60 protein-coding genes, 1 tRNA gene and 1 pseudogene (2 of these 62 cut by a window edge) are annotated in these 52,008 nt (G+C 68.6%); 27 read left to right on the top strand and 35 right to left on the bottom strand.

Going from position 1 to position 52,008, the window contains the following annotated elements; translation table 11 throughout:
- Positions 1 to 1,147, top strand: the 3' portion of a protein-coding gene (locus Q7J39_RS08340) for an argininosuccinate synthase (protein ID WP_304822735.1). Its footprint begins 86 nt before the window's first position; only the last 1,147 of its 1,233 coding nucleotides appear in the window; the start codon falls outside the window, past its left edge; its stop codon occupies positions 1,145 to 1,147.
- 73 nt (positions 1,148 to 1,220) lie between these two features.
- On the opposite strand, the gene Q7J39_RS08335 is transcribed toward Q7J39_RS08340, so the two are convergent.
- From Q7J39_RS08335 to Q7J39_RS08310, 6 genes are all read right to left on the bottom strand, one after another.
- Entirely contained in the window at positions 1,221 to 1,805 is a 585-nt protein-coding gene (locus Q7J39_RS08335; RefSeq protein ID WP_304822732.1) for a hypothetical protein, read from the bottom strand.
- A 207-nt stretch (positions 1,806 to 2,012) separates the two neighbouring features.
- A complete protein-coding gene (locus tag Q7J39_RS08330; RefSeq protein ID WP_304822728.1) occupies positions 2,013 to 3,965 on the bottom strand; it encodes a methyl-accepting chemotaxis protein in 1,953 nt (650 codons plus the stop codon).
- 56 nt (positions 3,966 to 4,021) lie between these two features.
- The gene (locus tag Q7J39_RS08325) at positions 4,022 to 6,034 is read right to left on the bottom strand and encodes a TonB-dependent siderophore receptor (protein WP_304822725.1); all 2,013 of its coding nucleotides are present in this window, start codon (positions 6,032 to 6,034) and stop codon (positions 4,022 to 4,024) included.
- A gap of 26 nt (positions 6,035 to 6,060) precedes the next feature.
- Complete coding sequence (locus Q7J39_RS08320; protein WP_304822722.1) at positions 6,061 to 6,591, bottom strand: hypothetical protein; 531 nt, start codon at positions 6,589 to 6,591, stop codon at positions 6,061 to 6,063.
- A gap of 99 nt (positions 6,592 to 6,690) precedes the next feature.
- Entirely contained in the window at positions 6,691 to 6,885 is a 195-nt protein-coding gene (locus Q7J39_RS08315; RefSeq protein ID WP_304822719.1) for a hypothetical protein, read from the bottom strand.
- Positions 6,886 to 7,364: 479 nt separating this feature from the next.
- The gene (locus Q7J39_RS08310) at positions 7,365 to 7,997 is read right to left on the bottom strand and encodes a LysE family translocator (protein ID WP_304822716.1); all 633 of its coding nucleotides are present in this window, start codon (positions 7,995 to 7,997) and stop codon (positions 7,365 to 7,367) included.
- A gap of 103 nt (positions 7,998 to 8,100) precedes the next feature.
- On the opposite strand from Q7J39_RS08310, the gene Q7J39_RS08305 reads away from it, so the two are divergent.
- On the top strand, positions 8,101 to 8,871 hold the full coding sequence (locus Q7J39_RS08305) for a sulfite exporter TauE/SafE family protein (RefSeq protein WP_304822713.1): 771 nt from the start codon (positions 8,101 to 8,103) through the stop codon (positions 8,869 to 8,871).
- 230 nt (positions 8,872 to 9,101) lie between these two features.
- On the opposite strand, the gene Q7J39_RS08300 is transcribed toward Q7J39_RS08305, so the two are convergent.
- The 3 genes from Q7J39_RS08300 to Q7J39_RS08290 form a co-directional block, all read right to left on the bottom strand.
- Positions 9,102 to 11,111, bottom strand: a complete 2,010-nt coding sequence (locus tag Q7J39_RS08300; RefSeq protein ID WP_304822710.1) for a TonB-dependent siderophore receptor — start codon at positions 11,109 to 11,111, stop codon at positions 9,102 to 9,104.
- Positions 11,112 to 11,137: 26 nt separating this feature from the next.
- A complete protein-coding gene (locus Q7J39_RS08295) occupies positions 11,138 to 11,668 on the bottom strand; it encodes a hypothetical protein (protein ID WP_304822707.1) in 531 nt (176 codons plus the stop codon).
- Between the two features lie 534 nt (positions 11,669 to 12,202).
- A complete protein-coding gene (locus tag Q7J39_RS08290) occupies positions 12,203 to 12,610 on the bottom strand; it encodes an MAPEG family protein (RefSeq protein ID WP_304822704.1) in 408 nt (135 codons plus the stop codon).
- A gap of 133 nt (positions 12,611 to 12,743) precedes the next feature.
- On the opposite strand from Q7J39_RS08290, the gene Q7J39_RS08285 reads away from it, so the two are divergent.
- A complete protein-coding gene (locus tag Q7J39_RS08285) occupies positions 12,744 to 12,950 on the top strand; it encodes a KTSC domain-containing protein (protein ID WP_304822702.1) in 207 nt (68 codons plus the stop codon).
- A 63-nt stretch (positions 12,951 to 13,013) separates the two neighbouring features.
- Here Q7J39_RS08285 and Q7J39_RS08280 read toward each other — a convergent pair whose 3' ends face one another.
- The 3 genes from Q7J39_RS08280 to Q7J39_RS08270 form a co-directional block, all read right to left on the bottom strand.
- Positions 13,014 to 13,343 carry a DUF6481 family protein gene (locus Q7J39_RS08280; RefSeq protein ID WP_304822699.1) on the bottom strand — a complete coding sequence of 110 codons (330 nt, stop codon included), beginning with the start codon at positions 13,341 to 13,343 and terminating at the stop codon, positions 13,014 to 13,016.
- A gap of 95 nt (positions 13,344 to 13,438) precedes the next feature.
- A tRNA-Gly gene (locus Q7J39_RS08275) sits at positions 13,439 to 13,513 on the bottom strand.
- Positions 13,514 to 13,621: 108 nt separating this feature from the next.
- Positions 13,622 to 14,368, bottom strand: a complete 747-nt coding sequence (locus tag Q7J39_RS08270; protein ID WP_304822696.1) for a DUF6065 family protein — start codon at positions 14,366 to 14,368, stop codon at positions 13,622 to 13,624.
- A gap of 77 nt (positions 14,369 to 14,445) precedes the next feature.
- On the opposite strand from Q7J39_RS08270, the gene Q7J39_RS08265 reads away from it, so the two are divergent.
- The 4 genes from Q7J39_RS08265 (at position 14,446) to Q7J39_RS08250 (ending at position 16,820) form a co-directional block, all read left to right on the top strand.
- Complete coding sequence (locus Q7J39_RS08265; protein WP_304822692.1) at positions 14,446 to 14,967, top strand: prolyl-tRNA synthetase associated domain-containing protein; 522 nt, start codon at positions 14,446 to 14,448, stop codon at positions 14,965 to 14,967.
- A gap of 70 nt (positions 14,968 to 15,037) precedes the next feature.
- A complete protein-coding gene (locus Q7J39_RS08260; RefSeq protein WP_304822689.1) occupies positions 15,038 to 15,934 on the top strand; it encodes a co-chaperone YbbN in 897 nt (298 codons plus the stop codon).
- A 14-nt stretch (positions 15,935 to 15,948) separates the two neighbouring features.
- Positions 15,949 to 16,611 (top strand): LON peptidase substrate-binding domain-containing protein, encoded by a 663-nt coding sequence (locus Q7J39_RS08255; RefSeq protein ID WP_370690021.1) that lies wholly within the window; start codon positions 15,949 to 15,951, stop codon positions 16,609 to 16,611.
- A gap of 11 nt (positions 16,612 to 16,622) precedes the next feature.
- Entirely contained in the window at positions 16,623 to 16,820 is a 198-nt protein-coding gene (locus tag Q7J39_RS08250) for a Trm112 family protein (RefSeq protein WP_304822683.1), read from the top strand.
- Between the two features lie 105 nt (positions 16,821 to 16,925).
- Here the strand turns inward: Q7J39_RS08250 and Q7J39_RS08245 are convergent, their stop codons facing one another.
- Positions 16,926 to 18,179 carry a UbiH/UbiF/VisC/COQ6 family ubiquinone biosynthesis hydroxylase gene (locus Q7J39_RS08245; RefSeq protein WP_304822680.1) on the bottom strand — a complete coding sequence of 418 codons (1,254 nt, stop codon included), beginning with the start codon at positions 18,177 to 18,179 and terminating at the stop codon, positions 16,926 to 16,928.
- A gap of 158 nt (positions 18,180 to 18,337) precedes the next feature.
- On the opposite strand from Q7J39_RS08245, the gene Q7J39_RS08240 reads away from it, so the two are divergent.
- The 3 genes from Q7J39_RS08240 to Q7J39_RS08230 are packed head-to-tail and all read left to right on the top strand — an operon-like array spanning position 18,338 to position 21,663.
- Positions 18,338 to 19,441 carry an HlyD family secretion protein gene (locus Q7J39_RS08240; protein WP_304822677.1) on the top strand — a complete coding sequence of 368 codons (1,104 nt, stop codon included), beginning with the start codon at positions 18,338 to 18,340 and terminating at the stop codon, positions 19,439 to 19,441.
- Between the two features lie 6 nt (positions 19,442 to 19,447).
- Positions 19,448 to 21,055: a DHA2 family efflux MFS transporter permease subunit gene (locus Q7J39_RS08235; protein WP_304822674.1), complete on the top strand. Its 1,608-nt coding sequence runs from the start codon at positions 19,448 to 19,450 to the stop codon at positions 21,053 to 21,055.
- Complete coding sequence (locus Q7J39_RS08230; protein ID WP_304822671.1) at positions 21,055 to 21,663, top strand: TetR/AcrR family transcriptional regulator; 609 nt, start codon at positions 21,055 to 21,057, stop codon at positions 21,661 to 21,663. Before Q7J39_RS08235 ends, Q7J39_RS08230 begins: the two co-directional genes overlap by 1 nt.
- A gap of 145 nt (positions 21,664 to 21,808) precedes the next feature.
- On the opposite strand, the gene Q7J39_RS08225 is transcribed toward Q7J39_RS08230, so the two are convergent.
- From Q7J39_RS08225 to Q7J39_RS08205, 5 genes are all read right to left on the bottom strand, one after another.
- Positions 21,809 to 22,627, bottom strand: coding sequence for an enoyl-ACP reductase (locus Q7J39_RS08225; protein WP_304822668.1), 819 nt, complete (start codon positions 22,625 to 22,627; stop codon positions 21,809 to 21,811).
- Between the two features lie 10 nt (positions 22,628 to 22,637).
- Positions 22,638 to 23,111 carry a GNAT family N-acetyltransferase gene (locus tag Q7J39_RS08220; protein WP_304822665.1) on the bottom strand — a complete coding sequence of 158 codons (474 nt, stop codon included), beginning with the start codon at positions 23,109 to 23,111 and terminating at the stop codon, positions 22,638 to 22,640.
- A 116-nt stretch (positions 23,112 to 23,227) separates the two neighbouring features.
- Positions 23,228 to 24,439 (bottom strand): beta-ketoacyl-ACP synthase I, encoded by a 1,212-nt coding sequence (gene fabB, locus Q7J39_RS08215; RefSeq protein WP_304822661.1) that lies wholly within the window; start codon positions 24,437 to 24,439, stop codon positions 23,228 to 23,230.
- A 34-nt stretch (positions 24,440 to 24,473) separates the two neighbouring features.
- Positions 24,474 to 24,983 carry a 3-hydroxyacyl-[acyl-carrier-protein] dehydratase FabA gene (gene fabA, locus Q7J39_RS08210; protein WP_304822825.1) on the bottom strand — a complete coding sequence of 170 codons (510 nt, stop codon included), beginning with the start codon at positions 24,981 to 24,983 and terminating at the stop codon, positions 24,474 to 24,476.
- A gap of 64 nt (positions 24,984 to 25,047) precedes the next feature.
- Entirely contained in the window at positions 25,048 to 25,563 is a 516-nt protein-coding gene (locus Q7J39_RS08205; protein ID WP_370690017.1) for an SH3 domain-containing protein, read from the bottom strand.
- Positions 25,564 to 25,675: 112 nt separating this feature from the next.
- On the opposite strand from Q7J39_RS08205, the gene Q7J39_RS08200 reads away from it, so the two are divergent.
- The gene (locus tag Q7J39_RS08200; protein ID WP_304822658.1) at positions 25,676 to 26,662 is read left to right on the top strand and encodes a D-glycerate dehydrogenase; all 987 of its coding nucleotides are present in this window, start codon (positions 25,676 to 25,678) and stop codon (positions 26,660 to 26,662) included.
- Between the two features lie 130 nt (positions 26,663 to 26,792).
- Here Q7J39_RS08200 and Q7J39_RS08195 read toward each other — a convergent pair whose 3' ends face one another.
- Positions 26,793 to 27,536 (bottom strand): molybdopterin-synthase adenylyltransferase MoeB, encoded by a 744-nt coding sequence (locus Q7J39_RS08195; RefSeq protein WP_304822655.1) that lies wholly within the window; start codon positions 27,534 to 27,536, stop codon positions 26,793 to 26,795.
- A gap of 41 nt (positions 27,537 to 27,577) precedes the next feature.
- Here Q7J39_RS08195 and hslV point away from each other — a divergent pair, with 41 nt between their 5' ends.
- Positions 27,578 to 28,126, top strand: coding sequence for an ATP-dependent protease subunit HslV (gene hslV, locus Q7J39_RS08190; protein ID WP_304822652.1), 549 nt, complete (start codon positions 27,578 to 27,580; stop codon positions 28,124 to 28,126).
- Here the strand turns inward: hslV and Q7J39_RS08185 are convergent.
- Positions 28,123 to 28,500: an iron chaperone gene (locus Q7J39_RS08185; protein WP_304822649.1), complete on the bottom strand. Its 378-nt coding sequence runs from the start codon at positions 28,498 to 28,500 to the stop codon at positions 28,123 to 28,125. The genes hslV and Q7J39_RS08185 overlap by 4 nt on opposite strands.
- A gap of 113 nt (positions 28,501 to 28,613) precedes the next feature.
- Between Q7J39_RS08185 and hslU the strand changes: the two genes are divergently transcribed.
- Positions 28,614 to 29,915, top strand: coding sequence for an ATP-dependent protease ATPase subunit HslU (hslU, locus tag Q7J39_RS08180; RefSeq protein WP_304822646.1), 1,302 nt, complete (start codon positions 28,614 to 28,616; stop codon positions 29,913 to 29,915).
- A 173-nt stretch (positions 29,916 to 30,088) separates the two neighbouring features.
- On the opposite strand, the gene Q7J39_RS08175 is transcribed toward hslU, so the two are convergent.
- Positions 30,089 to 30,562, bottom strand: a complete 474-nt coding sequence (locus tag Q7J39_RS08175) for a DUF2244 domain-containing protein (protein WP_304822643.1) — start codon at positions 30,560 to 30,562, stop codon at positions 30,089 to 30,091.
- Between the two features lie 93 nt (positions 30,563 to 30,655).
- Here Q7J39_RS08175 and nth point away from each other — a divergent pair, with 93 nt between their 5' ends.
- Entirely contained in the window at positions 30,656 to 31,354 is a 699-nt protein-coding gene (nth, locus tag Q7J39_RS08170; RefSeq protein WP_304822640.1) for an endonuclease III, read from the top strand.
- On the opposite strand, the gene Q7J39_RS08165 is transcribed toward nth, so the two are convergent.
- The 3 genes from Q7J39_RS08165 to Q7J39_RS08155 form a co-directional block, all read right to left on the bottom strand.
- Entirely contained in the window at positions 31,338 to 32,147 is an 810-nt protein-coding gene (locus Q7J39_RS08165; protein WP_304822636.1) for a peptidylprolyl isomerase, read from the bottom strand. The genes nth and Q7J39_RS08165 overlap by 17 nt on opposite strands.
- A gap of 74 nt (positions 32,148 to 32,221) precedes the next feature.
- On the bottom strand, positions 32,222 to 32,464 hold the full coding sequence (locus Q7J39_RS08160; protein ID WP_304822633.1) for a hypothetical protein: 243 nt from the start codon (positions 32,462 to 32,464) through the stop codon (positions 32,222 to 32,224).
- Positions 32,465 to 32,508: 44 nt separating this feature from the next.
- Complete coding sequence (locus Q7J39_RS08155; protein WP_304822630.1) at positions 32,509 to 33,066, bottom strand: DUF6886 family protein; 558 nt, start codon at positions 33,064 to 33,066, stop codon at positions 32,509 to 32,511.
- A gap of 85 nt (positions 33,067 to 33,151) precedes the next feature.
- Between Q7J39_RS08155 and Q7J39_RS08150 the strand changes: the two genes are divergently transcribed.
- From Q7J39_RS08150 to Q7J39_RS08125, 6 genes are read left to right on the top strand one after another with little or no spacing between them, the layout of a single operon-like run.
- The gene (locus Q7J39_RS08150) at positions 33,152 to 34,141 is read left to right on the top strand and encodes an adenosine kinase (protein WP_304822627.1); all 990 of its coding nucleotides are present in this window, start codon (positions 33,152 to 33,154) and stop codon (positions 34,139 to 34,141) included.
- A gap of 4 nt (positions 34,142 to 34,145) precedes the next feature.
- The gene (gene hisB, locus Q7J39_RS08145; protein ID WP_304822624.1) at positions 34,146 to 34,736 is read left to right on the top strand and encodes an imidazoleglycerol-phosphate dehydratase HisB; all 591 of its coding nucleotides are present in this window, start codon (positions 34,146 to 34,148) and stop codon (positions 34,734 to 34,736) included.
- Positions 34,737 to 34,746: 10 nt separating this feature from the next.
- Positions 34,747 to 35,379 carry an imidazole glycerol phosphate synthase subunit HisH gene (gene hisH, locus Q7J39_RS08140; protein ID WP_304822621.1) on the top strand — a complete coding sequence of 211 codons (633 nt, stop codon included), beginning with the start codon at positions 34,747 to 34,749 and terminating at the stop codon, positions 35,377 to 35,379.
- On the top strand, positions 35,376 to 36,098 hold the full coding sequence (gene hisA / locus Q7J39_RS08135; RefSeq protein ID WP_304822618.1) for a 1-(5-phosphoribosyl)-5-[(5-phosphoribosylamino)methylideneamino]imidazole-4-carboxamide isomerase: 723 nt from the start codon (positions 35,376 to 35,378) through the stop codon (positions 36,096 to 36,098). Before hisH ends, hisA begins: the two co-directional genes overlap by 4 nt.
- The gene (hisF, locus tag Q7J39_RS08130) at positions 36,098 to 36,895 is read left to right on the top strand and encodes an imidazole glycerol phosphate synthase subunit HisF (RefSeq protein ID WP_304822615.1); all 798 of its coding nucleotides are present in this window, start codon (positions 36,098 to 36,100) and stop codon (positions 36,893 to 36,895) included. The genes hisA and hisF overlap by 1 nt, the downstream gene beginning before the upstream one ends.
- On the top strand, positions 36,892 to 37,227 hold the full coding sequence (locus tag Q7J39_RS08125; protein ID WP_304822612.1) for a phosphoribosyl-ATP diphosphatase: 336 nt from the start codon (positions 36,892 to 36,894) through the stop codon (positions 37,225 to 37,227). Before hisF ends, Q7J39_RS08125 begins: the two co-directional genes overlap by 4 nt.
- A gap of 150 nt (positions 37,228 to 37,377) precedes the next feature.
- Here Q7J39_RS08125 and Q7J39_RS08120 read toward each other — a convergent pair whose 3' ends face one another.
- Positions 37,378 to 38,004: a hypothetical protein gene (locus Q7J39_RS08120; RefSeq protein ID WP_304822609.1), complete on the bottom strand. Its 627-nt coding sequence runs from the start codon at positions 38,002 to 38,004 to the stop codon at positions 37,378 to 37,380.
- Between the two features lie 47 nt (positions 38,005 to 38,051).
- Between Q7J39_RS08120 and Q7J39_RS08115 the strand changes: the two genes are divergently transcribed.
- Positions 38,052 to 38,978: a CPBP family intramembrane glutamic endopeptidase gene (locus Q7J39_RS08115; RefSeq protein ID WP_304822606.1), complete on the top strand. Its 927-nt coding sequence runs from the start codon at positions 38,052 to 38,054 to the stop codon at positions 38,976 to 38,978.
- On the opposite strand, the gene Q7J39_RS08110 is transcribed toward Q7J39_RS08115, so the two are convergent.
- A complete protein-coding gene (locus tag Q7J39_RS08110) occupies positions 38,971 to 39,279 on the bottom strand; it encodes a polyhydroxyalkanoic acid system family protein (protein ID WP_304822603.1) in 309 nt (102 codons plus the stop codon). The two genes, Q7J39_RS08115 and Q7J39_RS08110, sit on opposite strands and share 8 nt — an antisense overlap.
- Before the next feature lie 113 nt (positions 39,280 to 39,392).
- On the opposite strand from Q7J39_RS08110, the gene Q7J39_RS08105 reads away from it, so the two are divergent.
- The 3 genes from Q7J39_RS08105 (at position 39,393) to Q7J39_RS08095 (ending at position 43,132) form a co-directional block, all read left to right on the top strand.
- Positions 39,393 to 39,806 carry a hypothetical protein gene (locus Q7J39_RS08105; protein ID WP_304822600.1) on the top strand — a complete coding sequence of 138 codons (414 nt, stop codon included), beginning with the start codon at positions 39,393 to 39,395 and terminating at the stop codon, positions 39,804 to 39,806.
- A gap of 74 nt (positions 39,807 to 39,880) precedes the next feature.
- Complete coding sequence (locus tag Q7J39_RS08100) at positions 39,881 to 41,797, top strand: pyrroloquinoline quinone-dependent dehydrogenase (protein WP_304822597.1); 1,917 nt, start codon at positions 39,881 to 39,883, stop codon at positions 41,795 to 41,797.
- 66 nt (positions 41,798 to 41,863) lie between these two features.
- Positions 41,864 to 43,132: a dicarboxylate/amino acid:cation symporter gene (locus tag Q7J39_RS08095; RefSeq protein ID WP_304822594.1), complete on the top strand. Its 1,269-nt coding sequence runs from the start codon at positions 41,864 to 41,866 to the stop codon at positions 43,130 to 43,132.
- 11 nt (positions 43,133 to 43,143) lie between these two features.
- Here the strand turns inward: Q7J39_RS08095 and Q7J39_RS08090 are convergent, their stop codons facing one another.
- Genes Q7J39_RS08090 through timA form a run of 3 tightly spaced genes read right to left on the bottom strand, consistent with a single transcriptional unit; the run spans position 43,144 to position 45,451 of the window.
- Positions 43,144 to 43,671 carry a Smr/MutS family protein gene (locus tag Q7J39_RS08090; protein WP_304822591.1) on the bottom strand — a complete coding sequence of 176 codons (528 nt, stop codon included), beginning with the start codon at positions 43,669 to 43,671 and terminating at the stop codon, positions 43,144 to 43,146.
- Positions 43,668 to 44,783 (bottom strand): MltA domain-containing protein, encoded by a 1,116-nt coding sequence (locus tag Q7J39_RS08085; protein WP_304822587.1) that lies wholly within the window; start codon positions 44,781 to 44,783, stop codon positions 43,668 to 43,670. The genes Q7J39_RS08090 and Q7J39_RS08085 overlap by 4 nt, the downstream gene beginning before the upstream one ends.
- A gap of 47 nt (positions 44,784 to 44,830) precedes the next feature.
- The gene (gene timA, locus Q7J39_RS08080; protein WP_304822819.1) at positions 44,831 to 45,451 is read right to left on the bottom strand and encodes a TIM44-related membrane protein TimA; all 621 of its coding nucleotides are present in this window, start codon (positions 45,449 to 45,451) and stop codon (positions 44,831 to 44,833) included.
- A 166-nt stretch (positions 45,452 to 45,617) separates the two neighbouring features.
- On the opposite strand from timA, the gene secB reads away from it, so the two are divergent.
- The gene (gene secB / locus Q7J39_RS08075) at positions 45,618 to 46,115 is read left to right on the top strand and encodes a protein-export chaperone SecB (protein WP_304822583.1); all 498 of its coding nucleotides are present in this window, start codon (positions 45,618 to 45,620) and stop codon (positions 46,113 to 46,115) included.
- A gap of 105 nt (positions 46,116 to 46,220) precedes the next feature.
- Here the strand turns inward: secB and Q7J39_RS08070 are convergent.
- From Q7J39_RS08070 to Q7J39_RS08045, 6 genes and pseudogenes are all read right to left on the bottom strand, one after another.
- Positions 46,221 to 46,298: pseudogene (locus tag Q7J39_RS08070) on the bottom strand (hypothetical protein); the annotation flags it as partial.
- 93 nt (positions 46,299 to 46,391) lie between these two features.
- A complete protein-coding gene (gene dnaQ / locus Q7J39_RS08065) occupies positions 46,392 to 47,099 on the bottom strand; it encodes a DNA polymerase III subunit epsilon (protein WP_304822580.1) in 708 nt (235 codons plus the stop codon).
- A 41-nt stretch (positions 47,100 to 47,140) separates the two neighbouring features.
- Positions 47,141 to 47,764, bottom strand: a complete 624-nt coding sequence (gene coaE, locus Q7J39_RS08060) for a dephospho-CoA kinase (RefSeq protein WP_304822577.1) — start codon at positions 47,762 to 47,764, stop codon at positions 47,141 to 47,143.
- Between the two features lie 4 nt (positions 47,765 to 47,768).
- Complete coding sequence (gene aroE, locus Q7J39_RS08055; protein ID WP_304822574.1) at positions 47,769 to 48,614, bottom strand: shikimate dehydrogenase; 846 nt, start codon at positions 48,612 to 48,614, stop codon at positions 47,769 to 47,771.
- Entirely contained in the window at positions 48,611 to 49,207 is a 597-nt protein-coding gene (locus Q7J39_RS08050; RefSeq protein ID WP_304822571.1) for a nucleoside triphosphate pyrophosphatase, read from the bottom strand. The genes aroE and Q7J39_RS08050 overlap by 4 nt, the downstream gene beginning before the upstream one ends.
- Positions 49,204 to 50,052, bottom strand: a complete 849-nt coding sequence (locus tag Q7J39_RS08045; RefSeq protein WP_304822568.1) for a pyruvate, water dikinase regulatory protein — start codon at positions 50,050 to 50,052, stop codon at positions 49,204 to 49,206. The genes Q7J39_RS08050 and Q7J39_RS08045 overlap by 4 nt, the downstream gene beginning before the upstream one ends.
- A 522-nt stretch (positions 50,053 to 50,574) precedes the next feature.
- Here Q7J39_RS08045 and hemE point away from each other — a divergent pair.
- Together hemE and hemH are read left to right on the top strand one after the other, a co-directional pair.
- Complete coding sequence (hemE, locus tag Q7J39_RS08040; RefSeq protein ID WP_304822565.1) at positions 50,575 to 51,606, top strand: uroporphyrinogen decarboxylase; 1,032 nt, start codon at positions 50,575 to 50,577, stop codon at positions 51,604 to 51,606.
- Positions 51,603 to 52,008, top strand: partial view of a ferrochelatase gene (gene hemH / locus Q7J39_RS08035; protein WP_304822562.1) — the start only. The gene runs 629 nt beyond the window's last position; the window shows 406 of its 1,035 coding nt (coding positions 1-406); its start codon is at positions 51,603 to 51,605; its stop codon lies off the right edge, out of view. Before hemE ends, hemH begins: the two co-directional genes overlap by 4 nt.

Below are 52,008 nucleotides of genomic sequence, written 5' to 3'. Positions count from 1 at the left end.
GTACGGGGCGGAGGTCATCACCTTCACCGCCGACCTCGGCCAGGGCGAGGAGCTCGAGCCCGCCCGCGCCAAGGCGCTTGCCGCCGGCGTGAAGCCCGAGAACATCTTCATCGAGGACGTGCGCGAGGAGTTCGTCCGCGACTTCGTCTTCCCGATGTTCCGCGCCAATACCGTCTATGAGGGCCAGTACCTCCTGGGCACCTCCATCGCCCGGCCGCTGATCGCCCAGAAGCAGATCGAGATCGCCCGCAAGATGGGGGCCGACGCGGTCAGCCACGGCTCCACCGGCAAGGGCAACGACCAGGTCCGCTACGAGGTGGCCTATTACGCGCTGGAGCCGGACATCCACGTCATCGCGCCCTGGCGCGAGTGGGACTTCAAGAGCCGCGAGGCCCTGCTGGACTTCGCCGAGAAGCACCAGATCCAGATCGCCAAGGACAAGCGCGGCGAGGCCCCCTTCAGCGTCGACGCCAACCTGCTGCACTCCTCTTCCGAAGGTAAGGTGCTGGAGGATCCGGCGGTCGAGGCGCCCGAGTTCGTCTATATGCGCACCATCGCGCCCGAGGATGCGCCCGATAAGGCCACGGTCTTTACCATCGACTTCGAGAAGGGCGACCCGGTCGCCATCGACGGCGAGAAGATGAGCCCCGCAACCCTGCTCACCAGGCTCAATGAGTTGGGCTACGCCAACGGCGTCGGCCGCCTGGACCTGGTGGAGAACCGCTATGTCGGCATGAAGTCCCGCGGCGTCTACGAGACGCCCGGCGGCACCATCCTGCTGGCCGCCCACCGGGGCATCGAGTCCATCACCCTGGACCGCGGCTCCATGCACCTGAAGGACGAGCTGATGCCGCGCTATGCGGAGCTCATCTACAACGGCTTCTGGTTCACCCCCGAGCGCGAGATGCTGCAGGCCGCCATCGACCACAGCCAGGCCATGGTCACCGGCCAGGTGACGGTGAAGCTCTACAAGGGCAACACCACCATCATCGGCCGCACCAGCCCCTACTCCCTCTACGACCAGGACCTGGTCACCTTCGAGGAGGGCAAGGTCGCCTACGACCACAACGACGCGTCGGGTTTCATCAAGCTCAACGCCCTGCGCCTGCGGGTCGCCGCCAAGCGGGACAAGCGCGTCAAGGGCTGAGACCCGCCCGGCCGGACAGACAAACGCCCGCCTCCTGGTCTGGAGGCGGGCGTTTCTGTTTTCGGGAACCGGGCTAGGGCTGCGGCGGACGCAGGACCCGCGGCCCGAGGTTGTCCATCACCGCGCGCGCATCGAAGGCGCGGGTGTCGTCCTGCGGCTTGGCGCCCCGGTGCATAACGATCTCGGCGCTGGCCTCGAACTTCTCCACCGTGCGGACGTCCATGCGGTCGCCCCAGAAGGGGTCGCCGAAGAAGGGATCCCAGGAGCGCCAGCCGTAGCCGCCGCCGTAGTAGCGCCAGGACGGCCGCCAGAAGTTGTACGAGGGGCCGTACCAGGGCCGGTAGAAGGGATCGGGCTCGACATAGGTCCGCGCGTTGCGGTCGGTCTGGCGGTCCACCACCGCGAACCAGTCGTAGCCCTGGGCGACGGTCAACTCGGCGGCGCGGTAGAGCAGATAGCCCTCCACGGTCTCGCGGGATGTCAGGCTGTTGCCGGCGAAATTCACCCGGAAGCGGTCAGCCTCCAGTCGGACCTCGGAAAAGCCGCCGGAGGTGGCCTGGCCGCGGATATTCGGTTGGTAGGGGGTGGCGGTGGCGCAGGCCCCGAGCGTGGCCAGAAGCAGGGCGCTGGCGGCGAGGGCGGCGTATCGGCGGGTCATGTCTGGCTACCCAAGTGAAGCGTCTGGAACATACCAGCCGAACACATGGGCTTAATTTTGGTTGCCGCCAAGCATTTGATGTCAAAGTCGAAATGCAGAAAATTCGGCGCGCGCCTGTCTTGAATCAGGCGCGCGCCAGTTTTGTCCTCGGGGGAGGAAGCCCGCCCGACGCTGGGGAGCGCCGGTCAGGATCTCGTCAGGCCAGGGTCAGAATTCCTCCCACTCCTGGCTCTTTGGCTGGGCGGCCGCGCCGCCACCGAAGTTGGCGCGGATCTTTTCGGCCATGCGGCGCGGGGGAGAGGCCGCGGGCCGCGAGCTCGGTCCGGCCGCCTGGGGCCGGGAGGCGCGGGCCGGCGCGGTGTCGGCGCCGGTGCGGAAGTCGCCCATCAGACGGCGCAGTTCCGTGGCCTCGCCGTTCAGGGCGTGGGCCGCGGCGGTGGATTGCTCCACCATGGCGGCGTTCTGCTGGGTCACCTGGTCCATCTTGTTGACGGCGGCGTTGACCTCGTTGAGGCCGACAGCCTGCTCCTTGGCCGAGGCCGCGATCTCACCCACCAGGCCGTCGATCTCGTCGACCTGGGCCACCAGCATCTCCAGGGCCTGACCGGTCTTGCCGACCAGTTGCACGCCCGAGCCGACCTGGGTCGACGAGGCGCTGATCAGGGCCTTGATTTCCTTGGCCGCTTCCGCGGAGCGCTGGGCCAGGGCCCGCACCTCGGAGGCGACGACGGCGAAACCCTTGCCGGCCTCCCCGGCGCGAGCGGCTTCAACGCCCGCGTTCAGGGCCAGCAGGTTGGTCTGGAAGGCGATCTCGTCGATCACCCCGATGATCTGGCTGATCTGGGTGGAGGACTTCTCGATCTCGCCCATGGCCAGGACGGCCTGGCGGACGATGTCGCCGCCGTCGGCCGCGCCGGTCTTGGCGGTCTGCACCACCGCCCGGGCGTGGCTCGCCCCGTCCGCGGACTTCTTCACCGTGGCGGTGATCTCGTCGAGCGCGGCGGCGGTCTCTTCCAGGCTGGCGGCCTGTTGCTCGGTGCGGCGCGACAGGTCGTCGGACGCGCCGGCGATCTCTTCGGCGCTGGAACCGATCTGCGAGCTGGTGGCGACGATGACCTGCATGGCGTCCCGCAGCTTGGCCACGGCGGCGTTGAAGTCGGCCCGCAGGGCTTCATATTCCTCGGGGAAGGCCTGGTCGATGGCGTGGGTCAGGTCGCCCTGGGACAGGCGCGACAGGCCGTTGGCCAGCGTGCTGACGACGGCGGCCTGTTCGGCCTGGGCGTCGGCCCGTTCCTTCTCGACCCGGGTGCGGGTCGCTTCTTCTCGCGCGGCCGCGGCTTCCTGCTCCTCGCGCATGGCGGTGAGGCGCAACTGATTGTCGCGGAAGATGCCCAGGGAGCCGACGATGGCGCCCAGTTCGTCGCCGCGGGCGATCTTGTCGAGGTCCTGCTGGTTATCCCCGGCGGCCAGCTTCTCGGTGGCGCCGGCGATGCCCTGGATGGCGCGCTTGACGCCAAGGATGGTGGCGATGGAAATCCCGGCGACCGCCAGCAGGGTGATGATCGCGCCGCCGACGGCGACCTTACCGGTGAAGGCGGCTTCCTCGGCGCTGGCCTTGGCGTGGGCCTTGGCTTCCTGCTGAACCAGGGCCGTGGCCCCGTCGAGGGTCTCGGTCATGCGGTTGTACTGGACTTCGAAGGGCTCGACGAAGGCCGCGGCGGTGGCGAAGTCGATGCCGAGCATGGAGCCCACCACCTCGATCCCACCGCGATAGTCGGTGAGGTCCTTGATCAGCGCATCGAAGCGCTTCTGTTCGGCCTTGGGCAGCTTGACCTTCACCTTGGTCAGCTCGGCCTTGATGGAGTCGACGTCGGCCATCAGCTTCTGCAGCTGGGCCGTGGAGTCCATACCCGGCGTCGCGGCGGTATGGGTCATCAGCAGGTACAGATCCCCGTGCACCGCGGTGATGCGCTTGGCGATCCGCGCCAGGTCCAGGCTGACAGCCATGTCCTCGGCGACGATGCGATCGATGGCCTTGGACTGCTGCTGCTGGCTCCAGACAGCCCCGCCGGCCACCAGGGCCAGCATGAGCACGGCGAAGGCGGGAGCGAACGCCATCTTCACGACGAGTGAGAGGTCGGCGAGGCGGAAGGTCTTCATCTCAAATCTCCGAAGGAAAGCGTGACCCCGCCGCGGCGCGGCGGGGTCGGCTTAGCTCACCAGGTCTTGCTGAGGGTGAATTGCACCCGGCGCTCGGCCTGCAGGCCGCTGGGGCCCTTGGCTTGCGATTGGCGGCCGTGGAGCAGGTTGACCCCGTCCACACCCATCACGATGCCGTTCTGCAGCTTGTAGGACACCCGGCCGGCCAGGGTGGTGTAGGCCGAGACGGGCTCAAGCAGGTTGCCGTTGTAGGACGAGAACTTGCTGACCTGACGGACGTAGCCGTCCACCGCCCACTGCTCGTCAGCCCAGCCGAGGGCCAGGTTGCTGCGGTACTTCGGCGTCGTGGCCTCGAAGGCCACCTTGCGCAGGATCAGGGCCGCCGCGGTGAGGGCCGGCGTGTCTTCGATCTTGGTGTAGGTGGTGTCGGCGCTCCAGTGGAAGCCGGTTCCGAACTTGCCCGAGGCGGCGAGCTCGACGCCCTTCATCTCGGAGTCGCCGGTGTTGGCGTACTGGTAGGCGGCCCAGGTGGTCGCGGTCGCCGGGATGCTGACGACCGCCGTCGAGAACTGGCCCTTCACGCTTTCGGTCTTCTGCATGAAGACCTTCACGCTGGCCTTGGCCTTCAGCGAGGGCAGGTCGCGGTCATAGGTCAGCTGGTAGTTGGTGACGATGGCCGGATCCAGGAACGGGTTGCCCTCGATCAGGAAGCCCACGGGCGCGGGGGTGGCCGGCGGGATGATCAGGCCGCCCAGTTCAAGCAGGGTCGGCGCCTGGACGCCGCGGGCATAGGTGGCGCGCAGCGTGTCGGCGTCGGTGGCCTTGAACACCGCGCCGAGATTGACGCTGGTTTCCTTGATGTCGCGGTCCCAGAGCTTGTTGCTGGTCTGGGGCACGCCGACCGGGAAGGACCCGGTGCGTTCCAGCGACAGATTGTCCAGGCGCGCGGCGGCGGTCAGGGACAGCTTGGGATTGACCGCCCAGTTCCACATCACCGAGGGGGCCAGGACCTTGTAGCTGATCTTGGCGCCCGAGTAGGAGGCGGTGTTGAGCTGGTTGTCGCGGTACTCCAGGCCCAGGCGGACGGTGTGGTTCGCGCCGACCTTGAACAGGTCCTCGACGCTGAACACCGTAATGCCGTTCAGGTAGCGGCGGCCCGGGGTCAGGGCGTCCAGATCGTTGTGATAGCCCTGGACCTGGATCAGGCCGAGCTTGGTGTCGGAGGTGACCGTGGCCTTCAGGGAGTTGGTCTTGATGCGGTGGGCGGCGTAGGCGAAGGTCGAGATGACCTGGGTGGCCTGGCCGTTGGAGTAGGAGCCCTCGACCCGCAGCTGGGTCTTGGAGCCGAGTTCGGCGACGGCGTCGATGTTGGCGTGCAGGGTGGTGGGGTTGTGGATCATAGCGGCAGTGACGGCCGCGCTGTTGTCCTTCCACTCGTCCTGGTGCTCGCCGCCGGCCGAGATCCGCACCGAGACCTTGTCGCCAAGGCGCATGGTCTTCACGACGGAGACGAAGTTGCTCTCGCCGGTGCCGGTGCGCAGGTCGATGGCGTTGGTGTCATCGAACTTCGGGTTGAAGGTGATGATGTTGACCACGCCGGACACGGCGTTGAAGCCGAAGATGGCGCTGTTGGGTCCGCGCACCACTTCGATCTGGCGGATTTCGCTCAGCGAGATCGGCAGGGCGGTCCAGTCGGTGTAGCCGAAGTGGTCGAGATAGACCTGGCGGCCGTTGATCAGCACCAGCAGGCGCGGCGAACGGGCCTGGTTGTAGCCGCGGATGCCGACGTCGGACTGGCCGGCGGCGAAGTTCAGCACGTCCACGCCGGCGACGCGCGACAGGATGGTGGGCAGGTCGGTGGCGCCCGAGCGCTTGATGTCGGCCGAGGAGATGATGGTCATGTCCACCGGCACTTCGGTGGAGCGCTGCGGCGAGCCCGTGGCCGAGGTGGTGACCGGTTCGTTGAACAGCTGCTCCATCGAGCCGTAGTCGATGGATTGCGCGTGGGCCGTCGTGGCGGCCAGAGCGAGGCCGGCGGCGGCGCCGGCGAGGAGGATTTGCTTTTTCATCGATTTGTCTTCCGAGCCGTTCAGGCTCAGATCTCCTTGATCATCATGCGGAAGGCGGCCTTGAACGTGGCGCCCACGGCGGCGGCGGCCGCGCGGTTGACGGTGATGTCGACCTTGGGTTCGGTGGCGACGCCCATGACGCAGGCGCCGGACTTCACGCAGGCCGGATCGGATCCGACGGTCACCAGCTTCTTGGCCTTGGCGGCGGCGCCGACGGCGCCGTAGTTGACGCCTTCGGTGATGTAGAGAGCCGCGACACCGCTGACGCCGCCGACGGCGGAGGCTTCAACCGGCTTGCCGATCAGGGTGACCGCACCGGCCGCGTAGCCCGCGCCGAGAGCCGCCATGAGGGCGTTCTTTTCCGCCACCGAGCCTGGCTTCGCCGGATCGAAGACGACGCCCAGGACGGCGCGGCCCGTGGGGCCGTTTTCCAGGAAGGTCAGCGCCCGGCCGGCGACGGCCAGGTCCTTGGCCGGGTCGGCGTGACCGACCATCGGTGTCGCCAGCACAAGGGCCATGGCCCCCGCCGACAGCAACTGTTTCGTTGAGATAGACATTTAGCCCCTCTGGTGTTGGTCCGCGCCGTTCTGGCGTCGGCCTTAGGTTCAGTCTCTGGCGCGGAGAGCGCGTCGCCGATCACTCGGCAGGTTTCGGTTTCAGGCTCCCCGGCGCTTGTTGATGGAGAAGACCACCCGGCGTTCGGCCTCCAGGCCGCGGGTCTGTTGCTGGCGCTCGGTGAGAAGGGTCTGGCGGGAGAGCGCCAGGGTGACGCCGGCGTGACCGACCATCGGCGTGGCCAGCACAAGCGCTGCGGCCTCCGTCGCGATCAGGTGTTTGGTGCGTTCGGACATCTTTGTTCCCTCGCCCACCGCGGGCTGAACGAGGGGAGGTTTGGACGCCTCAATGGTAAATAGAGGTTAAGGCGAATTGTCATAACGCGATATTTCAAGCGGAAATTCGCACTCTTGTTGTGTATATGTTGGTATTACTCAAATATCTTGCTGGATGAAGGTCTCGGCAATACCCGAGAATAGATCGAGTTTTTAAGGGGTGTATTCTGCGAATACATGCCGATAAGCGGCGAGGCGTATGCCCTGAACTCTGAACTTAAGCTTCCACGCCCACCCTTAGCCTTGGCCCTACCGCGGTAGGGCCGGCCGTGAGAACTGCCGGCGAAGCTTAACCTTACTGGTTTGGAACCTTTTGTCGCACCCCCCATGGCGGTGCTTTGTCGCACCCTTTAAGGCGCTGAATTTCCTTGCTTATACCCGAAACGAGGATAGCCGCGCACGGCAGGGTAGGGCTTGCACACGCAGGGTCGCCCCACGTCCTAGTGGCGCAGCGCCATCAGGGCCGCGGCGCTGATCAGCAGCAGGCCCACGACGACCTGGAATCCCCGCCGGAAGCGCGGCTCCGTCATCCGCCGGGCCAAGGCCGCGCCGCCCAGGCCATAGGCGCTCATGGAGATCACATCAAAGCCGATCGTCCCGCAGGCGAAGAAGGCCAGCTGCAGGGGCAGGGGGCGGTCCGGATCCAGGAAAGGCGGCAGGACGGCGGTGAAGAACAGGATCGCCTTGGGATTGGAAATCTGCACCGTGAAGCCGTCGCGCCAGGCGTGGGCGCCGGGCTGGATGGAGGCGGGCTTGAGCTCGCCCATCGTCTCGATCCGCGCCGCCAGCAGGCTCTTGAGCCCGAGCCAGGCCACATAGGCGGCCCCGGCATAGGCGATCAGGTGGAAGACCTGGGGAAAGGCCAGGACCGCGGCGCCCAGCCCCAGGGCCGCCACGCCGAACCAGACCAGGGTCGCGCTGTTCATGCCGGCCACGGCGATCAGGGCGGCCCGCTTGCCGCGCTCTGCCCCGATGGCGATGGCGAAGACATTGGCCGGTCCCGGCGTCACCGCCATGATCGCCATGACCCCCAGGAAGGTGGCGTAGCGGGCGGGGTCGACGGGAAGGATCATGGGCCCGGGGCGCTCGTGGAGAGAAAAGCTGCGGTGGCCCCGAGGTAAAGCCCATTGCAGCGCTGGGGAAGTTCCGCGACACGGAAATCCGAAATGGGGACCCATGAGCACTGAATTCTGGCTGTTCGTGGCGGTGGGCTTCGCCGCCCAGCTCGTCGATGGGGCGTTGGGCATGGCCTATGGGGTGATCTGCTCCACGGTCCTGCTGGCCCTGGGGGTGACTCCGGCCAACGCCTCGGCCAGCGTGCACGCCGCCAAGGTGTTCACCGGCGCGGCCTCGGCGATCAGCCACATCTACCACCGCAATGTCGGCTGGCGGCTGCTGCTGTTGCTGGCCCTGGGCGGGGTGCTGGGCGGGATCGGCGGGACCTACCTGCTGACCTCCATCGATGGCGCGGTGATCAAGCCCTATGTGGTGGGCTGGCTCGGCCTCATGGGCCTGGTGATCCTCTACCGCGCCTGGCGCCAGACGCGGCCCAAGCTGTTCTCCTGGCGGCTGCCCTTCCCGCTGGGCCTCACGGGCGGCTTCTTCGACGCCGTGGGCGGCGGCGGCTGGGGTCCGGTGGTGACCTCGACCCTGCTGGGAAGCGGCGCCGACCCGCGCCAGGCGATCGGCACCACCAACACCGCCGAATTCTTCATGTCGGTCGCCGTCTCGGCGGCCTTCATCACCGCCCTGGTGACCGGACACTGGCAGACCACGGGCCTCACCGACCATCTCTGGTCAGTGGTGGGCCTGATCGCCGGCGGGGTGGTGGCCGCCCCCGTCGCCGGCTGGGCCACCAAGGTGCTGCCGCACCGCGCCCTCACCTGGCTGGTGGGCGCCCTGGTGACCGGCCTCGCCGCCTGGCAGGCCTGGATGCTGTTCGGCTAGAGCCCTTTAGGGTCAGATGGAATCATCTGACCCGTTCAAAAGGGCTCTAATTCAAAGTGATAGAGCGCGCCGGACGGGTTAACCGGCCTCCACTTAACCCTGGCGCGCTCTAGCTCCGACACGCAAAACGGCTCCAGGGCTGGGGAACCCTGGAGCCTTGAGGACGCGGCGAGAAGGCCGCGTCCGTCCGGGATCGTCAGCCGCCTGGGAGGGCGGCGGCGGCTGTCAGATCACCAGGTCTTGCTGACCGAGAAGAGGATGCGGCGCTCGCTCTTCAAGGCGGTGGTCTTGGCCTGGACCTGCTGTTCACGCAGCAGGTTCTGACCGCTGACGGCGAGGGTGACGCCGTCTGCGCGGTTGTAGGCTACCCGGCCGGCGAAGGTCCCGTAGGCCTTCACCGGCTCCAGGGTCTGGGTGGACGTGTAGGAGTTGAACTTGGAGACGTGATGCACATTGGCGTCGGCCGTCCAAGGTCCGCCGGTCCAGCCCACAGCCAGATTGCTGCGATACTTCGGGCTGGTCTCGCCGAACGCCACCTGGCGGCGCACTGGGCTGTAACCCGCGATCGGAGTGTCGGTGATGTCGGTATAGGTGGTGTCGGCGCTCCAACGGAACCCGGCGCCGAGCTTGCCCGAGGCGGAGAGCTCCACCCCCTTCATCTCCGACTCGCCGATGTTGAAATAGGTCAGGGCGGCGTAGGTCGTGGCCGTGGCCGGCACGTCGATCTGCAGCCGGCTGACCCCGCTCTTGACGTCCTCGGTGAGTTGCTGGAACAGCTTGACGCCGAGCCTTGCGTTGAGCTCGGGCAGGGCGCGCTCATAGGTCAGCCCGTAGCTGGTGACGATCGCCGGCTGCAGGGTCGGATTGCCGACCGTGGCGATTCCCACCGGCGGGGCGGTCGTCGGGAAGACCTGGCGTGAGCCCAGCTCCACCAGGGTCGGCGCCTGGACACCCCTGGCGTAGGTTGCCCGGAAGGTGTCGCGGTCGGTGGCGGCGAACACGGCGCCCAGATTGACGCTGACCTCCTCGATCGAACGGTCCCAGTCACTGTTGCTCTGGCGGGGCATCCCGCGGGGGAAGACGCCCGTGCGTTTCAGGGTCAGGCTGTCGAGCCGCACGGCGGAGGTGACCGAAAGCTTGGGATTGACCACCCAGTTCCACATGACCGACGGCGCCCAGACGGAGTAGCCGACCTCGGCCCCCTCGACGGGCGTCGTATTGACCTTGTTGTCGCGGTATTCGAGACCCAGCCGCAGCGTGTGGGCGGTTCCGATCTTGAGCAGATCCTGCACCTTGGCCACTGAGATGGTGTTCCGGTAGTGCAGGGGTGTGGCCCGGGAATCGAGGTTGTTCACATAGGCCTGCGCCTGGATGGTCCCAAAGGCGGTGTCGGCGTCCAGGGAGACCTTGCCCGAGGAGGTCTGCACCCGGTGCCGGGCATAGGTGTAGCCGGAGAGCATCTCGCTCTGACCCGAGTTCGACCAGGAGCCCTCGACCCGCAGATCGGCCTTCGGCGACAGTTCAGCCACGGCGTCCACGGAGGCGCGAACGCCCCAGGGATCGGAGAGCATGGCCGGGGTGATGGCCGGGTTGGTGTTGGCCCACTCATCCTGCCGGTCGGTGCCGGCCGAGAGGCGCACGGAGATCATCTCGCCGAGCTTGAGGGTCTTGACCACCGTGGCCGCGTTGTAGCCGAGGGTGCCGGCCTGGACGGAGACGAGGTTGGTGGCGTCGAATTTCGGATTGAAGGTGATGATGTTGACCACGCCGGAGACGGCGTTGAACCCGAACAGCGCGCTGTTGGGACCACGCACCAGTTCGATCTGGCGGATCTCCTCGAGGGCGACCGGCAGGGTGTGCCAGTCGGTGTAGCCGAAGTGGTCGAGATAGACCTGGCGGCCATTGATCAGCACCAGCATGCGCGGTGACCGCGACTGGTTGTAGCCCCGCACGCTGATTTCCGAGGCGCCGGCCGCGAAGGGCAGGATGTCGACCCCGGCCACCCGGCTGAGGATGGTGGGAATGTCGGCGGCGCCCGAGCGCTTGATGTCCTCGGCGCTGATGATGGTCATGTCCACCGGGGCCTCGGTGGAACGCTGCGGCGAGCCGGTGGCCGAGGTGGTGACCGGTTCGTTGAACAGCTGCTCCAGCGAGCCGTAGTCGATGGATTGCGCCTGGGCCGTTGTGGCGGCGAGGGCGAGGCCCGCGGCGGCGCCGGCCAGGAGAATATGTTTCTTCATCGGATTTTCTTATCTGGCCCTCGGGCTCAGACCTCCTTGATCATCATGCGGAAGGCGGCCTTGAAGGTGGCGCCCACGGCGGCGGCGGCGGCGCGGTTGACGGTGATGTCGACCTTGGGGTCGGTGGAGACGCCCATCACGCAGGCGCCGGAGGTCACGCAGGCCGGATCGGAGCCGATGGTGACGATCTTCTTGGCCTTGGCCGCCGCGCCCACCGGGCCGTAGCTGACACCGGTGGTGACATACAGGGCCGCGACGCCGCTGGCCCCGCCGACGGCGGAGGCCTCGATGGGCTTGCCGGTCAGGGTGACCGCGCCCGCCGCATAGCCGGCGCCGAGGGCGGCCATGATGGCGTTCTTTTCGGCGACGGAGCCGGGCTTGCCCGGATCAAACACGACCCCCAGGACCGCGCGGCCGGTGGGGCCGTTCTCCAGGAAGGTCAGGGCTCGACCGGCGACCGCCAGGTCCTTGGCCGGGTCGGCATGGCCGACCATCGGCATCGCCAGGGCCAGGGCCAGGGGCCCCGCCGACAGCAGTTTCTTGTATCGCTTGGACATAATGTTCCCCCTCGCCTCGTGGGCTGAATGTCGGAAGGGGATAGCAAGAATGCGCTATCTGGATAGTGGTTGCGACAAAGTGTCCTTTATCTTCAAGGTGCTCATTGGATAGAGGTGGTCTGTATTATTGAGATAATATGCCATCTTTTAGGCACAGTCGGTGGCACTACTTGTGCTCGATTTGAGTGGGAACTCGATTTCACCGTGGCGAGCGATTTACATTATTTGGTTTTGCCTGAAATTTTCGCCGAAGCGCGCGCTCCTACTCGGCGCGGCACTGGCCATACCGCGGTAGGACCGACGCTCGAAACTGTCGAGCTTGTACAAATTTACTGTAGAGGTTCGCAGTGTCGCACCCCCCGCGCAGGCCTGCGCTGCGGGGCCTTAAGTCACTGAATTTCGTGGATAATATCCCCGATCCGGGGATAGATCCCCTCCCGGCGGGGTGGGCCGGTGTCCCCCGGCGGTTCAACGGCAGGTGATTCGACGTCGCGAAAAGGACGGGCCGGGCGCGCCGCCCGGCCCGGTCGTCGGCTAGACCGTGCCGGTCTGGACCATGGCCCAGATGACCCGTCCCAGCGCCCCGAACAACAGGAGGGCCGCGGCCAGCATCTGGATCACGAAGCCGGCCTCGCGCTTGCCGGGATCGGCCACATAGCCCAGGGCATAGATGACGCGCCCGAGGATCCACACCACGCCCAGGGCCGCGGCGATGCGATCGTCCCAGTAGATGGCGAACAACCACAGGCCGGCCAGGAAGATCGGCAGCCATTCCAGGGTGTTGTAGTGGACCCGGATATTGCGCTCCAGGTGAGCGTCGCCGTGCATGGCCGGCGCGGCGATGCCGGAAACTTGACGGGCCTTGCCCACGCGCAGGCCCATCCAGACGTAGACGAGCAGGGCGACAACGGTGACGATGGCGACTTCGTAGTGCGGTTGCATGATTTCCCCCGACATTTCTCCGGCGCCGTTCGCGGCCGGGTCCTGGTGAAGGTGACACGCGTCGAGGCCCGCGGGAACCATCCGCCCCTCTCGCAGTGTTTGAGTCCGTCGACGGAGACTTCTGGAGGTTCCGATGCAGCTCGAGTCCGCCGCTATCAGCGATATCCGCTACGACGAAGACCGCGCCAAACTGTTCGTGCGGTTCCTTGACGGCGACGAGTACGTCTATGTGGGCGTGCCCGGCGAGGTGCACCGCAGCTTCGTCGACGCCGACTCCAAGGGCCGGTTCTTCGCCTACGAGATCCGCGACCAATACCCCTACAACAAGCTCCAGGCCTGAACGCGAAACGCCCGCGTCCTGGCGGAGGCGGGCGTCTGGTGGTCTCGGCCGTGAGGCTTTCGCCTACTTCCGCTTCTGCTTGCGGGCGGCGTAGCGCAGGTCGCGGGCTTCTTTCTGCTTGGCGCGCAGATCCAGGTCGCGGGCTTCCTGGGTGATGGCCTCGTCTTCCAGCCGCAGGCGCTCGGCCTCGGCGGCGGCGGCGCGCTTGGTCTCACGCTCGGCGTTGCGCTCGGCGCGGACCTTTTCCAGCTCGGCGGCCTCGGCGGCCTTGCGGGCTTCGATATTGGGATCGGTGACGGTGGGCTTGGGCTTGAAGCGTTCCAGCAGCGCCTTCTTGGCCGCGGCGGAGGTCGCCTGGCGGTCGGCGTGCTTCATGCCTTTAGGTTCGAACATGCGGTCTTAAAGTTCCTAGTCAGGGCCCGGTTCCGGTTCGCCGTCCCTTCCCCCGGATGGGGAGGTACGCCGGGCCTGCGGGTCGATCGAATTTCTGGAGCGGGCGAAGAGATTCGAACTCTCGACCCCAACCTTGGCAAGGTTGTGCTCTACCACTGAGCTACGCCCGCACTCCGTGAAACCGATCCCCGTGAGGATTGGCCCCGAAATTCGAGAGCGGGCTTATGGCAGAGGGTCCGGGGCTTGGCAAGCGGGGCTGGCTCGCTTTGCGTTCTTTCTCACCCCATAAAGCGCGGCGCCTTGAGCCGGCGCTTGTTGACGTGGTCCTTGGGAGCCTCGTTTTCGATCTCCGGCGGGAACTCGCCCTTGAAGTAGTAGCGCTGCCAGGCCTCCTTGGTGGCCTCGGGATCGAGGCGGAAGATCTTGGCGTTGAACTCCGCCCGGTGCTTCTCCCAGACGTCGTACTGGTCGCGCAGCTCCGGGTTCCGATCCATCGATTTGATCACCGGCTGGACATCGTTCAGCGCCTTGTCCTGGGTCAGGGTGATGAAGCAGAAGGGCTCGCCCTTCTCGAACCGCACCGACCCCGGCCGGGTGAAGATCCAGTTCATCGTGAAGGGGAAGGGCAGCCAGTCGGTCTCCACCAGCCCCGCCAGCGGCTGGATGCCGTCCTTGACGTGGTTTGGCGGGCCCTGGGCGATCATCGACCAGCCGGGCGAGGTCCGGAACAGATAGCCGGGGTGGAAGGTCACGACGCCGTGGCTGAAGTGGCTCTTGGCGAAGTGGTGGAAGTCCGGGTGCGGGTAGTCGGTCTGAAGCTTGATGTCCTCCTGCCGCGGGCCGCCGTTCCAGGTGGCGGTGAAGGCCATCGGGCAGAGGATCTCCCAGCCGGTGGTGTTGGCCATGGAGAGCGGCAGGCAGCGATAGGGGTGACGTTCGGCGAAATGGTCCATCCAGGCGCGCTGCGGGCGGCCCGGCACGATCTCGGGGGGGCGCAGGGCGGTGGGGTAGCACTCAAGCAGCATGGCGGGCTCTCTGACGGGACCTGACATCAGGTCTAGCCAGCCTGTCGCGTCCGCGTCCAGTTCGCTAATTGAGTCTGATGCAGACGCGCCCCGACCTGATCGCTTTTTTCGACGCCCATGGCGTCGACCACGCCACCACCGAGCACGAGGCGGTGTTCCGGGTCGGCGAGGGGGAGGCGATCAAACACGGCATCGCCGGCGCCCACACCAAGAACCTGTTCCTGAAGGACGCCAAGGGCCGGCTGTGGCTGATCTCCGCCCAGGACACCACTCTCATTGATCTGAAACGGCTGCATCCGGTGATCGGCTCGGCCAGGCTCTCCTTCGGCAGCGCCGAGCTGATGGCCGAGACCCTGGGGGTGACGCCTGGCTCGGTCACCGCCTTCGCGATGATCAACGACCGCCAGCATCGGGTGACCTTCGTCCTCGACCGGGCGCTGGCAGACGCCGAACAGGTAAATTTTCATCCCCTGACCAACACCGCCACCACCACGGTGAGCCAGGCGGGCCTTCGAAAATTCTTTGCAGCGCTGGGGATTGCGCCGCTCGTGGTGGATTTCACCACCCTGTCGGTGGTGGAGGATGGTTTCGTCCGTTGAAGACCGCGCCGCTTGGGACCATTTTAGCCGCCAAGACGTTTCAACCGCTTAGACGGGAAAGACCACAGCCATGACCCTGATCGGCGAAACAGCGCCCAACGCCGGCGGCGACCTCATCAAGGACGGCAGCGACGCCGGCTTCATGGCCGACGTGATCGAGGCCTCCAACACCGTCCCGGTGATTGTCGATTTCTGGGCCCCCTGGTGCGGCCCCTGCAAGCAGCTGGGACCCTCCATCGAAAAGGCGGTGCTGGCCGCCAAGGGCAAGGTCAGGCTGGTGAAGATCGACATCGACCAGCACCCGCAATTCGCGGGCCAGCTGCGCGTGCAATCGATCCCCGCAGTCTTCGCCTTTTCCGGCGGCAAGCCCATCGACGGCTTCATGGGCGCCCTGCCCGACAGCCAGGTGAAACAGTTCGTCGACCGCATCGCCGGCCAGGCGCCGGCCAACGAGACCGATGAGTTGCTGGCCATGGCCAAGGAATCGCTGGGCCTGGGCGACCTGGGCGGCGCGGCCCAGGCCTTCGCCCAGGTGCTGCAGGGCGATCCTGAGAACCTCAAGGCCATCGGCGGCCTGGCCCGCGTCTACCTGCAGGGCGGTGACGCCGAGAAGGCCCGTGAGATCGCCGACATGGCTCCGGAGGGCGGCAAGGACCCTGACCTCGACAGCGTGCGCGCGGCCCTGACCCTGGCCGACGCCGCGCCGGAGGAGACCTCGGACCTCGAAAAGCGCCTGGCCGCCGACGCCAACGACCATGAGGCCCGGTTCGAACTGGCCGCGGCCCTCGCCGGCCGGGGCGCCTGGGAGGCGGCTTCGGATCACCTGCTGAAGATCATCGAGGTGGATCGGGCCTGGAACGACGAGGCGGCCCGCAAGCAGCTGATCACCATCTTCGAGGCCGCAGGGCCGGGCTCCGACGTGGCCCGCAGCGGGCGGCGGCGGCTGTCGGCGATCCTGTTCTCATGAAGGGCGAGCGCGCCATACCGGGCGGCTATCAGAGCCCGAGCGACCTGCCGCAGGTGATTCCGGTCTTTCCGCTGGACGGCGCCCTGCTGCTGCCGGGCGGCGAACTGCCGCTGCGCATCTTCGAGCCGCGCTACCTGAACCTGGTGGACGACGTGATGGCCGGCGACCGCATGATCGGCATGGTCCAGACCCGGGCGGGCGGCGAGCGCACCCGCCCCAACCTCGCCCATGTGGGCTGCGCGGGCCGCGTCACCAGCTTCAACGAGACCTCCGACGGAACCTATCTGATCACCCTCACCGGGGTCTGCCGCTTCGAGGCCGGCGAGGAGCTGGCGGTGAAGACCCCCTATCGCCAGGTGCGCACCACCTTCGCGCCCTTCTTCGGCGATCTGGCCGACGAGGAGGTCGACACCGACGAGTTCGACCGCAAGCGCTTCGCCGTCGCGCTGAAGAAATACCTGAACCGACGCGAACTCGACATCGACTGGGACACCGCCGAGACCGCGCCCCTGGAGAGCCTGGTCACCAGCCTGGCCATGGGACTGCCCTTCGAGCCCCTGGAGAAACAGGCCCTGCTGGAGGCCCCGACCCTCGTGGAGCGGGTTGACGCCCTGACCACTCTGCTGGAGATCGACGCCCTGGAAGACGACGATGACGCCGGTCATTCGATGCAGTAGGGATGGCGGCCATGACCCAGCCCCTCCCCGCCCTCACCGTCGAGATCGATCCGCGCCTGCTGGAAATCCTGGTCTGCCCGGTGACCCACGGGCCGCTGACCTATGACCGCGACAAGGGCGAGCTGATCTCCAAGGGCGCCAATCTGGCCTATCCGATCCGCGACGGCGTGCCGATCATGCTGCCGGAAGAGGCCCGCGAACTCAGCTAGCCGCCAGCCCCCGCGCGGCGCTCGCCTCGACGGTGGGCGTTCGTCCAGGACGGGCCAGGCTGCGGTCGCCGTTGGATCCGTCGTCATAGCCGCGCATAGGGCCTCTTAAAGCGCCTCGCCCCGCAGCAGCCGGGGCAGGTCGCCGGAGGCTCCGCCCGCGTCGTGCATGAAGAAGCGGCGGGCGGGGCCGATGCGGTTGACCAGCGACAGGCCGGCCCCACGCACCAGGCGCAGCAGGGGATTGTCTGTGGAGAAGAGCCGCACGAAGAGATCGCTGGCGACCGCCAGGGTGATGTTGTCGAAGCTGCGCCAGCGGGCGTAGCGCTCCAGCACCAGCTCCGAGCCGATGTCCTCGCCAAGCCGGGCGGCGTCCACCAGGACTTCGGCCAGGGCCGCGGCGCCTTTCAGCCCCAGGTTCAGGCCCTGGCCGGCGATGGGGTGGATTCCGTGCGCGGCGTCCCCCAGCAGGGCGGCGCGCGGGGCGCAGAGCCGCTCGGCGAGCTGCAGGGAGAGCGGATAGGTGAAGACCGGCCCCTCGACGGTCGCCTCCCCCAGGAAGGCCCCGAACCGCCGCCGCAGGTGGGCGTGGAAAACCTCGGGCCGGGCGGCCTTCAGGGCGGCCGCCTTGGCGGTGGGTTCGGTCCAGACCAGGCTGGCGCGGTCGTCGGTCAGCGGCAGGATCGCAAAGGGCCCGCCGGGCAGGAAGTATTCGTGGGCCACGCCCTGGTGAGGCCGTGAAAGTTTCACCGTCGCCACCACGCCGGTCTGCGAATAGGCCCAACCGATGGCGTTGATCTTCGCGGCGGCCCGAACCACCGAGCTTCGGCCCTCGGCGCCCACCACCAGCGGGGCGGTCAGCACCCGGCCATCCTCCAGGGTCACCCGGGCGCAGGAGGCCTCGAAGGCCACTGATGCGACGCGGGCCGGCGCGAGCACCGTGATCCCGGCCTTGGTGACCGCCTTGGCGAGGGCGGCGCGGGAGCGCCGGTTTTCCAGCAGGTAGCCCAGGGGCTCGCCGTCGGAGCGGTCGGCGATCTCAGCGCTGTCGAAACGCAGGTAGAACGGTGAAGGATTTCCCGCCGAGGCCCCCGGACTGCGGCCGTCGGTGACCAGGATCTGCTCGATCCGCTGGGCGTGGGGCTCGATGTCGGCGGCCAGGCCCAGGGCGCGCCACTGGCGGAAGCTGGCGAAGGCGATGGCCGAGGACCGCCCATCGAAGGTCGGCGCCAGCTGGGCGTCGAAGACGATGGGGTCGATCAGGATCGGGGTCAGGCCGCCCTGCTTCAGGGCAAGGGCCAGGGTCGCCCCGGCCATGCCGGCCCCGGCGATGATCACGTCGGCGTCGAAGGTCTCGCTCATGGGCCGATATGCCGACGAACGGGTGCGGGCGTCCAGCCCCAGACGGGATCACGTGATTTTTGGACGCCTGCGTCCACTTATCCATTGCCGAGCCCCCACCGCGAATGTTTCCTGGACTCGCCGGTCTCGTCTATGCGCCGGGCGATTGGGGAATGGTGATGGCGGGCGTACCGGGCGACAGACGGGTTCCGATCCTCGTGGGGGGCGTGGTCGCCCTGGCCCTGATCGTCGGCGGCGGCCTCTGGTGGACGAACAAGCAGAGGTACGAGTCCACCGACAACGCCTTCATCGCCGCCGACAAGGTGGCCGTGGCGCCGCAGGTGGACGGCTATGTCGCGCAGGTCCTGGTGGAGGACAACCAGCGGGTCGCCGCCGGCCAGGTGGTGGCGCGGCTGGACGCCGCCAGCCTGCAGGCCAAGCTCGCCCAGGCCATCGCCAACGCCGCCGCCCTCGACGCGGCGGTGCGCGGCGTCGACGACAAGTCGGCCCTGGAGACCGCCATGATCGCCCAGCGGGCGGCGGGCGTGGATTCCGCCCACGCCCAGGCCCAGATGGCGACGGCAGAACTCAACCGTTATGGCCTCCTGGCTAGGCAGGGCTGGGTCTCGTCGCAACGGGCCCAATCGGCAAAGGCCGCCGCCAGCACCGCCACGGCGGGGGTGGCCCAGGCCCAGGCCGCCCTTGAGGCCGAACGCCGGACCGCGGAATCCCTGGGCTCGGCGCGCGCCCAGACCTTCGCCCAGGCCCAGGCGGCCCACGCGGCGGTGGATTCCGCCCGCATCGACGTCTCCCGCACCGAGATCCGAGCCCCCGTCGCCGGCGTGGTGGGCGCCAAGGCCGTGCGGCCCGGCCAATACGTCCGCCCCGGAACCAACCTGATGAGCATCGTGCCCCTGGGCCAGGCCTATGTGGTGGCCAACTTCAAGGAGACCCAGGTCTCGCGCCTGCGGATCGGCCAGCCGGTGGAGATCCGCGCCGACGCCTTCGGCCGGCAGACCATTCGCGGCCATATCGACTCCTTTGCCCCCGCCACCGGCTCGGAATTCGCCCTGATCCCGGTGGAGAACGCCGTGGGCAACTTCACCAAGATCGCCCAACGCCTGCCGGTGAAGATCGCCGTCGACCCCAAGGAGCCCCTGGCGGGCGCCTTAAGGCCCGGCCTGTCGGTGGAGGTGAAGGTCGATGTCCGCAAGGACACGGGTCTGGGCTTCGCCGACGCCGCACCCGCCGCGCAACTCGCCCGCCGCGGCGTCTCGCGCTAGCCCGCCGTGGCCGACACCGTTGTCATCGCGGCGCCCGGACCCCCTGGCGGTCACCTGACCAAGTCGGGCGAGATCGACTGGATAAAGGTGTTCCTGGGGTTCGGGGGCATGGTCATCGGCCAGTTCATGGCCGTCCTCGACGTCCAGATCGTCGCCTCCTCCCTGGCCCAGATCCAGGCCGGCGTGGGCGCCAGCGCCGACCAGATCAGCTGGGTGCAGACCATCTACCTGCTGGCCGAGGTGGTGATGATCCCCCTGGCCGCCTATTTCTCGAAGATGTGGGGGACGCGGCCGTTCTTCATGGCCGCCACCGTGGTGTTCATCGTCGCCTCGATCCTGACGGGCCTTTCCACCACCTTCGAGATGATGATCGTCACCCGCGCCCTGCAGGGCCTGGCCGGCGGCGCGATGATCCCCCAGGTGTTCGCCGCGGCGATGACGGTCTTCCCCCTGGAGCGGCGGATCACCGCCAATGTGGTGGTGGGCCTGATCGTCACCCTGGCGCCCACGGTCGGTCCCACCATCGGCGGCCACCTCACCGACGCTTTCGGCTGGCGGTGGCTGTTCTACATCAATGTGATCCCGGGCCTGTTGTCCCTGTTCCTGGTGGCCCGCTACGCCGACTTCGACAAGGGCGACCCGCGCCTGGCCCGCGGCATCGACTGGACGGGCCTGGTCTTCATGGCGGTGTTCCTGCTCAGCATGCAGTACGTGCTGGAGGAGGGCTCCGGCGACGGCTGGCTGAAGGATGACAAGATCCTCGGCCTGGCCCTGCTGGCTTTGCTGTCCGGCGCGGCCTTCGTCTGGCGTCAGCTCACCTATCGCCAGCCCATCGTCTCGCTGGCGCCCTTCAGCGACCGCAACTTCCTGATCGGCACGGTGATGAATTTCGTGTCCGGGATGAGCCTCTATTCCGGAACCTTCGTCCTGCCCCTCTACCTGGCCCAGGTGCGCGGCTATTCGCCGGGCCAGGTTGGCACCACCATGCTGGTCTCGGGCCTGGCCATGTTCCTGGCCGCCCCCATCGCCGGGCGGGTGATCCGCGCCATGGACCTGCGCATCGGCATGGTGCTGGGCTTCTCCCTGGTGGGGATCGGCCTGGGCCAGGGGGTCCACGTCGGGTCCGACTGGGGCTTCAACGAGTTCCTGGTGCTGCAGGTCTGCCGGGGCCTGGGGGCGATGATCGCCATGATCGCCGCCTCCCAGATGAGCATTTCCACCCTGCCGCTCAGCATGATGAAGGACGGTTCTGGACTGCTGAACCTGATCCGCAATGTTGGCGGGGCGGTGGGGCTGGCCATGGTGACCACCATCCTGTCGCGGATGAGCGCCGTCCACCTCGGCGCCCTGTCGGCCTCGCTCAACAGCGGCAGCATGGAGGCTCAGGAGATGATGACCCGGCTGGCCGGGATGATGGAGGCGTCCGGGGCGCTGGATCCGCAGGGGGGCATGTACAAGATGATGGGGATGATGCTGCACCGGCAGGCCCTGGTGATGGCGTTCGCCGACGTCTTCATGTTCCTGTCGGCCGGCTGCGCCGTGGCCGTGGTCCTGGCCGTGCTGGCCCGGCCCGTCGCCGCCGCCCCACCGTCACCGCCCGGCGGAGATCACTGATGCCCCGGGTGGCCGGACAGATCGATCTCGCCAAGGGGGAGGCCATCCTCGACGCGGCCGTCGAGGTGCTGGGCGAGCGGGGCCTGGCCGCCTCCATGGAGGAGGTGGCGCGCCGGGCCGGGGTCTCCAAACAGACAATTTATAATCACTACGGCTCCAAGGCCGAGCTGATCCGCGCCCTGGTGGATCGCCGGGTGGCCGACATCACCGCGCCGCTGGAGATGCCCGGCGCCGACGAGCACCCCGAGGCCACCCTGGCCGGCTTCGCGCGCACCATGCTGCAGGCGATCATCAGTCCCCGGTCGACGGCGATGATGCGCCTCTACATCCAGGGCGCCGGCGAGGCGCCAGATGTCGCCCGCGCCGTGTTCGAGGCCGGGCCCAAGGCCTCCCGCGCCCGCCTGGCCGCCTTCCTGGCCCGCGAGACCGCCGATGGGCGCCTGGCGGTCGACGACCCGGCCATGGCCGCGGAGTTCTTTGGCGGCATGGTGGTGGGCACCTACCAGCTGGCCGACCTGCTGGGGGTGGACCGGGGTCTGACACCGGCGCAGATCGACGCCATCGCCGCGGAGGCCGCCCGCCGCTTCATGCGGGCCTATTCGGTTTAGGCCGCGGCCCCAGTGTCATCCCGGTTTTCGCGGCACGCGAAAGACCGGGACCCAGAAGCACAGAATCTTCCTGGATGCCCCGCGCATATGGGTCCCGGACAAGCCCTGCGGGCTTTCCGGGATGACACATCTGGTTTCGCGGCGCCTACGGTTCCGACCCGATATCGTCGGGCAGGCCGATCATGTGGAAGCCGGCGTCCACATGCACCACCTCGCCGGTGGTGGAGCGGCCGAGGTCCGACAGCAGCCACAACGCCGTCCCGGCCACGCCCTCCATGGAGGTGTCCTCCTTCAGCGCCGACATGGCCCGGCCCTGGGAGAGCTTTTCCCGGCCGCCGGCGATACCGGCCAGGGACAGGGTGCGCATGGCGCCGGCCGAGATGGCGTTGACGCGGATCTTCGCCGGCCCCAGGTCGCGGGCGGCGTAGCGCGTCGCGGCCTCGAGGCCAGCCTTGGCCACCCCCATGGTGTTGTAGTTGGGGATCACCCGCTCCGAGCCCAGATAGGTCATGCAGATGATCGACCCCCCGTTCGGCATCAGCCGCGCCGCGCGCCTGGCGCAATCGACGAAACTGAACACCGAGATGTCCATGGCCTGCAGGAAGCCCGCCCGGGTGGTGTTCTCCACGAAGGAGCCCTTGATCTCATCCCTGGGGGCGTAGGCGATGGAGTGGACGAAGAAGTCGATCGTCCCGAGGTCGGCCTCGATCTTCGCGAAGGCCGCATCCATCTGGGCGTCGTCGGTGGCGTCCACGGCGACGACGGTCTTCACGCCGATGGAGTCGGCCAGGGGCTGCACCCGGCGCTCCATGCCCGGCAGGTGCAGGAAGGCCAGCTCGGCCCCCTGGGCCGCCAGCTGGGCGGAGATGCCCCAGGCGATGGACTGGTGGTTGGCGACGCCGATGACGACGCCCTTCTTGCCCTTCATCAGCTCGCCCCTGGGCAGGTCGTAGTCCTCGGCCACGGCGGTTCTCCTAGAGTTTGATACGGTAACCCACGTGGCTCTGGTCAAAGCCCAGCCGGTCGTAGAAGCGGTGGGCGTCGGCGCGGGTCTTGTGGGTGAACAGCTCCACCGCCTGACAGCCCCGCGCGCGGGCGGTTTCCAGCGCCCATTCAATGAGTTGCTGGCCAAGGCCCTGGCTGCGAAGGGCGGTGTCGACGCGGACCCCTTCGATGAGGGCCAGGTCGGCGCCCTGGTTCGACAGGCCGGGGATGAAGGTCATCTGCAGGCAGCCCACCACCGCGCCGTCGAGTTCGGCGACGGTAAGAATGTTACCGTCGCTGGCCTCGATGCGGTCGAAGGCGGCGTCGTAGCTGGCGGGCAGCGGGTCTTCGAACCGCTCGCGGCCGGAGCCGAGAGGATCGTCGGCCAGCAGTTCGACGATCCGCGCCACGTCCTGCCGGCGGGCGGGGCGGAAGGTGATTTCTGAGCCGTCGGTCTTTCCCACCGTGTCATCCCGCATGCAGCGGCGAAGCCGCGGAAGTGCGGGACCCACCGATTCCTCCGGCAAGCCCCGCGCGTCTGGGTCCCGGTCTTCCGCTGCGCGGAAACCGGGATGACAGCCTAGACCTTGGCCATCACCAGGCAGCCGTTGGTGCCGCCGAAACCGAAGCTGTTGGACATCACCGTCTCCACCTGCTGGTCGAGGCGCTTCCTCAGGATCGGCAGGTCGGCGAAGGCGGGGTCGAGGTTCTCAATGTGGGCGCTCTCGGCCAGGAAGCCGTTGTTCAGCATCAGCAGCGAATAGATCGCCTCCTGGGCGCCGGCGGCCCCCAGGCTGTGGCCGGTGAGGGACTTGGTCGACGAGATGTGGGGCGCCTTGTCCCCGAAGACCGCGCGCACGGCCTCCATCTCCTTCATGTCGCCGACCGGCGTCGAGGTGCCGTGCGGGTTCAGGTAGTCTATTCGGCGGCCGCCGAGGTCGGCCATGGCCAGGTTCATGCAGCGGGCCGCGCCCTCGCCCGAGGGGGCGACCATGTCGAAGCCGTCGGAATTGGCGGCGTAGCCGACGATCTCGCCGTAGATCTTGGCCCCGCGCGCCTTGGCGTGCTCGTACTCCTCCAGCACCACCAGTCCGGCGCCGCCGGCGATGACGAAGCCGTCGCGGGCGGCGTCATAGGCGCGGCTGGCCACGGCCGGGGTCGCGTTGAAGTTGGAGCTCATGGCGCCCATGGCGTCGAACAGCACCGACAGCGTCCAGTCGAGCTCTTCCGTGCCGCCCGCGAACACCACGTCCTGCTTGCCCATCAGGATCTGCTCGTAGCCGACCCCGATGCAGTGGGTTGAGGTGGCGCAGGCCGAGGAGATGGAGAAGTTCAGGCCCTTGATCTTGAACCAGGTGGCCAGGGTGGCCGACGGGCCCGAGCTCATCGCCTTGGGCACCGCGAAGGGGCCGACGCGCTTGGGGCCGCGGGTCTTGGCCGTCTCCGCCGCCTCGATGATGGCCCGGGTGGAGGGGCCGCCCGAGCCGACGATCAGGCCGGTTCGCACATTGGAGACCTCGGCTTCTTCGAGGCCGGAATCGGCGATCGCCTGTTCCATGGCGATATGGGCGAAACCGGTGCCCTGGGCCAGGAAGCGGGCCGCGCGGCGGTCCACCAGGGTTTCCCAGTCCAGCTGCGGCTTGGCCTCCACCTGGCTGCGGAAGCCCAGTTCGGCATATTCCGGAGCGGCCCGGACACCCGACCTGGCCTCGCGCAGCGAGACGAGAACCTCATTGGCGTCCACGCCAATGGAGGAGACGATACCGATACCCGTAATGACGACGCGGCGCATGTTTGCTCCCAGATCCGGACGGCTTTTTGCCGCTTTACCGTTGGTAGAGACCGACGCGGAGATCCTGCGCCCAGTAGATAGGAACGCCGTCGGCTTCCAGCACACCGTCGCCGATGCCCATGACCAGACGACGGTTGATGACCCGCTTCATCTGGACCTTGTATGTGACCTTCTTGATGTTCTGGGTCACTTCGCCCCCGAACTTCACCTCACCGCAGCCAAGCGCACGGCCGCGGCCCTTGCCGCCGATCCAACCCAGATAAAAGCCCACGAGCTGCCAGAGCGCGTCGAGGCCAAGGCTGCCCGGCATGACGGGGTCGCCGATGAAGTGGCAATCGAAGAACCAGAGGTCCGGATTGATGTCGAACTCGGCCTCGATATAGCCCTTGCCGTGCTCGCCGCCCTCGTCGGTGATCTTGGTCATCCGGTCGAACAACAGCATCGGCGGGGCCGGAAGCTGGGCGTTGCCCGGCCCGAACATCTCACCGCGCGCACAGGCCATGAGATCTTCGTAGCTGTAGTTGTCCTTGGCTTTCACGCCCATGGTCATGCAGGTGGCCTTCCGGCTTTCAAAGAGGGTCAGGGCCTATCAGAGCCGGCCGCGTCGCTCAACGGCATTGGGGCTTGTCGTCGGTTCCCCAGAGTTCAGACGCCGGCGCCCACCCCGACACGCCGTCCACCCGGAGCTTGCACCAAGCCTTGCTGTCGCAGCGAACCAACGCGGCCAGGGCGCGGGCGTTCAAAAAGGCGTGTACCGCGGCGGTGGGCTTGGGCGCGCCGCGCAGGGCCAGGGGCGTTGCTTGCGTGCGCATCACCATCCGGCGGCCGTCGGTGGTGCGCCGGTGGACCCAGGCCAGGCCGCGCTCCGGATCGCAGATCCGCCGCCACTCGGTGTTTTCCGCCACCACCTGCACCGGCAGGCCCTTGACCCGGTAGACCCACAGTAACCTGTGATCGTCGCCGGGGCCGGCGCGGGCGTTCACCTCGCCGAATTTCAGCGCCACATAGCGCGGAACCGGCAATCCGGAGGGGGTCGGGCGGTCCGCCGCGACGGCCATCTCGACCACCCCAAGGCTCCAGAACAGCACCGCCGCAAAGATCGGCGCCCACGCCCGTGCGCTCATCGCCGTTTCCGCCTCGCCTTGGCCGCTCATATGCCCTTTGCTAGAGGTTCATCTCACGGCGCGCCAGTCACCCCCGCGCCGCATGCCCTTTTTCGAGTTCCGCAAACCGCCCATGCCCGCCCGAAAACCCAAAGTCATCGTCACCCGAAGGCTCCCCGATCCCGTGGAGACCCGGATGCGCGAGCTGTTCGACACCCAGCTCAACCTCAGCGACGAGCCCCTGGATCGCGCGGCCCTGGCGGCGGCGGTGGCGAGCGCCGACGTCATCGTCCCCACCATCACCGACAGGATCGACGCCGAACTGATCAGCCAGGCCGGCGACCAGTTGAAGCTGATCGCCAATTTCGGGGCCGGCGTGGACCATATCGACGTGGCCGCCGCCAATGCGCGGGGCATCAGCGTCACCAATACGCCCGGCGTCCTGACCGAGGACACCGCCGACCTGACGCTGGCCCTGATGATGGCGGTGTCGCGGCGCATCGTGGAGGGGGCCAATGTGGCCCAGGCCGGGGGCTTCACCGGCTGGGCGCCCACCTGGATGATGGGCCGCCGGATTTCCGGTAAGCGGCTGGGAATTATCGGCATGGGCCGCATCGGCCAGGCCGTGGCGCGCCGGGCCAAGGCCTTCGGCATGCAGATCCACTATCACAACCGCAAGCCGGTCAGCCCCCGCATCGCCGAGGACCTGGAGGCCACCTACTGGGAGAGCCTCGACCAGATGCTGGCCCGGATGGACATCATCTCGGTCAACTGCCCGCACACCCCGGCCACCTATCACCTGCTGTCGGCCAGGCGCCTGAAGCTGATGCAGCCCCACGCCATCCTGGTGAACACCGCCCGCGGCGAGATCATCGACGAGGGCGCCCTGGCCGACCAGCTGGCCAAGGGCGAGATCGGCGGGGCGGGCCTGGACGTCTTCGAGTTCGAGCCGGCGATCAATCCCAAGCTGCTCAAGCTGCCCAACGCGGTCCTCCTGCCCCACCTGGGCTCGGCCACGGTGGAGGCCCGCACCGAGATGGGCGAGAAGGTGATCATCAACATCAAGACCTGGATGGACGGGCACAAGCCGCCGGACCGGGTGCTGACCTCGATGCTGTAGGGCTAGGTCATGGTCCCCAGGCAGATTTCCGAGACGAACAGGCCGGTCCGGCCAAGCTGATTATATTTCATGGGGTCGCTCCTGCCGCCGCCTCACAGCTAGGCCCGCCCTGTGACGGGGCGCAACCGGGTCAGGGGTGGCCGCCGCAGACCTCGCACTCAGGGTCGGGGCCGATCTTCACCGTCCGGGTCTCGCCAGACAGCCCGTCATAGATCAGCAGGCGGCCGGTGAGCGGGTCGCCGGCCCCGGTCAGGACCTTGATGGCCTCCAGCGCCATCATCGAGCCCACCACGCCGGCCAGGGCGCCCACCACGCCGACCGCCGAGCAGGTCTCGGCCTCGGGTGGAACCTCCGGAACCAGGCAGCGGTAGCAGGGGGCGCGGCGGAAGACGCCCACCTGGCCGGTCCAGCGGCCGATGGCGCCCGAGACCAGGGTCACATGCTCGGCCACGCAGGCGGCGTTGACGGAAAAGCGGGTGGTGAAGTCGTCGGTGCCGTCCAGCACCAGGTCGCAGCCGCGCACCAGGGCGCGCGCATTGGCCTCCTCCAGGTGGACTGGGACCCGCTCGATGTTCACGTGGGGATTCAGGGCGCTGAGCCGGTCGGCGGCGGCCTCGACCTTGCAGCGGCCCACGTCATCCCCCGTGTAGATCACCTGGCGCTGCAGGTTGGAGACGTCGACCTTGTCGGGGTCCACCAGAACCAGGGTCCCGACCCCGGCGGCGGCCAGGTAGAGGGCGGCGGGCGCGCCCAGGCCTCCGGCCCCGACGATCAGCACCCGGGCGGCCTTCAGCCGTTGCTGGCCCGGCCCGCCCACCTCGCGCAGCACCAGGTGGCGGGCATAGCGTTCGACCTCGTCGTCGGAAAAACTCATCGACCTTGACCTGGACCCTTCGCCTGCTCACATCGGCGGACATGAGCAATCCTAGCAACTTTCCCGACTGGCACGGCACCACCATCCTGGCCGTGCGCAAGGACGGGCACACCGTCATCGCCGGCGATGGTCAGGTGTCGATGGGCCAGACGATCGTCAAGGGCAACGCCCGCAAGGTCCGCACCCTGGCCGGCGGCAAGGTGATCGCCGGCTTCGCGGGCGCCACGGCCGACGCGCTCACCCTCATCGAACGCCTGGAAGCCAAGCTGGAGCAGTATCCCGACCAGCTGGCGCGGGCCTGCGTGGACCTGGCCAAGGACTGGCGCACCGACCGCTATCTGCGCAAGCTGGAGGCCATGCTGCTGGTGGCCGACAAGAATAACATTTTCACCGTCACCGGGGTCGGCGACGTGCTGGAGCCGGAAACCGGTGTCGCGGCCATCGGCTCGGGGGGCAACTATGCGCTGGCCGCCGCCCTGGCCTTCATGGAGACCGACAAGAGCGCCGAACAGGCGGCGCGGGACGCCATGGCGATCGCCGCCAGGATCTGCGTCTACACCAACGGCAATCTGACGGTGGAAGTGCTCTAGCGCGTCTTCTTCGCCGCCCGCGCCGCCGCGGCGGCCTCGTCCTGTTCGATCCGGCGGGCGACGATGTCGGCGATCAGCTGCGGCGGTAAAGGTTTCTCCGGCTGGAAGCGGATCGCGCCCTTGCTGGTCTGGTAGCCCGTCAGCCGGTCGGCGAATTCCGCCACCAGGCCGCTGGGATAGAGGGCGCAGTGGGCCTTGCCCGCGGCGAACCAGACCAGCACCCCCTGGCGACGGACGGCGGGCATGCCATAGCTGATACATTCGACAGCCCCCGGCGCGGCGGCCAGGATCTGGCGGCGCAGGACCTGCAGCGCCGCGCGCTGCGGCTCGGGCACGGTGGCGAGGTAGGCGTCGGTGTCGGTGGGCGCCGGCATCTCATGTCTCCGGGTGGGTCGTCCTGGCCAGGGGACGAAGGGCGCGGGCGGAATCCGACGCCGGCGCGCCGCTTCGGCTTGAACCGTGCAAATCGTACCTATCTAACGGCGCTATGACCGAATTCTCACCGCGCGAAATCGTCTCCGAACTCGACCGCTTCATCGTCGGCCATCCCGAGGCCAAGAAGGCCGTGGCCGTGGCCCTGCGCAACCGCTGGCGCCGCCGCCGGGTGCCCGAGGCCCTGCGCGACGAGGTGACGCCCAAGAACATCCTGCTGATCGGCCCCACCGGGGTCGGCAAGACCGAGATCGCACGCCGGCTCGCCCGCCTGGCCCAGGCCCCGTTCCTGAAGGTGGAGGCCACCAAGTTCACCGAGGTCGGCTATGTCGGCCGCGACGTCGACCAGATCGTGCGCGACCTGGTGGAGATCTCGCTGTCCATGGTGCGCGACAAGCGCCGCGCCGCCGTCCGCGCCAAGGCCGAGGCCGCCGCCGAAGAGCGTATCCTCGACGCCCTGACCGGCCCCGGCTCCACCGCCGCCCGCGAGAGCTTCCGCAAGAAACTGCGGACCGGCGAGCTGGACGACAAGGAGGTCGAACTGACCCTGGCCGACACCGGCGGTGGCGCAGGGATGTTCGAGATTCCCGGCCAGCCCAATATGGGCATGCTCAATCTCGGCGAGATGATGGGCAAGGCCTTCGGCGGCCGGACCAAGACCCACAGGACGACGGTGGCGGCGGCCCACGCCCCGCTCATCGCTGAGGAAAGCGACAAGCTGCTGGACCAGGAGGCCCTGACCCAGGAGGCCATCGAGCTGGCCGAGAACAACGGGATCGTCTTCCTCGACGAGATCGACAAGGTGGCCACCAGCCGGGAGCGCTCCGGCGGCGCCGACATCTCCCGCGAAGGGGTGCAGCGCGACCTGCTGCCGCTGATCGAGGGGACCACGGTCTCCACCAAGCACGGGCCGGTGAAGACCGACCACGTGCTGTTCATCGCCTCGGGCGCCTTCCACGTGGCCAAGCCGTCGGACCTGCTGCCCGAGCTGCAGGGCCGGCTGCCGATCCGGGTGGAGCTGAAGCCGCTGAGCCGCGACGACATGCGCCGCATCCTCACCGAACCCGAGGCCAACCTGATCGCCCAGCACCAGGCGCTGCTGGCCACCGAAGGCGTGACGCTGACCTTCACGGCCGAGGCCATCGATGCGCTCGCCGACGCCGCGGTGGCGGTGAACAGCTCGGTGGAGAACATCGGGGCGCGGCGGCTGCAGACCATCCTGGAGAAGGTGCTGGAGGAGATCAGCTTCACCGCCTCGGACCGCTCGGGCGAGACCATCGGCATCGATGCGGACTATGTGAAGACCCACGTCGGCGACCTGGCCAAGGACGCCGACCTCTCGCGGTTCATTCTGTGATGGCGAGGGCCTAGCCCCCTCCGTCACGCGCCTCTCGGCGCGCGCCACCTCCCCCGATACGGCCTGCGGCCTGGGGGAGGAATGAAGAGCGTCTAATTCCTCCCCCAGCGCGAAGCGCGGTTCGGGGGAGGTGGGTCGGCGAAGCCGAGACGGAGGGGGCTAGGGCCTATCCGCTAAAATCTTGCCCGCCTTGCCGAGTAGATGGCGCCCTCCAGGGCCTTGGCGAATTCGGCGCGTTCGGCGGGGCTGAGCGCCCGGGCCACCGGGGCCTCCTTGCCCGAGAGCGCCAGGCGCAGGTCGATGGCGTGATCGTCCTCGGTGAGCAGGGTGACACGGGTGAAGGCGGTGGGGCTTTCCCACATCAGCTTCTTCCAGGTCGGCGTCTCGCGGAACACCTGCACCCGGCGGGACGTCACCAGCACACGCTCGATCTGCTTGGCGGCGGCGAAGCTGACCAGGAAGGCCACGATGATGGCTACCAGGTCCAACCCCAGGAACATCGGCACGAAGACCGCGCCCATGGACATGAAGATCGCCGCCGAGGCGCAGTTGAGCAGGGTCAGCACCGTGATCAGCACGACGAAGCCGCGCTGAGAGAGCGACCGGTTGGGCCGTATTTCGGCGTCCATGAAGACCAGATCGTCCATCGCCCGCCGACATTAAGCGATTTGCGGACCTCCAAACAGATGCGACGTGCGCGGGGCCTTGGCGAAGCAGCCCGCACCGGGCGATGGTCGGCCATGGTCAAGCAAGCGCCGGCGAGAAGGAAACGCGTGAGTCCCGCCGAACAGGCCCGGGTGGAGGAAATCTTTCACCGTTTCCTGGCGCTGAGCGACGATCCCCGCACCGAGCTGAACTATGCCAGCCCCTATGAGCTGGTGACCGCCGTGGCGCTCTCGGCCCAGGCCACCGACGTCTCGGTCAACAAGGCCACCACCCGGCTGTTCGCCGTCGCCGACACCCCGCAGAAGATGCTGGCGCTCGGCGAAGAGGGGCTGACCCCTTTCATCGCCTCCATCGGCCTCTTCCGCACCAAGGCCAAGAACGTGATCGCCACCGCCCAGATCCTGGTGGAGCAGCACGGCGGCGAGGTGCCCCTGGAGCGCGAGGCCCTGATGGCCCTGCCCGGCGTTGGCCGAAAGACCGCCAGCGTGGTGCTCAACGAGCTGCGCATCGAGCCGGCCATCGCCGTGGACACCCACGTCTTCCGGGTCTCCCACCGGCTGAAGCTGTCGGCGGGCAAGACGCCAGACCAGATGGAGGCCGACCTGATGGCCCTCGTGCCCGAGCCCTATCTGACCCGGGCCCACCACTGGCTGATCCTGCACGGCCGCTACACCTGCGTGGCGCGCAGGCCCAAGTGCGAGGAATGCCCCCTCGACGACCTCTGCCCCTCGAAGATCCTGTTCGTCGGAGCCGCCGCTACGGTTCGACCCTGACCGGAACCTCCAGGTCGCAGATCGAGAAGTCCGCGCCCTTGGCCACACGAGCCTGCCGCACCAGCGACCGGAAGGCCGGGCTGTCGTCGCGCAGGATGGAGAGCCGGGGCCGCTGGGCCTCCGGGATATCGGCGGCCACCCGGACCTTCAGCATCAGGTCGGGCTTGGCCGGCGGCTCGCCGATGGCGATCAGGCTGTTGACGTCGGCGCCCACGACGATCTTGCCCCAGACGGCGTAGTCGCGGTCCAGCCGTCGGCTCGACCCTCGCATGAAGAAGATTTCGCTGTTGCCGGTGTTCTGCGCCGCCTGCCGGCCCAGGCCGGCGACCCCGGGACAATAGGCGCCCCAGGCGCGGATCGTCCCGTCGGTGGCGCGCAGCGCCTCCTTTCCCGAGACCGTGGCGATGGGAACCGACCCCAGGAAGCCCAGGGTGGCGTCCGACGGCGCGGCGACGGCGCGGTAATCGGCCATCCTCAGCTTGAAGCTGGCCTCCAGGGGCAGGTCGGGATGTCTTGAAACCCCGCCGTCCTTGTTGTCGGGATTGCCGGTCTGATTGACGAACCCGTCGATCACCCGGTGGAACTGCAGGCCGTCATAGACGCCTTCCCGGGCCAGCAGCTTCACCCGGGCCACGCCCAGCGGCGCCATGGCCGGCGCCATCTCGACGATCATCCGGCCCTTGGTGGTGTCGATCACCAGCAGGTTTTCAGGGTCGAGGGCGCGCCAGTCGGGGGCCGGAGCGGCGCCCAGGAGGCCAAGCGCGAAAAAGGCGGCGGAGAGCTTACGGATCATGTGACCCAGTGAAGCTTCTCCGCCGCCTCTCGCCAAGCCGATCTTTTGCGAAGACCAGCCCTAACTGGGGCCGATCAGGTGATGCGCTTGACGCTCACCGGGTCGCTGCCCGGGAAGCTTTCTTCCAGGCCTTCGTCCAGCAGCGCTTCCTGCCGGTCCTCGGCCTCGTGCTCGCGGTCGGCGAGCTGGTCGGGCTTTTCGCCGTCCTTCAAGGGCGCGACCTTGCGGGCGTGGGGCGCCTCGGTTTCCTTGACGCTCTGCTTGTCGCTGGCCGCGCGACTGGCGTCCTTGGCCTTGTCTTGATTGAGAATGCCCATGTGCAGGTCCTCCAAACGCTTGGCGGATAGTCCGCCTCGGCGACCTAACGTGTGGGCGCGTCCGGGGTTGCGGCCCAACCTTGAGCATGCCGCAGGCGCACCCCGCTGGCGTGCAGGCTCGAGGACCAGACGTCGCGCAGCGGGACCAGGCTCTCCATCAGCCGCAATTCGACGCCGTGACGCGCAAGCCAGGCCGGCAGGTCGCTGAGGGCCTCGACAGCCAGCGGCGTCACCGCCTGGCGCGACACCCACATGCCGGCGTCGGCCAGATCCTCAAAACCCTCGATGGGCAGCTCGTAGCGGTAAATCGGCTCGCGGCTCAGCCGATCGAACCAGGCCTGTTCCACATGGGCGATCATCGCGGCATCGCTGGCCCCGAACCACCGGTCGCGATCCTGCGCCGTCGTCGCGGGGGTTTCCCACAGCAGGATGCGCGGGCAGTCGCGGGGAAAGAAGTAGAGCGGCTGGGTGGTCTCATCGATCGCCCAGACCAGGGGCCCGTTCAGCCAGTCCCGCCCCGGCGGGCGCGCCGAGGGAACCCGGACGGGCCTGGGGACAAAGCATTCGATGCCCGGATCGTCGCTGAAGTGAAAAAGCCGCATGCCCAACCCTGTCCAAAGCCCGCCCCGCGTTGCTCAAGCTTGTCTTTCCCTGTAGTCAGCCCGCCTACGTTTCCCGGAAAGCCCAATGACCGAACTCTACGACGTCGCCGCCATCGGCAACGCCATCGTCGACGTGATCGCCCCGGCGACCGACGACTTCCTGTCCGCCAACGCGCTGGACAAGGGCGCCATGATGCTGATCGACGAAGCGCGCGGCGTGGAACTCTACGGCAAGATGGCGTCCGGCATCGAGGCCTCGGGCGGTTCGGCGGGCAACACCATCGCCGGCGTCGCCAGCTTCGGCGGCCGGGCGGCCTATCTGGGCAAGGTGGCCAAGGACCAGCTGGGCGACGTCTTCGCCCACGACATGCGCGCCATCGGCGCCCACTTCGACACCGCCCCCCTGATCGGCGGCCCGGCCACGGCGCGCTCGCTGATCAATGTCACCCCCGATGGCGAGCGCACCATGTGCACCTATCTGGGCGCCTCGACCGAGTTCACCGCCGATGACGTCGACGCCGCCATCATCGAGGGCGCCAAGATCGTCTATCTCGAGGGCTATCTGTTCGACGCCGAGGCCGCCCGGCGCGCCTTCGCCAAGGCCGCGGGCCTGGCCCGGAGCGCCGGCCGGATGATGGCCATCACGCTTTCGGACGGCTTTGTGGTGGAACGTCACCGCGAGGCCCTGCTCGGCTTCATCGAGAGCCAGGTCGACCTGGTGTTCGCCAACGACACCGAACTGATGGCGCTGTTCGAGACCACCGACTTCGACGACGCCATGGCGCAGATGCGCGGCAAGGTGAAGATCGCCGCCGTCACCCGCGGCGCGGCCGGCTCAACCATCGTCGCGGCCGGGCAGAGCTTCGACGTTTCGGCCTATCCGGTGGAAAAAGTCGTGGACACGACCGGCGCGGGCGACCAATACGCAGCCGGTTTCATGTTCGGTCTCGCCAAGGGCCGGCCGCTGAATGTCTGCGGCCAGCTCGGTTCGCTGGCGGCCTCGGAAGTGATCTCGCACTACGGCCCGCGTCCCCTGGTCAATCTGAAAGACCTGGCGGCGTCGAAAGGACTTTAAGCCCATGGCCCGCACGGCCGAAGTCGTCCGCAACACCAAGGAAACCCAGATCAGCGTCAGCGTCGATCTGGACGGCTCCGGCGTGTCCGATGTCCAGACCGGCGTCGGCTTCTTCGACCACATGCTCGACAGCTTCGCCCGGCACGGCGGCATCGATCTGACGGTTCGCACCCAGGGTGATCTGCACATCGACTTCCACCACACGGTGGAGGACACCGGCATCGTCATCGGCCAGGCCATCAACAAGGCCCTGGACGGGTTCAAGGGCATTCGCCGCTTCGGCCACGCCTATATTCCGATGGACGAGACCCTGACCCGCTGCGCCATCGATCTCTCCAACCGGCCCTATCTGATCTGGAAGGTCGCCTTCAAGACCCAGAAGATCGGCGAGATCGACACCGAGCTGTTCAAGGAATTCCACCACGCCTTCGCCATGAACCTGGGCGCCTGCGTGCACCTGGAAACCCTCTATGGCGACAACAGCCACCACATCGCCGAGAGCGGCTTCAAGGCCCTGGCGCGTGCGCTGAGGACCGCGGTCGAGCTCGACCCCAAAACCCATGGTCACGCTCCGTCGACCAAGGGCGTCCTGTAGGATCTGATCCATGCAGACTGTCGCCCTGATCGACTACGGGTCGGGCAACCTTCGCTCGGCCGAGAAGGCCTTGGTGAAGGCCGCCGACGGCGCGAGCCAGATCGTGGTCACCTGCGATCCGCAGGTGGTGGCCGCCGCCGACCGCATCGTCCTGCCCGGGGTCGGGGCGTTTTCGGCCTGCATGACCGCGCTTTCCGACCGCCCCGGCCTGATCGAGGCGATGACGGACGCCGCGCGGGCCAAGGGCCGCCCCTTCCTGGGCATCTGCGTCGGCATGCAGCTGCTGGCCACCCGCGGGCTGGAGTTCGGCGAGACGCCGGGCCTGGACTGGATCGGCGGCGATGTGCGCCGCGTCGAGCCCACCAATCCCGCGGCCAAGATCCCGCACATGGGCTGGAACACCCTGGTGTCGCCCCATGGCCCGGACATGATCGCCCGCATCGGCGACGCGCCCATGTACTTCACCCACTCCTTCGCCTTCTACCCGGACGACGACAAGGACGTCGCCGCCTGGGTCGATCACGGGGGACAATTCCCCGCGGCTGTCGCCAACGGCAACATCGCGGGCGTACAGTTTCACCCTGAAAAGTCGCAGAGCGCCGGGCTTGCCCTCCTGGCGCGCTTCCTGGAGTGGCGACCTTGATCCTCTATCCCGCGATCGACCTGAAGGACGGCCAGTGCGTGCGTGTGCTGCACGGCGACCTGACCACCGCCACGGTCTTCAACACCTCCCCCGCCGACCAGGCCCGCCAGTTCGTGGAGAGCGGTTTCCACTGGGTGCACGTCGTGGACCTGAACGGCGCGGTCCAGGGCCGGGCGATCAATGAGAAGGCCGTCGAGGCCATCCTCGAAAGCGTCTCCATCCCCGTCCAGCTGGGGGGCGGCATCCGCTCCATGAAGGACATCGAGCGCTGGATCGAGGCCGGGGTCTCCCGCGTCATCCTGGGCACCATCGCCGTCACCGATCCCGAGATCGTCAAGGCCGCGGCCCGCGAGTGGCCCGAGCAGATCGCCGTCAGCGTCGACGTGCGGGCCGGGAAGGTGGCGACCCAGGGCTGGACCGAAAGCTCCGACCTGGACGCCGTCACCGTCTCCAAGCGCTTCGAGGACGCCGGGGTCGGCGCCCTGATCATCACCGACATCGACCGCGACGGCACCGTCATGGGCTTCAATGTCGAGGCCTTCGGGGCCATCGCTGACGCGGTCAACATCCCGGTGATCGCCGCCGGCGGCCTGGCCAGCGTCGACGACATCGTCCGCCTGCGGGCCCGCAAGGGGGTGCCGATCGCCGGCGCCGTCCTCGGCCGCGCGCTCTACAACGGCGCCATCAGCCCGGCCGAGGCCCTCAAGGTCGCCGCCTGATGCTGAAGGTTCGCGTCATCCCCTGCCTGGACGTCAAGGACGGCCGCGTGGTGAAGGGCGTGAACTTCGTGGCCCTGCGCGACGCCGGCGATCCGGTGGAACAGGCGCGGGCCTATGACGCGGCGGGCGCTGATGAGCTGATGTTCCTGGACATCACCGCCAGCCACGAGCGGCGCGGCGCCATCCTCGACGTCATCGCCCGCACCGCCGATGTCTGCTTCATGCCCTTGAGCGTGGGCGGCGGCATACGCCAGGTGGAGGACGCCCGGCGGCTGCTGCTGGCCGGGGCCGACAAGATTTCCGTCAACACCGCCGCGGTGGAGAACCGCGACCTGATCAGCGCCTGCGCCGACGCCTTCGGCTCCCAGGCCGTGGTGGTGGCCATCGACGCCAAGCACGGCACGGCGCGCGCGGGCTCCGGCGGCCGCAACGACGGCTGGGAGGTCTATACCTATGGCGGCCGCACCGCGACGGGCCTGGACGTGGTGGAGTACGCGATCGACGCGGTGAAGCGCGGGGCCGGCGAGATCCTGCTGACCTCCATGGACCGCGACGGCGCCAAGACCGGCTACGACATCGACCTGCTGGCGGCCATGACCGCGGCGGTGAACGTGCCGGTGATCGCCTCGGGCGGCGCCGGCAGCGCGGCCCACATGGTCGAGGCCGTGATCAAGGGCGGCGCCGACGCCGTCCTGGCCGCCTCGATCTTCCACTTCGGGGAAGTTTCCATCGGCGAGGTCAAGCGCGCCATGGCCGAGGCCCACATTCCTGTCCGCCTGACGGAGACCGCCGCATGAGCCGCTTTTCCGAGACCCTCGACCGCCTCGCCGCCACCATCGAAGACCGCAAGGGCGCCAGCCCCGAAAGCTCCTATACCGCCAAGCTGCTCTCGGAAGGCGTCGAGCGCGCCGCCAAGAAGCTGGGCGAGGAGGCTGTCGAGGTGGTGATCTCGGCGGTCCAGAAGGACAAGGACGGCCTCGCCGCCGAAAGCGCCGACCTGATGTACCACTTCCTGGTGGTGCTGGCCGCGTCCGGGGTCACCCTGGACGACGTGGCCGCCTGGCTGGAAAGCCGCGAAGGCCGCTCGGGCCTGGAAGAAAAGGCCTGGCGGCACAAGTCGGAGACCTGAGGCCGAATTCCTCCCCCAGCGCGCAGCGCGGTTCGGGGGAGGTGGATCGGGGCCGCAGGCCGCGAGACGGAGGGGGCTTGGGCCGTTGGATTGGCTCAGCCCTAACCCCCTCCACCGCTTCGCGGTCCCCCTCCCCCTATGGGGAGGAATTTAGAACGGCCACCAGCTCCAGAACCAGGTGACGATCCGCGCCCAGAGGCCGTCGAAGGACTGGCCGACCACCTTCTCCACGGGGTTCTTTGGCGGGGTGGGCACGAACCAGCTGGGGGCGGCGGGCGGGGCGCAGTTCATGCGCATGCCCACCCCCTTGAGGTAGCCCCGGCGAACCTCGCCCGCACGGATGGCGGCCTGGACCTTCTTGTCGTGGCGCGCGGCGCCGGTGAGCTTGCGCACCCAGCCCCGGAACGGCAGCAGGCCGCGGCTTTCACTGCGCAGCTCCGAGATGCCCGCGTCCTTGATCGCCCCGCCCACCTTCTCGGCCCGCGTCCGGGTGTCGGGCGCCGGCGCCTCGTCGAGGTCGGGACCCAGCGCGCCGTCCAGCCGGCCGATCTCGCCGGCGATCGGCTCGCAGCGGGAGAGCCCCTCCATGTCGTAGGGATCGGCCCGCGCCCGGAGCAGGACATCGGGGATGCCCTTCTGCTTGAGGTTCAGGTCCTCCAGCGGGGCCAGGGCCGCGTCGCGCAGGGTGTCCTTGTCCTGCATGACGCCCCGATCGGCACCCTGGGCGGTCGCCGCGGACAAAAGAGTGACGGTGAGGACGAAAGCCGCGGCGCGCATGGCGCCACCATAGTCGAGCTGACCGGCGCGCGCTAACCTGCCGCCTCATGATCCCAGCCCTCGACGTGCTCGCCGGCCGCGCGACCCCGCCCTTCCTCGCCCTGACCACGGCGCGTGACCGCCGGGCGCGCTGGGTGGCGCTGATGGCGGTGGCCGGACCGGCGGCCGCCATCGCCATGAGCGTGCTGGTGGTGGTGGCGCTGATCTTCAGCGGCCATCTGGGCCTGCCGCTCAACGTCATCGGCGGGGAGCTGGCCGACCTGCCCCGCCTGCTGAAGTCCAGCGTCTATATCCTGGAGGTGGGGATCGGGCTGGCGGCGGCGGCGGCGGGGCTGCTGCTGGCCGCGCGGCTGATCTTCCGCCGGCCGCTCCGCAGCTGGATCACGGTGGCGCCGCGCTTCCGCTGGCGCGGGCTCGCCTGGGGGGCGGCCGCCGGCGTCCTGGCCATCATGGTGCTGAACCTGATCTCGGTCTTCGTGCCGCAGGGGGCCGGCGAGGCGCCGATCCTCGACGCCGGCGAGCCCCTGAGTCAGCGCCTGGCCTATATGGCCGCCACCAGTCTGGGCTTCCTGATCGCCGCCTGGGCCGAGGAGGTGGTGTTCCGCGGCTACCTGCTGCAACAGGTGGGGGCCTTCACCCGCCAGGTGTGGCTGGTCCTGCTGATCAACGGGGCGATCTTCGCCCTCTTCCACCTGGAGTTCGATCCCGGGGCGCTGGCGGCGCGGGCCCTGCTGGGCATGGTCTTCGCCTGGGCGACCCTGCGGCTGGGGGGCCTGGAGTTCGGCATCGGGGTCCACGCCACGCAGAATCTCGGCGTGGCGCTGTTTGGCGAGGTGCTGTTGCCCTCGTCAGCGCCCGCTACCGTGAAGTTGAGCGAGCTCGGTTTCGAGATCGTCCTGGCCCTGGTGATCCTGGCCTGCGTCGAGGGGCTCTACCGGCGGCGGGCCCTGGCGGTCCCAGCGCCGGTTATTTGAGCAGCAGCTGGCCTTCCTTCTGGACCCGGCCCTTGATCTTGCCGGCCAGCAGGGCGAGCACGTTGGGCAGGTTGATGGTCATCAGTACGGCGGCCTCCTGCACATCCAGGTGACCGGTGACCTGCTGGCCCATGGCGGCGACGGAAAAGTCCATGCGGTCGCCGGTCCAGGTCTTGGTCAGCGCCTTGGCGGCGGCCTCGCCGAACTGTTGGCTGATCTTGCCGAACCCCTCCTCGATCCGCTGGCGGGCGGCGGCCGCGCCCAGGTCGTGGGGGATGGTGATGGTGATCGGCTTGCTCATCTCTGATCCTTCGGCTTAGCCCCAGTAACGGCCGGGAGCGACATCAGGTCCACCCGGAACAAAGCTGGCCCCTGTGGATTGTTTTAACAGAATCCTAAACCGGCGGGGCCGTCGTGGCGTCAAGACTGCAAAATCTCTGCGCACTGATCGGCGCGATGGCCCTGTTGGGCGTCGCCGGCGCCGCCGAGGCCGGCACCGTCTGCCAGGGGTCGGCCCCCGCCGTGGGCGCGGAGATCCATGGCCCGGTGCTGCAGGTTCTCGACTCCGAGCGGCTCTGCGTGGCGCTCGGCGCCACCCCCGATCAATGGGTGGAGGTCGCCCTGGCCCCCGAACCCCTGCGCAAGACCTCGGCCCATCCGGCCAACCGCGGCTCGCTGATGGCCGTGGCCTTCGCCCAGAATGTCACCTGCAGGATCGTCGACATAGCCCAGGGCCTGCCGATCGCCGCCTGCCAGCTGGACGACCAGTCGGTCCGCGCCCTGACCCGCGAACCCGCCGCCTATACCGCCGGCGAGGCCTGGCGCTAGCCGTTCGTCCCGGCGGGTCCGCCGCTCGTCCCAACGGTCTTTACCGGCAAGGTTTCTGACGCGCCTCTGAGCGCATGACCCGATACGCCCTGTTGCTGTTCGCCACCGCCAGCCTCGCGGCGTGTTCCGCGCCCCACGTTGCCCCGGCCCCCGACGCCGGCTGGGCCCACTATGGCGGCGACGCCGGTGGACAGCGCTATTCGCAGGCCGACCAGATCACGCCGGACAACGTCAGGCGCCTGAAGCCCGTCTGGTCGTTTTCCACCGGCGACATGGCCGCCAAGGGCGCGGCCATGGACCGCGCCTCATTCCAGGTCACCCCGATCCTGGCGGCGGGGCGGCTCTATCTGTGCTCGCCCTTCAACGCGGCCAGCGCCATCGATCCTGCCACCGGCCAGGCCCTGTGGCGCTTCGATCCGCAGATCGCCACCGATGTCCGCTACCCCAACGACTTCAACTGCCGCGGCCTGGCCTACTGGAGGAACCCCGCCGCGCCGGCCGATGCCCCCTGCGCCGAGCGAATCTTCATGAACACCAACGACCGGCGGCTGTTCGCCCTGGACGCCGCCACCGGTAGGGCCTGTCCGGGCTTCGGCAAGGCGGGGTTCGTGGCGGCCATACCCGGCGTGACGCTCACCCGGCCCGGCGGCGCCCAGATCACCTCGCCGCCGGTGGTGACGAAGGGACTGGTGATCGTCGGCTCCTCCCTCGACGACAACCAGAAGGTCGAGGAGACCTCCGGCGCGGTCCACGCCTTCGACGCGGTGACCGGCCAGCTCAAGTGGCGGTTCGACCCCCTGGACAGCGCGCGGCCCGCCGTCCGGGCCGGCGCCGCCAATGTCTGGGCGCCGATGTCCGTGGACGAGGCCCGCGGGCTGGTCTTCCTGCCCACCTCCAGCGCCAGCCCCGACTTCTATGGCGCCGCCCGGCCCGGCAATGGCGGCCACGCCAACTCCGTCGTGGCTCTCAAGGCGGCCACCGGCGAGCTGGCCTGGGGCTTCCAGACCACGCACCATGACGTCTGGGACTATGACGTCCCGGCCCAGCCGACCCTGGCCACCGTCACCTACCGGGGCGTGACCTCGCCCGCCGTGATCCAGACCACCAAGCAGGGCCTGCTCTTCACGCTGAACCGCGACACCGGCGTCCCGGTCATACCGGTGGAGGAGCGCGCCGTGCCCCAGGGCGGCGCCATCGGCGAGACCCTGTCCCCGACCCAGCCCTTCCCGGTCGCGCCCAAGTCCCTGGCGCCCAACAGGATCGCGGCGCAGGACGCCTTCGGCCTGACCCCCTGGGACCGAGCCGCCTGCCGCAAATTGCTGGAGGGCGCCCGCAACGAGGGGCTCTACACCCCGCCCACCACGCGGGGCACGATCATCTATCCCTTCACCGGCGGCGGCTCGAACTGGGGCGGCATCGCCTTCGATCCCACCCGGCAGATCGTCTACGCCAACACCTCCAGCGCCCTGCACAAGGTGACCCTGATCCCCGCCGACACGGTGAAGGCCGCCCGCGCCGCCCAGCCGGACGTGGAGATCAGCCCCAATGCCGGGGCCCGCTACGGCATGAAGCGCGAGCTGCTGCGCTCGCCGCTCGGCCTGCCCTGCAACCCGCCGCCCTGGGGCGAGCTCTCGGCCATCGACATGCATGACGGCAAGGTGCTGTGGCGCGTGCCGCTGGGGACCACGCGGGACCTGGCGCCCGGCTCGCAGCTGTTCATGCGGGGGACCGGAACCCCCAATTTCGGCGGCCCCATCGTCACCGGCGGCGGCCTGGTGTTCATCGGGGCGGCCATGGACAACTATCTCCGGGCCTTCGACGCCCGCTCGGGCAAGGAACTCTGGAAGGGCCGGCTGCCGGCCGGAGGCCAGGCCACGCCGATGACCTATGTCTGGAAGGGCCGGCAATATGTTGTGATCGCCGCCGGCGGCCATTCCAAGTCCGACACCAAGCGCGGCGACCAGCTCATCGCCTTTGCTCTGCCCGATTAGGGAACCGCCGGGACCGCAACGGTTTTTTCGCTGGCGCGGACGCGCTGGCCCGGTGAACCTGACCCCATGACCCTGACGACCCGCGTTCTCATCGGCCTGGTGGCCGGCCTCGCCGCCGGCGCCGCCATCGCCGCCTACCTTCCCGGCGCCGCGCCGCAGATCATCGCGGTGGCCGAGCCGGCCGGCGGGGTCTGGCTCGACGCCCTGAGGATGACCATCATCCCCCTGGTCTTCGCCCTGCTGGTGACCGGGGTGGCCCAGGCCGCCGATACGGCCCGGGCCGGTGGTGACGCGGCCAAGACCCTGGGGCTGTTCGCCGTCCTGCTGGTGCTGTCGGCCAGCTTCGCGGCCATCGCCACCCCGGCCTTGCTGGCCCTGTGGCCCGCCCCGGTGGAGGCCGCCCAGGCCCTGCGCGCCTCGGCGGCCGCCGCCAATGGCGAGATCCCGCCCACCCCCACCATCCAGGAGATGGTGAAGAGCTTCATCCCCACCAATCCGGTGAAGGTGGCCGCCGACGGGGCCATGGCCCCCCTGGTGGTCTTCGCCCTGGTTTTCGGCCTGGCCGCCACCCGCATCAGCGCCGAGAAGCGCGCCTCCCTGTTCGGCCTCTTCGAGGCCGTGAAGGACACCATGATGACCCTGGTCCACTGGGTGCTGTGGGCCGCGCCGTTCGGGGTCTTCGCGCTGGCCCTGGTCACCGGCGCCCGCACGGGCCTGGGGGCCGTCGGCATCCTTGGCCACTATGTGATCATCGTCTCGATCATGTGCCTGAGCATGGCGGCCATCGCCGTGGTCCTGGCCGTGGTGCTGGGCAAGGTCCCCCTGATGGACTTCGTCCGCGCCATGATCCCGGTGGAGGCCGTGGCCATCTCGACCCAGTCGTCGCTGGCCTCGCTGCCGGCCATGCTCGACACCGCCCAGAGGCTGGGGGTTCCCGACAAGGTGCGCGGCATGGTGCTGCCCATGGCCGTGGCCCTGTTCCGCATGACCAGCCCGGCCGGCAACATGGCCGTGGTGATCTATGTGGCCCACATCTACGGGGTGCACCTGACCCCCCTGGTGCTGGTGGTGGGCGTGCTGGTGGCCGCCACGGTCAGCCTGGCCGCCGTCGGCATCGCCAGCGCCGTGACCTTCTTCACCACGCTGGGCCCCATCTCCATGGCCATGGGGGTGCCGATGGAGCTGCTGCCCCTGCTGCTGGCGGTGGAGACCCTGCCCGACATCTCCCGCACCATCGGCAATGTCACCGCCGATGTGGCCGTCACCACCGTGGCGGCGGAGTGGAGTCTGGAGGAGGATCTGGAGGAAGAGCTGCCGCGGGTCGAGGCGACCTGACCACCGGGGTGTTAGGCCCGCGGCCTGCGCTTCAGGGCCACATAGAGCGCGCCCTCGCCGCCGTGGTTGCGGTGGGCTTCGGAGATGCCGGCCACCACGTCGCGCAGGACCGGGCTCGACAGCCATTCTGGGGTCATCCGCCGCAGGACCCCGCCGCCCCGCGCGCCCTTGCCGGTGATCACCAGCACCGCCCGGTCGCCGCGGTTCCAGGCGCCCAGCACGAAGCCCTCCAGGGCGGACTTGGCCTGCATCTGGTCCATGCCGTGCAGGTCGATGCGGCCGCCGATCTCCTCGCGTTCCTTGGCGATGCGGTGCTTGCGGCGCGGTTCGATGTCGTCGGGGCCCAGCCAGGGATGGGGCGGACGCTTGGGAACAGGCTTTTCGGGGATCGGGATGCGGGCGGCCGGCGCATTGTGGTCGATCTGGGCCGCCAAGGCGTCACGTTCGGCCTTGGTGACGGTGCGGCCCGGCATCGGGTGGACCGTGGCCGCCACCATCGACCACAGGCGCGCCTCGTCGGGCCGGATCGGCCGTTTCACCGGCCAGGACCGACCCGTGGGACCAGGCGGTGCATCCGCAGGGTATGGCGCACACGGCCGGCCTCGGTCCCGGCCCGCTGGCCCTGGCCAAGATAGAGATCGGCGCGCACCGGCCCCTTGATCGCCCCGCCGACGTCCAGCGCCGTCACCAGACGCCGGTAGGTGGGGAAGGCGCCGTTCAGGATCGGCGCCACCCCATCGATCCAGAACAGCTCGCCGCTCGAATGCCGGCTGGGGTCCACGGCGATGGCGCGACCGGTGGGCAGGGGAATGCCGGCCGAGCCCACCGGCGGGCGGCCGTCGTCCGGGGCGGTGGTGAAGAACACATAGCGCGGGTTCAGCCGCATGATCGCATCGGCCTCGCGGCCGCGGTGGTCGGCCAGCCATTGTCGAATGGCCTCGCCGGAGGTGTTGTTGGCCGCCAGCAGACCCCGGTCGCGCATGGGGTTGGCGATGCCGGCGAAGGTCCGGCCGTTGGTGGCCGAAAACAGCACCTTGACCCGCTTGCCGTCCGGATAGGTGACCACCCCTGAGCCCTGGACCTGCAGGAAGAACAGCTCCTCGGGCCGCATCCAGGCCAGAACCTGGTCGGGGGCGGAGGTTTCGATGGCGGTGCGGTCGGGATAGGGGCCGAGCCTGCCGTCCGGTCCGCGCTGCTGAGCGTCGCGGCCACCCTGGCCGCTGGACACCAGGTCGGCCGGCTTGGGCCGGACCGGCGCGGAGAACTCGGCGTCGGGGCGGGACCGCGCCTCATATTCCGGCGCATAGTAGGCCGTCAGGATCCCCTCGCCGGGCAGCAGCTCGGGGCGGAAGTTATCCTCGAAGAAGGCGCGGGCCTCGCGCGGGTCCAAGGCGGACCGCGACCGCGCCCGGCGGCAGATCTCGCCCATGGCCGCGTCGCGCGCCACGCCGCAGGTGGAGCGATAGGCCTCGAAGGCGCCGGCGTGATCTTCCGAGCCCCAGCCCGGCAGGTCGCTGAACTGTTCCAGAACCGGAGCCGGCGCGGGGGCCGGGGTCGGTCGCGGGCCTGGGGTTGGACCGGGCTTGGCCGTGGCGCAGGCCGCCAGCGTCAGGGCGCAGGCGCTGGCCAGGAGAATCTTCAGAGGTGCCACGACGGACTCCAGGCTGGCCGGGCGATAGCCCGAATGAGCGGGTGGTCCTACGCCTCGGCGGCGTCGACGCGGACGAGAGTCCAGTTGGGGTCTTTGCTCTTAAGATTGCGTTCGAAGGTCCACAGCTCGGCGGTGCGGCGGTCATCGACCCCCTCACCCTCGGGACCCTTGGTGCGGCTGCGGAACTCGGCCAGGAAGCGGACTGTGACACTGGCGGTATCGCCCACCACGTCGGCCTTTTCCAGGTCGGCGCGGGGCGGGTGGGAAAACTCGACGATCTCGGTGCGGCCTTCGGCCTCACGCCGGGCGATTTCGGCGTCGAAACTGGCCAGGATGCCGGGGGCCAGCAGGTTGCGCAGGGTGTCGCGGTCGCCGGCCGCGAAGGCGGTGACCACCATCTCATAGGCGCCCTTGGCGCCGCCGAGGAACCGCGAAAGGTCGAAGCTTGAGTCGCGGGCGCGCACGGCGGCCAGGCCCGAAAGGGCCACGCCCTCGGCGGCCTCGGCGGCCTGGGGCTCCTCGCCCTCCAGCCGCGCCGGCTTCACCGTCGCCAGGGCGGGGTCTGCCGCATTGTCCTCGGGCTGGCGCCCAACCCTGCGGCCCAGCACCGAATAGAGCTGGTACAGCACGACCACGGCGAGGCCCGCAAAGATGATCAGCTCTAAGATCGGCAAAACACTATCGCTTCGTTGGAGACGGGGGGTGAGGCCTAATATAGGACGTTGCAACGCCCCCGTCAGGGGCGACGTTGCATCGACGAAAGTCGCATGATAGCAGCGCCGGTCCCAAACAGGGCGTGAATGGACGTCCTTAGAGCACGGAATCTTCGCCACCATGAGCGACACTGACGCGGCCGGCCAGGAAAACGGCGCCAATATCGGCCTGCCCGAGCCCGGAATCCGGATTCTCGCCCAATTCATCCGCGACCTCAGCTTCGAGAACCCGCGGGCGCCCGACAGCCTGCGGGCCGGCGCCACCCAGCCCTCCATCGACCTGGGTGTGGAAATGAACGCCCGCGGCCGTGATGACGGCTTCTTCGAGGTGGACCTCAAGCTTTCCGCCCGCGCGACCCGCGAGGACGGCCCGGTCTTCCACGTCGAGCTGCTCTACGGCGGCGTCTTCGAGATCGTCGGCGTGCCGCAGGAAGAGCTCGAGCCGGTGCTGCTGGTGGAATGCCCGCGCTTCCTGTTCCCCTTCGCCCGCCGGGTGATCGCCGATGTGACCTCGGACGGCGGCTTCCCGCCCTTCATGCTCGATCCCATCGACTTCGCCGGCGTCTACGCCGCCCGCAAGGCCCAGGCCGACGGCGCGACCCAGGTCGGCAACGCTTAAACAAAGGCCCTTCTCCCCTTGCGGGAGAAGGTGGCCCTGCGGAGCAGGGTCGGATGAGGGGTCGCACTCGCCTCTCGGAACAAACACTCCCGTCATCCCGGACGGCCGCCAGGCCGATCCGGGACCCAGGGCCCAGCGCACCGCCCCTGGATCCCGGCTCTCCGCTGCGCTGCGGCCGGGATGACGTTTGAGAATTAGCGGGTAGGTCTATCAACCCCTCATCCGACCGGTCTCCGACCGGCCACCTTCTCCCGCAAGGGGAGAAGGATCACGAATTCAAAGCCCGAAGCGTCCCCAGAGTTCGTCGTTCTTCAGGACGTCGCGAATGAAGGCTGCGTGGATTTGGCGCTCGGTTTCGGTGGACCGCGAGGCCAGGGGCCGGGGTCGCGCGCCATAGGTCGAGGGGTTGGCCACCGCATAGGCGGCGGTGTCCTGGGCCTGGGTGGTCAACTCCAGGCTCCGCTCACGCCCGCCCTTCAGTTCCAGATAGACCGCCGCCAGCAGCCGGGCGTCGATCAGCGCCCCGTGCTTTTCCCGTTCCGACAGCGAAATCTTGAAGCGCTTGCAGAGCGCGTCAAGGGAATTGGCCATGCCCGGAAAGCGCTTGCGCGCCAGGGCCAGGGTGTCGATCCAGCGATGGTCCTCGACGATGTTGAGGCCGCAGACCCCCAGCTCGTGATTGATGAAGGCCCGGTCGAAGGTGGCGTTATGGGCGATCAGCGGCGCGTCGCCGACGAACTCCAGGAAGGCGTGGCTGACCTCGGGATGGGCGAACTTCGGTTTGCCGCGCAGGAAGGACGACGACAGGCCATGCACCCGCTCGGCGTCCGGCGGCATGTCGCGCTCGGGGTCGATATAGACGTGGAAGTGCCGGCCCGTGGGCAGGAAGTCGTCGATCTCCAGGCAGGCGATTTCCACCAGCCGGTGGCCGAGGTGCGGCTCGAAGCCGGTCGTCTCGGTGTCCATGACGATTTCGCGGGCCATGGCTCTAGATGACCCGGTTCGATTGCCGATTCAACAGCACCTCAGGTCGCAGGGTCGGCTTTCTGGGGACGACGCTCCGGGTCCCGCAGCGTCGCGATGATCTCGTGGACCTGGGCGCGGGCGTGATCCAGGCCGTGGCCGGTCTCGACGATGAAGTGGGCCCGCCTGCGCTTTTCGCTGTCGTGCAGCTGGCGCTTAAGGATGTCGTCCAGGCGCTCGGCCGTCCAGCCGGGTCGGGCCAGGACCCGCTGGCGCTGCTGGTCCTCCGGCGCGGAGGCCACCACCACGGCGTCCATGTTGGCGTCACCGCCGGTCTCGTACAGCAGCGGGATATCCATCACCACCATGTCGGCCTTGGCCGCCTGGGCGCGGGCGAAGAAGGCCGTGCGGTCAGCGCCCATCAGCGGGTGGACCACGGAATTCAGCTTGGCCATGGCCGCGTCGTCCCCCAGCACCCGTTGGCGCAGGGCCTCGCGGTCCACCGCGCCGTCCCTGGTGACGCCCGGAAAGGCCGCCTCCAGGGGTTCGACCGCGGCCCCGCCCTTCAGGTAGAGGTCGGCCACCACGGCGTCGGCGTCATAGACCGGCACGCCGGCCTCGCGGAACATGGCCGCGGTGGTGGACTTGCCCATTCCGATGGAGCCGGTGAGACCGATCATCAGCATTTTTTCAGAGTCCCAGGGCTTGCTTGGCGAGAGTTCGGACATCGACGCCCGGCGGCGGCGTCTGGCCGTAGAAGGCGGCGAAGGACGGGACCGCCTGGCCGATCAACATGGCCAGGCCGTCGACCGTGGGGCGGCCGAGCGCACGGGCCTGCGCCAGGAACGGGGTGATCAGCGGCTTGTAGACCATGTCCATCACCACTGCGGTCGAGGGCGTCGCCGCAAGGGGCGCGTCCAGGCCCGCGCTTCCCGACAGGCCCGCCGAGGTGGCGTTGATCAGGGCGCCGACGCCCTCGAAGGCCTGGGCGGCTTGGTCGAGGCCATAGGCCCGTACGGCCGGACCCAGATCGGCGGCGATCTCCTGGGCCCGGGCCAAGGTGCGGTTGATCACCCGGATGTCGGTGGCCCCGGCGCTGAGGAAGGCCGCGGCCGCGCCGCGCGCCGCGCCGCCGGCCCCCAGGATCGCCAGCGGCGCCGCGGCGGGGTCGAAGCCCGGCGCCTGCTGCGCGAAGGCGGCCAGCAGGCCCAGCCCATCGGTGTTGTCGGCGAGGATTCCGCCGTCCTCCTGGAACACCAAGACATTGGCGGCCTGGGCCAGGCGGGCGCGATCGGTGATCGTGTCGGCCAGGGCCAGGGCCTGCGTCTTGAAGGGCACGGTGACGTTCAAACCCGCCACCGATCCCCCGCGAAGGCCGTTCACGAAGGCGGCGAAGGCCTCCGGCGTGACGGCGAAGGGCACATAGACTCCGTCGATCCCGGCGGCGGCCAGCCAGGCATTGTGCAGGATCGGGCTCATGGAATGGCTGATGGGCTGACCCACCACGCCCGCGAGCCGGGTGGCGCCGGTGATCATGCCGACAACGCCCCGTGCTTGCGCAACAGATCCAGCAGGCCCAGCAGCGGCAGGCCCAGGATGGCGAAGTAGTCGCCCTCGATCTTCGAGAACAGCTGCGCGCCGTGGCTCTCCAACCGGTAGCAGCCCACCGAGCCCAGGGCGTCCTCGCCCTCGGCGAGCAGATAGGCCTCCAGGAAGTCGTCGGAGAAGTCGCGCATGGTGAGCGTGCAGGTGGCGATCTCGCGCCAGATCGGCTGGCCGTCCCTGGCCACCACCACCGCCGAGTGCAGCCTGTGCGGCTTGCCGCGCAGCAGCTTCAGCCGGGCCCGCGCCGCCTCGAGGGTTTCGGCCTTGTCGTAGAGGCCGCCCTCGAACTCCAGGGTCTGGTCGGCGCCGATCACGAAGCCCGGGCGGGCGCGCGAGATCTTCACCGCCTTCAGTTCGGCGAGCGCGTCGGCGACGTCGCGGGGCGTGCCGCCCTGCCCCAGCAGCGCGGTCTTCACCGCGTCCTCATCGACGCCGGAGACGTGGATTTCGAAGGGCACGCCCGCGCCGGTCAGCACCGCGGTGCGCGCCGCGCTCTTCGAGGCCAGGATGATCGGGGCGCTCATCCCAGCACCTCGACCTGGCCGTGGCCGCCATTCAGCAGATTCAGCACGGCGGCGGCCGTCTCCTCGACGCTGCGGCGGGTGACGTCGATCACCGGCCATTCCATCCGCTCATAGAGCCGGCGCGCGGCCACGGTCTCCTCGCGGACCGCCTCGATGTCGATATAGGTGGAGTCGCGGTCTTCCTTGAGGCTGAGAAGCCGGTTGCGACGGATCTGGATCAGCCGGTCCGGCGAGATGGTCAGGCCGACGATCAGGGCGTTCTTCAGGGTCAGCAGCTTCTCGGTCGGCGGCCGGCCCGGCACCAGGGGCACGTTGGCGGCCCGCACCCCGCGATGGGCCAGGTAGATGCAGGTCGGGGTCTTGGAGGTCCGCGAAACCCCCACCAGCACTACGTCGGCCTGGTCCAGGTCCTGGCCGCCCTGGCCGTCGTCGTGGCCGATAGCGTAGTTCAGCGCGTCCATGCGGTTGAAATAGTCGTTGTCCAGGGCGTGCTGCACGCCGACCCGCCGGGTCAGGGCCGCCCCCAGATAGCGCGACAGGGCCGAGACCAGGGGATCCAGCGCCGGGATGCAGGCCATGTCCAGCTTGCGGCAACCCTCCTCCAGGGCGGCGCGGAGCTCATCATCGACGATGGTATGGATCACCACGCCGGGCGCGGCTTCGATGTCGGTGAGGGCCCGCTCCAGCTGCCGGGGCGATCGCACCAGGGCGTAGATGTGCTCGATGGGCAGGACGTTCTCGAACCGGGCGCAGACCGCGCGGGCCATGGCGTTCAGCGTCTCGCCGGTGGAGTCGGAGACCAGGTGCACATGGAAGAATGTGGCGAAGCGCGTGGCTGAGGTCATGTGGTCCGGGGCGCCGTTGGCGGGTGCGTCGAAATATCTGGGGATAGAGGAGTCGATACCTTCTTAGCGAAGCCGCGCGCGCTTGGGGATAGCCGCGGCAAATTCGCAGGGGTTGGCGGCCGGCGGGGGATAGCGGGCGCCGATCGGCGGGTTTGAGTGGCGCGCGTCCGCCGACTGTCCCTGCGGCGCGGCGGTTGCGACCCCATTCCGGGGCCGGGCGCGGAAGACTCGCGTTCGTTCACGCCGAGCGGGGCCGTGAGGTTAATGAATCGTTAAGGCCGATCAGCACGTTAAGACTTCATTAACACAATCCACAGCCGGGCTTGGCCGCCCGGGAGGAAGCCGGCGTCGCCTGGGGAAAGACGGTTCAGGAGGGGGTGCGACACCGGGCTTTGTCCCCGGTTTCGACAGGCCCTACCGCTACCTCTTCATTCAAGATTCTAACTCTTAGAAAGGTAGAAGGGCGGGCAGGAAGAACAGTCAGACTTGAGCCGGAGCCTCGAAGCCGGTTTAAGGCCCTGCATGGCCAACAGTTCAGAACCCCGCCTGCTCCGGGCGCTCGCCGGAGAAACCCTGGATCGCCCGCCGGTCTGGTTCATGCGCCAGGCGGGACGCTCCCTGCCCGAGTACCGGGAGCTGCGGACCCGGGCGAAGGACTTCATCGCCTTCTGCCACAATCCGGAGATGGCGGCGGAGGCCACCATGCAGCCGATGCGCCGCTTCCCCCTGGATGCGGCCATCGTCTTCGCAGACATCCTGCTGATCCCCCAGGCGCTGGGCCAGGAGGTCTGGTTCGAGGCCGGCGAAGGTCCGCGGCTGGGCGAACTCCCCTCCATCGAGTCCATGGCTGACCAGATCGAGGCCTCCACCGGCCGGCTGTCGGCGATCGGCGAGACCCTGTCGCGCGTGCGGGCCGAGCTGGAGCCGGACCGGGCGCTGATCGGCTTCGCCGGAGCGCCCTGGACCGTGGCCACCTACATGATCGAGGGCCGCGGCTCCGACCGTTCCGGCGCCCGCACCTACGCCTACCAGAACCCGGAAAAGCTGGACCGGCTGCTGGACGTCCTGGTGGAAAGCACCGCCCGCTACCTGGTGATGCAGGCCAGGTCCGGCGCCCAGGTGCTGAAGCTGTTCGAAAGCTGGGCTGAGGGCCTGGCCGAGGACGTCTTCGAGCGCATCGTCATCAAGCCGCACACCGCCATCATCGAGAAGGTCCGCGCCGCCGGGGTCGACGTCCCCTTCATTGGCTTCCCGCGCAGCGCCGGGGCCCTGGTGGAGAACTATGCCGCCCGGGTTCCGGTCAACTGCGTCGCCCTCGACACCCAGGCCAGCGCCGTGCTGGGCCAGAAGATCCAGGACAGCGGCAAGACCATCCAGGGCGCCCTGGACAACCTGCTGCTGCGGGCCGGCGGCCCGGCGCTGGACGCCCGGGTCGACGCCCTGATCGAGCAGTGGAACTCCGGCCCCTATATCTTCAACCTCGGCCACGGCGTGCTGCCCGACACCCCCATCGAGCACATCGAACGCACCATCCGCCGGGTGACCGGCAAGTGAGCCGCGTCGCGGTCGTCCTCTTCAATCTCGGGGGCCCGGACGGGCCCGAGGCCGTGCGGCCGTTCCTCTACAACCTGTTCAAGGACCCGGCGATCATCAGCGTCCCGGCCCTGCTGCGCTATCCGCTCGCCGCCCTGATCTCCTCCCGGCGCGAGGCCTCGGCCCAGGCCAACTACAACATCATGGGCGGCGCCTCGCCCCTGCTGCCGGAAACCCGGGCCCAGGCCGACGCCCTCGACGCGGCCCTGGCGAGCGCACGGCCGGACCTGACGGTGAAGTCCTTCATCGCCATGCGCTACTGGAAGCCCTTCGCCGACCAGACGGCCCAGGAGGTGGCGGCCTTCGCCCCCGACGAGATCGTCCTGCTGCCGCTCTATCCGCAGTTCTCGACCACCACCACCG

This window comes from Phenylobacterium sp., from assembly GCF_030651185.1.
Taxonomy (GTDB): domain Bacteria; phylum Pseudomonadota; class Alphaproteobacteria; order Caulobacterales; family Caulobacteraceae; genus Phenylobacterium.
This window is presented reverse-complemented; position numbering and strand designations above follow the sequence as displayed.

Excerpts from the sequence above, each read along its gene's own strand:
- Q7J39_RS08335 (WP_304822732.1), bottom strand. The coding sequence starts at position 1,805 with ATGACCCGCCGATACGCCGCCCTCGCCGCCAGCGCCCTGCTTCTGGCC.
- Q7J39_RS08330 (WP_304822728.1), bottom strand. The coding sequence starts at position 3,965 with ATGAAGACCTTCCGCCTCGCCGACCTCTCACTCGTCGTGAAGATGGCG.
- Q7J39_RS08325 (WP_304822725.1), bottom strand. The coding sequence starts at position 6,034 with ATGAAAAAGCAAATCCTCCTCGCCGGCGCCGCCGCCGGCCTCGCTCTG.
- Q7J39_RS08320 (WP_304822722.1), bottom strand. The coding sequence starts at position 6,591 with ATGTCTATCTCAACGAAACAGTTGCTGTCGGCGGGGGCCATGGCCCTT.
- Q7J39_RS08315 (WP_304822719.1), bottom strand. The coding sequence starts at position 6,885 with ATGTCCGAACGCACCAAACACCTGATCGCGACGGAGGCCGCAGCGCTT.
- Q7J39_RS08310 (WP_304822716.1), bottom strand. The coding sequence starts at position 7,997 with ATGATCCTTCCCGTCGACCCCGCCCGCTACGCCACCTTCCTGGGGGTC.
- Q7J39_RS08305 (WP_304822713.1), top strand. The coding sequence starts at position 8,101 with ATGAGCACTGAATTCTGGCTGTTCGTGGCGGTGGGCTTCGCCGCCCAG.
- Q7J39_RS08300 (WP_304822710.1), bottom strand. The coding sequence starts at position 11,111 with ATGAAGAAACATATTCTCCTGGCCGGCGCCGCCGCGGGCCTCGCCCTC.
- Q7J39_RS08295 (WP_304822707.1), bottom strand. The coding sequence starts at position 11,668 with ATGTCCAAGCGATACAAGAAACTGCTGTCGGCGGGGCCCCTGGCCCTG.
- Q7J39_RS08290 (WP_304822704.1), bottom strand. The coding sequence starts at position 12,610 with ATGCAACCGCACTACGAAGTCGCCATCGTCACCGTTGTCGCCCTGCTC.
- Q7J39_RS08285 (WP_304822702.1), top strand. The coding sequence starts at position 12,744 with ATGCAGCTCGAGTCCGCCGCTATCAGCGATATCCGCTACGACGAAGAC.
- Q7J39_RS08280 (WP_304822699.1), bottom strand. The coding sequence starts at position 13,343 with ATGTTCGAACCTAAAGGCATGAAGCACGCCGACCGCCAGGCGACCTCC.
- Q7J39_RS08270 (WP_304822696.1), bottom strand. The coding sequence starts at position 14,368 with ATGCTGCTTGAGTGCTACCCCACCGCCCTGCGCCCCCCCGAGATCGTG.
- Q7J39_RS08265 (WP_304822692.1), top strand. The coding sequence starts at position 14,446 with ATGCAGACGCGCCCCGACCTGATCGCTTTTTTCGACGCCCATGGCGTC.
- Q7J39_RS08260 (WP_304822689.1), top strand. The coding sequence starts at position 15,038 with ATGACCCTGATCGGCGAAACAGCGCCCAACGCCGGCGGCGACCTCATC.
- Q7J39_RS08250 (WP_304822683.1), top strand. The coding sequence starts at position 16,623 with ATGACCCAGCCCCTCCCCGCCCTCACCGTCGAGATCGATCCGCGCCTG.
- Q7J39_RS08245 (WP_304822680.1), bottom strand. The coding sequence starts at position 18,179 with ATGAGCGAGACCTTCGACGCCGACGTGATCATCGCCGGGGCCGGCATG.
- Q7J39_RS08240 (WP_304822677.1), top strand. The coding sequence starts at position 18,338 with ATGGCGGGCGTACCGGGCGACAGACGGGTTCCGATCCTCGTGGGGGGC.
- Q7J39_RS08230 (WP_304822671.1), top strand. The coding sequence starts at position 21,055 with ATGCCCCGGGTGGCCGGACAGATCGATCTCGCCAAGGGGGAGGCCATC.
- fabB (WP_304822661.1), bottom strand. The coding sequence starts at position 24,439 with ATGCGCCGCGTCGTCATTACGGGTATCGGTATCGTCTCCTCCATTGGC.
- fabA (WP_304822825.1), bottom strand. The coding sequence starts at position 24,983 with ATGGGCGTGAAAGCCAAGGACAACTACAGCTACGAAGATCTCATGGCC.
- Q7J39_RS08205 (WP_370690017.1), bottom strand. The coding sequence starts at position 25,563 with ATGAGCGCACGGGCGTGGGCGCCGATCTTTGCGGCGGTGCTGTTCTGG.
- Q7J39_RS08200 (WP_304822658.1), top strand. The coding sequence starts at position 25,676 with ATGCCCGCCCGAAAACCCAAAGTCATCGTCACCCGAAGGCTCCCCGAT.
- Q7J39_RS08195 (WP_304822655.1), bottom strand. The coding sequence starts at position 27,536 with ATGAGTTTTTCCGACGACGAGGTCGAACGCTATGCCCGCCACCTGGTG.
- hslV (WP_304822652.1), top strand. The coding sequence starts at position 27,578 with ATGAGCAATCCTAGCAACTTTCCCGACTGGCACGGCACCACCATCCTG.
- Q7J39_RS08185 (WP_304822649.1), bottom strand. The coding sequence starts at position 28,500 with ATGCCGGCGCCCACCGACACCGACGCCTACCTCGCCACCGTGCCCGAG.
- hslU (WP_304822646.1), top strand. The coding sequence starts at position 28,614 with ATGACCGAATTCTCACCGCGCGAAATCGTCTCCGAACTCGACCGCTTC.
- Q7J39_RS08175 (WP_304822643.1), bottom strand. The coding sequence starts at position 30,562 with ATGGACGATCTGGTCTTCATGGACGCCGAAATACGGCCCAACCGGTCG.
- nth (WP_304822640.1), top strand. The coding sequence starts at position 30,656 with ATGGTCAAGCAAGCGCCGGCGAGAAGGAAACGCGTGAGTCCCGCCGAA.
- Q7J39_RS08165 (WP_304822636.1), bottom strand. The coding sequence starts at position 32,147 with ATGATCCGTAAGCTCTCCGCCGCCTTTTTCGCGCTTGGCCTCCTGGGC.
- Q7J39_RS08160 (WP_304822633.1), bottom strand. The coding sequence starts at position 32,464 with ATGGGCATTCTCAATCAAGACAAGGCCAAGGACGCCAGTCGCGCGGCC.
- Q7J39_RS08155 (WP_304822630.1), bottom strand. The coding sequence starts at position 33,066 with ATGCGGCTTTTTCACTTCAGCGACGATCCGGGCATCGAATGCTTTGTC.
- Q7J39_RS08150 (WP_304822627.1), top strand. The coding sequence starts at position 33,152 with ATGACCGAACTCTACGACGTCGCCGCCATCGGCAACGCCATCGTCGAC.
- hisB (WP_304822624.1), top strand. The coding sequence starts at position 34,146 with ATGGCCCGCACGGCCGAAGTCGTCCGCAACACCAAGGAAACCCAGATC.
- hisH (WP_304822621.1), top strand. The coding sequence starts at position 34,747 with ATGCAGACTGTCGCCCTGATCGACTACGGGTCGGGCAACCTTCGCTCG.
- hisF (WP_304822615.1), top strand. The coding sequence starts at position 36,098 with ATGCTGAAGGTTCGCGTCATCCCCTGCCTGGACGTCAAGGACGGCCGC.
- Q7J39_RS08125 (WP_304822612.1), top strand. The coding sequence starts at position 36,892 with ATGAGCCGCTTTTCCGAGACCCTCGACCGCCTCGCCGCCACCATCGAA.
- Q7J39_RS08120 (WP_304822609.1), bottom strand. The coding sequence starts at position 38,004 with ATGCGCGCCGCGGCTTTCGTCCTCACCGTCACTCTTTTGTCCGCGGCG.
- Q7J39_RS08115 (WP_304822606.1), top strand. The coding sequence starts at position 38,052 with ATGATCCCAGCCCTCGACGTGCTCGCCGGCCGCGCGACCCCGCCCTTC.
- Q7J39_RS08110 (WP_304822603.1), bottom strand. The coding sequence starts at position 39,279 with ATGAGCAAGCCGATCACCATCACCATCCCCCACGACCTGGGCGCGGCC.
- Q7J39_RS08100 (WP_304822597.1), top strand. The coding sequence starts at position 39,881 with ATGACCCGATACGCCCTGTTGCTGTTCGCCACCGCCAGCCTCGCGGCG.
- Q7J39_RS08095 (WP_304822594.1), top strand. The coding sequence starts at position 41,864 with ATGACCCTGACGACCCGCGTTCTCATCGGCCTGGTGGCCGGCCTCGCC.
- secB (WP_304822583.1), top strand. The coding sequence starts at position 45,618 with ATGAGCGACACTGACGCGGCCGGCCAGGAAAACGGCGCCAATATCGGC.
- dnaQ (WP_304822580.1), bottom strand. The coding sequence starts at position 47,099 with ATGGCCCGCGAAATCGTCATGGACACCGAGACGACCGGCTTCGAGCCG.
- coaE (WP_304822577.1), bottom strand. The coding sequence starts at position 47,764 with ATGCTGATGATCGGTCTCACCGGCTCCATCGGAATGGGCAAGTCCACC.
- aroE (WP_304822574.1), bottom strand. The coding sequence starts at position 48,614 with ATGATCACCGGCGCCACCCGGCTCGCGGGCGTGGTGGGTCAGCCCATC.
- Q7J39_RS08050 (WP_304822571.1), bottom strand. The coding sequence starts at position 49,207 with ATGAGCGCCCCGATCATCCTGGCCTCGAAGAGCGCGGCGCGCACCGCG.
- Q7J39_RS08045 (WP_304822568.1), bottom strand. The coding sequence starts at position 50,052 with ATGACCTCAGCCACGCGCTTCGCCACATTCTTCCATGTGCACCTGGTC.
- hemE (WP_304822565.1), top strand. The coding sequence starts at position 50,575 with ATGGCCAACAGTTCAGAACCCCGCCTGCTCCGGGCGCTCGCCGGAGAA.